General features: G+C 42.3%; 58 protein-coding genes (1 of these 58 only partly in view). 32 read left to right on the top strand and 26 right to left on the bottom strand.

Annotated elements, in window-relative coordinates; all coding sequences use genetic code 11:
• Nucleotides 1–130 precede the first annotated feature (130 nt).
• Both coq7 and B3143_RS05600 read right to left on the bottom strand, forming a co-directional pair.
• On the bottom strand, nt 131–766 hold the full coding sequence (gene coq7 / locus B3143_RS05595) for a 2-polyprenyl-3-methyl-6-methoxy-1,4-benzoquinone monooxygenase (RefSeq protein WP_005235962.1): 636 nt from the start codon (nt 764–766) through the stop codon (nt 131–133).
• A gap of 3 nt (nt 767–769) precedes the next feature.
• Complete coding sequence (locus B3143_RS05600; protein WP_005235961.1) at nt 770–2,089, bottom strand: MFS transporter; 1,320 nt, start codon at nt 2,087–2,089, stop codon at nt 770–772.
• A 174-nt stretch (nt 2,090–2,263) separates the two neighbouring features.
• Here B3143_RS05600 and B3143_RS05605 point away from each other — a divergent pair, with 174 nt between their 5' ends.
• Both B3143_RS05605 and B3143_RS05610 read left to right on the top strand, forming a co-directional pair.
• Entirely contained in the window at nt 2,264–5,020 is a 2,757-nt protein-coding gene (locus B3143_RS05605; protein WP_005235959.1) for an autotransporter assembly complex protein TamA, read from the top strand.
• Nucleotides 5,021–5,058: 38 nt separating this feature from the next.
• Nucleotides 5,059–9,582: a translocation/assembly module TamB domain-containing protein gene (locus B3143_RS05610; RefSeq protein ID WP_005235958.1), complete on the top strand. Its 4,524-nt coding sequence runs from the start codon at nt 5,059–5,061 to the stop codon at nt 9,580–9,582.
• Nucleotides 9,583–9,689: 107 nt separating this feature from the next.
• Here B3143_RS05610 and xseB read toward each other — a convergent pair whose 3' ends face one another.
• On the bottom strand, nt 9,690–9,884 hold the full coding sequence (gene xseB / locus B3143_RS05615) for an exodeoxyribonuclease VII small subunit (RefSeq protein ID WP_005235956.1): 195 nt from the start codon (nt 9,882–9,884) through the stop codon (nt 9,690–9,692).
• Entirely contained in the window at nt 9,874–11,145 is a 1,272-nt protein-coding gene (gene xseA, locus B3143_RS05620) for an exodeoxyribonuclease VII large subunit (protein ID WP_005235954.1), read from the bottom strand. Before xseA ends, xseB begins: the two co-directional genes overlap by 11 nt.
• Nucleotides 11,146–11,599: 454 nt before the next feature.
• Between xseA and B3143_RS05625 the strand changes: the two genes are divergently transcribed.
• The 7 genes from B3143_RS05625 to gltS all read left to right on the top strand — a co-directional run bounded on the left by B3143_RS05625 (nt 11,600) and on the right by gltS (nt 19,091).
• On the top strand, nt 11,600–12,046 hold the full coding sequence (locus B3143_RS05625) for an I78 family peptidase inhibitor (RefSeq protein ID WP_005235951.1): 447 nt from the start codon (nt 11,600–11,602) through the stop codon (nt 12,044–12,046).
• 112 nt (nt 12,047–12,158) lie between these two features.
• A complete protein-coding gene (locus B3143_RS05630) occupies nt 12,159–12,518 on the top strand; it encodes a hypothetical protein (RefSeq protein ID WP_005235949.1) in 360 nt (119 codons plus the stop codon).
• 214 nt (nt 12,519–12,732) lie between these two features.
• Nucleotides 12,733–13,002: a hypothetical protein gene (locus tag B3143_RS05635; protein ID WP_005235947.1), complete on the top strand. Its 270-nt coding sequence runs from the start codon at nt 12,733–12,735 to the stop codon at nt 13,000–13,002.
• 297 nt (nt 13,003–13,299) lie between these two features.
• The gene (locus B3143_RS05640; RefSeq protein ID WP_004783803.1) at nt 13,300–15,939 is read left to right on the top strand and encodes a bifunctional aconitate hydratase 2/2-methylisocitrate dehydratase; all 2,640 of its coding nucleotides are present in this window, start codon (nt 13,300–13,302) and stop codon (nt 15,937–15,939) included.
• Between the two features lie 76 nt (nt 15,940–16,015).
• Nucleotides 16,016–17,407, top strand: a complete 1,392-nt coding sequence (locus tag B3143_RS05645) for an ATP-binding protein (protein ID WP_005235944.1) — start codon at nt 16,016–16,018, stop codon at nt 17,405–17,407.
• A 114-nt stretch (nt 17,408–17,521) separates the two neighbouring features.
• The gene (locus B3143_RS05650; RefSeq protein WP_005235942.1) at nt 17,522–17,743 is read left to right on the top strand and encodes a hypothetical protein; all 222 of its coding nucleotides are present in this window, start codon (nt 17,522–17,524) and stop codon (nt 17,741–17,743) included.
• Between the two features lie 124 nt (nt 17,744–17,867).
• The gene (gene gltS, locus B3143_RS05655; protein WP_004783788.1) at nt 17,868–19,091 is read left to right on the top strand and encodes a sodium/glutamate symporter; all 1,224 of its coding nucleotides are present in this window, start codon (nt 17,868–17,870) and stop codon (nt 19,089–19,091) included.
• A gap of 152 nt (nt 19,092–19,243) precedes the next feature.
• Here the strand turns inward: gltS and B3143_RS05660 are convergent, their stop codons facing one another.
• Complete coding sequence (locus B3143_RS05660) at nt 19,244–20,110, bottom strand: alpha/beta fold hydrolase (RefSeq protein ID WP_004783786.1); 867 nt, start codon at nt 20,108–20,110, stop codon at nt 19,244–19,246.
• Between the two features lie 116 nt (nt 20,111–20,226).
• Here B3143_RS05660 and B3143_RS05665 point away from each other — a divergent pair, with 116 nt between their 5' ends.
• On the top strand, nt 20,227–20,685 hold the full coding sequence (locus tag B3143_RS05665; protein ID WP_004783784.1) for a hypothetical protein: 459 nt from the start codon (nt 20,227–20,229) through the stop codon (nt 20,683–20,685).
• A gap of 107 nt (nt 20,686–20,792) precedes the next feature.
• Here B3143_RS05665 and B3143_RS05670 read toward each other — a convergent pair whose 3' ends face one another.
• Together B3143_RS05670 and brnQ are read right to left on the bottom strand one after the other, a co-directional pair.
• Nucleotides 20,793–21,008: a hypothetical protein gene (locus tag B3143_RS05670; protein WP_004783783.1), complete on the bottom strand. Its 216-nt coding sequence runs from the start codon at nt 21,006–21,008 to the stop codon at nt 20,793–20,795.
• A gap of 591 nt (nt 21,009–21,599) precedes the next feature.
• Nucleotides 21,600–22,886 (bottom strand): branched-chain amino acid transport system II carrier protein, encoded by a 1,287-nt coding sequence (gene brnQ, locus B3143_RS05675; protein ID WP_004783780.1) that lies wholly within the window; start codon nt 22,884–22,886, stop codon nt 21,600–21,602.
• A gap of 352 nt (nt 22,887–23,238) precedes the next feature.
• Here brnQ and map point away from each other — a divergent pair, with 352 nt between their 5' ends.
• Nucleotides 23,239–24,033: a type I methionyl aminopeptidase gene (gene map, locus B3143_RS05680; protein ID WP_004783779.1), complete on the top strand. Its 795-nt coding sequence runs from the start codon at nt 23,239–23,241 to the stop codon at nt 24,031–24,033.
• Between the two features lie 294 nt (nt 24,034–24,327).
• On the opposite strand, the gene B3143_RS05685 is transcribed toward map, so the two are convergent.
• The 4 genes from B3143_RS05685 to B3143_RS05700 form a co-directional block, all read right to left on the bottom strand.
• Nucleotides 24,328–25,227, bottom strand: a complete 900-nt coding sequence (locus B3143_RS05685; RefSeq protein WP_004783776.1) for a LysR substrate-binding domain-containing protein — start codon at nt 25,225–25,227, stop codon at nt 24,328–24,330.
• A gap of 87 nt (nt 25,228–25,314) precedes the next feature.
• Nucleotides 25,315–26,019: an SIR2 family NAD-dependent protein deacylase gene (locus tag B3143_RS05690; RefSeq protein ID WP_004783774.1), complete on the bottom strand. Its 705-nt coding sequence runs from the start codon at nt 26,017–26,019 to the stop codon at nt 25,315–25,317.
• A 19-nt stretch (nt 26,020–26,038) separates the two neighbouring features.
• A complete protein-coding gene (locus tag B3143_RS05695; protein WP_004783772.1) occupies nt 26,039–26,971 on the bottom strand; it encodes an alpha/beta fold hydrolase in 933 nt (310 codons plus the stop codon).
• A gap of 14 nt (nt 26,972–26,985) precedes the next feature.
• Nucleotides 26,986–27,534: a PadR family transcriptional regulator gene (locus B3143_RS05700; RefSeq protein ID WP_004783769.1), complete on the bottom strand. Its 549-nt coding sequence runs from the start codon at nt 27,532–27,534 to the stop codon at nt 26,986–26,988.
• 166 nt (nt 27,535–27,700) lie between these two features.
• Here B3143_RS05700 and B3143_RS05705 point away from each other — a divergent pair, with 166 nt between their 5' ends.
• From B3143_RS05705 to B3143_RS05715, 3 genes are all read left to right on the top strand, one after another.
• Entirely contained in the window at nt 27,701–29,725 is a 2,025-nt protein-coding gene (locus B3143_RS05705) for an NADPH-dependent 2,4-dienoyl-CoA reductase (RefSeq protein ID WP_004783767.1), read from the top strand.
• Between the two features lie 266 nt (nt 29,726–29,991).
• Nucleotides 29,992–30,402, top strand: coding sequence for a nuclear transport factor 2 family protein (locus B3143_RS05710; protein ID WP_004783765.1), 411 nt, complete (start codon nt 29,992–29,994; stop codon nt 30,400–30,402).
• Between the two features lie 69 nt (nt 30,403–30,471).
• On the top strand, nt 30,472–31,578 hold the full coding sequence (locus B3143_RS05715) for a YheT family hydrolase (RefSeq protein ID WP_004783762.1): 1,107 nt from the start codon (nt 30,472–30,474) through the stop codon (nt 31,576–31,578).
• A gap of 61 nt (nt 31,579–31,639) precedes the next feature.
• On the opposite strand, the gene B3143_RS05720 is transcribed toward B3143_RS05715, so the two are convergent.
• Complete coding sequence (locus tag B3143_RS05720) at nt 31,640–32,095, bottom strand: hypothetical protein (RefSeq protein WP_376745103.1); 456 nt, start codon at nt 32,093–32,095, stop codon at nt 31,640–31,642.
• Between the two features lie 228 nt (nt 32,096–32,323).
• On the opposite strand from B3143_RS05720, the gene B3143_RS05725 reads away from it, so the two are divergent.
• From B3143_RS05725 to B3143_RS05755, 7 genes are all read left to right on the top strand, one after another.
• Complete coding sequence (locus B3143_RS05725; protein WP_004783758.1) at nt 32,324–33,964, top strand: CTP synthase; 1,641 nt, start codon at nt 32,324–32,326, stop codon at nt 33,962–33,964.
• Between the two features lie 31 nt (nt 33,965–33,995).
• Nucleotides 33,996–34,853, top strand: coding sequence for a 3-deoxy-8-phosphooctulonate synthase (gene kdsA / locus B3143_RS05730; RefSeq protein WP_004783756.1), 858 nt, complete (start codon nt 33,996–33,998; stop codon nt 34,851–34,853).
• 64 nt (nt 34,854–34,917) lie between these two features.
• Nucleotides 34,918–36,207: a phosphopyruvate hydratase gene (gene eno / locus B3143_RS05735; protein WP_004783754.1), complete on the top strand. Its 1,290-nt coding sequence runs from the start codon at nt 34,918–34,920 to the stop codon at nt 36,205–36,207.
• Between the two features lie 7 nt (nt 36,208–36,214).
• Nucleotides 36,215–36,604, top strand: a complete 390-nt coding sequence (locus B3143_RS05740; protein WP_004783752.1) for a septum formation initiator family protein — start codon at nt 36,215–36,217, stop codon at nt 36,602–36,604.
• Nucleotides 36,573–37,286, top strand: a complete 714-nt coding sequence (gene ispD / locus B3143_RS05745) for a 2-C-methyl-D-erythritol 4-phosphate cytidylyltransferase (protein WP_004783750.1) — start codon at nt 36,573–36,575, stop codon at nt 37,284–37,286. Before B3143_RS05740 ends, ispD begins: the two co-directional genes overlap by 32 nt.
• A gap of 100 nt (nt 37,287–37,386) precedes the next feature.
• Nucleotides 37,387–38,526: a rod shape-determining protein RodA gene (gene rodA, locus B3143_RS05750; protein ID WP_004783749.1), complete on the top strand. Its 1,140-nt coding sequence runs from the start codon at nt 37,387–37,389 to the stop codon at nt 38,524–38,526.
• Nucleotides 38,527–38,795: 269 nt separating this feature from the next.
• Complete coding sequence (locus B3143_RS05755) at nt 38,796–39,023, top strand: hypothetical protein (RefSeq protein ID WP_224213991.1); 228 nt, start codon at nt 38,796–38,798, stop codon at nt 39,021–39,023.
• A gap of 46 nt (nt 39,024–39,069) precedes the next feature.
• Here the strand turns inward: B3143_RS05755 and B3143_RS05760 are convergent, their stop codons facing one another.
• The 10 genes from B3143_RS05760 to B3143_RS05805 form a co-directional block, all read right to left on the bottom strand.
• Nucleotides 39,070–39,372 (bottom strand): cyd operon YbgE family protein, encoded by a 303-nt coding sequence (locus tag B3143_RS05760; RefSeq protein ID WP_004783744.1) that lies wholly within the window; start codon nt 39,370–39,372, stop codon nt 39,070–39,072.
• A 3-nt stretch (nt 39,373–39,375) separates the two neighbouring features.
• Nucleotides 39,376–39,477: a cytochrome bd-I oxidase subunit CydX gene (gene cydX / locus B3143_RS05765; protein WP_004783742.1), complete on the bottom strand. Its 102-nt coding sequence runs from the start codon at nt 39,475–39,477 to the stop codon at nt 39,376–39,378.
• Nucleotides 39,478–39,501: 24 nt separating this feature from the next.
• Entirely contained in the window at nt 39,502–40,647 is a 1,146-nt protein-coding gene (cydB, locus tag B3143_RS05770; RefSeq protein ID WP_004783741.1) for a cytochrome d ubiquinol oxidase subunit II, read from the bottom strand.
• Nucleotides 40,644–42,263: a cytochrome ubiquinol oxidase subunit I gene (locus B3143_RS05775; protein ID WP_004783739.1), complete on the bottom strand. Its 1,620-nt coding sequence runs from the start codon at nt 42,261–42,263 to the stop codon at nt 40,644–40,646. The genes cydB and B3143_RS05775 overlap by 4 nt, the downstream gene beginning before the upstream one ends.
• Nucleotides 42,263–42,454 (bottom strand): cytochrome oxidase putative small subunit CydP, encoded by a 192-nt coding sequence (gene cydP, locus B3143_RS05780; protein ID WP_004783737.1) that lies wholly within the window; start codon nt 42,452–42,454, stop codon nt 42,263–42,265. Before cydP ends, B3143_RS05775 begins: the two co-directional genes overlap by 1 nt.
• 417 nt (nt 42,455–42,871) lie before the next feature.
• Complete coding sequence (locus B3143_RS05785) at nt 42,872–44,005, bottom strand: porin (RefSeq protein ID WP_004783735.1); 1,134 nt, start codon at nt 44,003–44,005, stop codon at nt 42,872–42,874.
• Between the two features lie 344 nt (nt 44,006–44,349).
• Nucleotides 44,350–44,763 carry an HIT family protein gene (locus B3143_RS05790; protein WP_004783733.1) on the bottom strand — a complete coding sequence of 138 codons (414 nt, stop codon included), beginning with the start codon at nt 44,761–44,763 and terminating at the stop codon, nt 44,350–44,352.
• A 31-nt stretch (nt 44,764–44,794) separates the two neighbouring features.
• A complete protein-coding gene (locus tag B3143_RS05795; RefSeq protein WP_004783731.1) occupies nt 44,795–45,061 on the bottom strand; it encodes a YARHG domain-containing protein in 267 nt (88 codons plus the stop codon).
• Nucleotides 45,062–45,144: 83 nt separating this feature from the next.
• Complete coding sequence (locus B3143_RS05800; RefSeq protein WP_004783729.1) at nt 45,145–46,017, bottom strand: NAD(P)-dependent oxidoreductase; 873 nt, start codon at nt 46,015–46,017, stop codon at nt 45,145–45,147.
• A gap of 55 nt (nt 46,018–46,072) precedes the next feature.
• Nucleotides 46,073–47,170, bottom strand: coding sequence for an alpha/beta fold hydrolase (locus B3143_RS05805; RefSeq protein WP_004783728.1), 1,098 nt, complete (start codon nt 47,168–47,170; stop codon nt 46,073–46,075).
• A 142-nt stretch (nt 47,171–47,312) separates the two neighbouring features.
• Between B3143_RS05805 and B3143_RS05810 the strand changes: the two genes are divergently transcribed.
• From B3143_RS05810 to trpB, 9 genes are all read left to right on the top strand, one after another.
• A complete protein-coding gene (locus tag B3143_RS05810) occupies nt 47,313–48,500 on the top strand; it encodes an O-succinylhomoserine sulfhydrylase (RefSeq protein WP_005235924.1) in 1,188 nt (395 codons plus the stop codon).
• Nucleotides 48,501–48,528: 28 nt separating this feature from the next.
• The gene (locus B3143_RS05815) at nt 48,529–48,858 is read left to right on the top strand and encodes a YbaB/EbfC family nucleoid-associated protein (protein ID WP_004783723.1); all 330 of its coding nucleotides are present in this window, start codon (nt 48,529–48,531) and stop codon (nt 48,856–48,858) included.
• A gap of 13 nt (nt 48,859–48,871) precedes the next feature.
• Nucleotides 48,872–49,468, top strand: a complete 597-nt coding sequence (gene recR, locus B3143_RS05820; protein ID WP_004783720.1) for a recombination mediator RecR — start codon at nt 48,872–48,874, stop codon at nt 49,466–49,468.
• A gap of 192 nt (nt 49,469–49,660) precedes the next feature.
• Nucleotides 49,661–50,803 carry a ribonuclease D gene (locus tag B3143_RS05825; RefSeq protein WP_005235921.1) on the top strand — a complete coding sequence of 381 codons (1,143 nt, stop codon included), beginning with the start codon at nt 49,661–49,663 and terminating at the stop codon, nt 50,801–50,803.
• A gap of 129 nt (nt 50,804–50,932) precedes the next feature.
• Entirely contained in the window at nt 50,933–51,238 is a 306-nt protein-coding gene (locus B3143_RS05830) for a YcgL domain-containing protein (protein ID WP_004783715.1), read from the top strand.
• A gap of 21 nt (nt 51,239–51,259) precedes the next feature.
• Complete coding sequence (locus B3143_RS05835; protein WP_004783714.1) at nt 51,260–51,643, top strand: hypothetical protein; 384 nt, start codon at nt 51,260–51,262, stop codon at nt 51,641–51,643.
• A gap of 21 nt (nt 51,644–51,664) precedes the next feature.
• Complete coding sequence (locus tag B3143_RS05840; protein ID WP_004783712.1) at nt 51,665–52,516, top strand: AAA family ATPase; 852 nt, start codon at nt 51,665–51,667, stop codon at nt 52,514–52,516.
• A 13-nt stretch (nt 52,517–52,529) separates the two neighbouring features.
• On the top strand, nt 52,530–53,717 hold the full coding sequence (locus tag B3143_RS05845) for a vWA domain-containing protein (protein ID WP_004783711.1): 1,188 nt from the start codon (nt 52,530–52,532) through the stop codon (nt 53,715–53,717).
• Between the two features lie 107 nt (nt 53,718–53,824).
• Nucleotides 53,825–55,030 (top strand): tryptophan synthase subunit beta, encoded by a 1,206-nt coding sequence (gene trpB, locus B3143_RS05850; RefSeq protein ID WP_004783709.1) that lies wholly within the window; start codon nt 53,825–53,827, stop codon nt 55,028–55,030.
• Nucleotides 55,031–55,171: 141 nt separating this feature from the next.
• On the opposite strand, the gene B3143_RS05855 is transcribed toward trpB, so the two are convergent.
• From B3143_RS05855 to B3143_RS05865, 3 genes are all read right to left on the bottom strand, one after another.
• Nucleotides 55,172–55,603, bottom strand: a complete 432-nt coding sequence (locus B3143_RS05855) for a CBS domain-containing protein (protein WP_004783708.1) — start codon at nt 55,601–55,603, stop codon at nt 55,172–55,174.
• Between the two features lie 100 nt (nt 55,604–55,703).
• Complete coding sequence (locus B3143_RS05860) at nt 55,704–56,078, bottom strand: DUF2750 domain-containing protein (protein WP_034171083.1); 375 nt, start codon at nt 56,076–56,078, stop codon at nt 55,704–55,706.
• Between the two features lie 156 nt (nt 56,079–56,234).
• Nucleotides 56,235–56,468, bottom strand: coding sequence for a hypothetical protein (locus tag B3143_RS05865; RefSeq protein ID WP_034171084.1), 234 nt, complete (start codon nt 56,466–56,468; stop codon nt 56,235–56,237).
• Nucleotides 56,469–56,688: 220 nt separating this feature from the next.
• On the opposite strand from B3143_RS05865, the gene B3143_RS05870 reads away from it, so the two are divergent.
• Nucleotides 56,689–57,051, top strand: coding sequence for a hypothetical protein (locus B3143_RS05870; RefSeq protein ID WP_004783702.1), 363 nt, complete (start codon nt 56,689–56,691; stop codon nt 57,049–57,051).
• A gap of 104 nt (nt 57,052–57,155) precedes the next feature.
• The gene (locus B3143_RS05875) at nt 57,156–57,479 is read left to right on the top strand and encodes a hypothetical protein (protein WP_004783701.1); all 324 of its coding nucleotides are present in this window, start codon (nt 57,156–57,158) and stop codon (nt 57,477–57,479) included.
• On the opposite strand, the gene B3143_RS05880 is transcribed toward B3143_RS05875, so the two are convergent.
• On the bottom strand, nt 57,403–57,671 hold the 3' portion of the coding sequence (locus tag B3143_RS05880) for a M16 family metallopeptidase (protein WP_171064809.1). 1,309 nt of this gene lie beyond the right edge of the window; the window shows 269 of its 1,578 coding nt (coding positions 1,310–1,578); the start codon falls outside the window, past its right edge; its stop codon occupies nt 57,403–57,405. The genes B3143_RS05875 and B3143_RS05880 overlap by 77 nt on opposite strands.

Here is a 57,671-nt window from a genome sequence, read left to right on the forward strand (position 1 = left end):
AGGTTTGTGCAACAAAGCCCAGATAAAATAATGATAAATAAAAAATTTAAAAAAAGAGTTCTTAAAATATTTTTTCCTTAATTATTTTGATCACAATAAAGCCCTCAAAAATGAGGGCTTTATTTGATACTTAAATATAATAACTGGTTTTGGTCATTAACTTGGAAATGCCGGTCATGGCAATCTTGACGGGAAGCGGTAAATCTACGCCGCCCGCAGCCAAAGCTGTATCACGGTGATGCAGTTCATCTTCATTCATCTGTTCTAGAATGCGACGTGAGCGTTCATCCTGTGCTGGCAGCTGATTAATATGATGCTGTAAATGCATACTCACTTGGCGTTCGGTTTCTGCAACAAATCCAAGACTGTATCTGTCACCCGCAATGCCGGCAATTGCACCCATCCCAAAGGAAAGGCCGTACCAGACCGGATTGAGTAAACTGGTATGGCTATCCAGTTCTTGTAAGCGGTCTTCACACCAGGCCAGATGATCTTGCTCCTCAATTGCCGCCTGTTCCATTTCCCGACGTACATTTGGTAATTTCGCGGTTAATGCCTGTCCATGATAAAGCGCCTGTGCACAAACCTCACCACTATGATTCACACGCATTAAACCAGCCACATGACGGGCATCACTCACGGTAAGCTGGGTTTCAACCGGTTTGGCTGGATTTTCCCGTTGTGAGGAAGTCGTTCCTGGAACAAGACTGCGTAATGCCTGGTCAAAAGAATGAATAAGCTTATCGACACCTGTATATTGACGCATGAATTAATCCTCCAAAGGGGCTTTTGCGGTTTTGATCATCGGTTTCAATCTATAAAGCAGCCATAAAGTAAACAGGCCACTCAACACTGCAGTAATACAGAAAAGTATTTTAAGATCAAACTCTAGAACGCTTAAAATAATAATCGAGAATATAGCAGAAGATACCATGAAAACGGCATTCAGGATGTTATTTGCTGCAACTACACGTGCACGATGTGAGCGGGGAGAATGCGCTTGCATCATGGCATACAGCGGCACGATATAAAAACCGCCACTGATGCCCAGTAAAGTTACCGCCAGCATCACATGATAATAGCTCCAGCCTTGCTGGAATACATCTGCCAAGCCGAGTAACGTACCGGTACGTTCCGGAACAAAGGCAAGACTTGCTGCTAGATATAAGGCAAAAACCACGAGACCAATAGCACCAATCGGTACCATTTTAATATTGACCTCAGTACCGCCTAATCTGCGGCATAAATAAGAACCTAAACCGATCCCGACAGAGAAAAAGGTCAGTAGCAAACTGGCGACATTTTCAGAAGCATGTAGGTTTTGTAAGGTAAGCTGTGGAATCTGAGTAAGATAGGTTGCCCCATAAAACCAGTACCAGGAGTTACCCAGCAGAATTAAAAAAACCAGCGGTAAACTTTTGGCATATTTAATGGTCTGAAAGCTGGTCCGGAAAAAATTCCAGTCAATGTTGATTTCAGGCGCTGGAATGCTCTGCTTCAGAATATAACGACTGGAGAGATAGCCAATCACGGCGATACTTAACACCGTCAGGCTGATCCAGATCAGATTGCCTGTAGAAGCAGCAATGACTGCACCACCCAGAATCATACCGAATAAAATTGCTAATGAAGTGCCTGACTGGAACAGCGCGTTACCTGACATCAGTTCATCTGGTTTTAATACTTCAGGCAAAATGGCATATTTAATCGGGCCGAAAAAAGTGGATTGAGTGCCCATTAAAAACAGGGCGAACAATAGCATCCATAAATGACCGAGCAGGAAGCCAATGGTGCCCAGAATCATGATCACAATTTCAAAAATCTTTAAATAGCGAATCAGCTGGGAACGTTCATATTTATCTGCAATCTGGCCTGCCGTCGCAGAGAAAATAAAATAAGGCAAAATGAACAATAGTGCAGCAAGGTTATTTAAGGTGCTAATACTGGCTGATTGTTGCTGAATCCAGCCATAGGTAATCACCAATAATAATGCCTGTTTAAAAACATTATCATTCAGTGCACCAAAAAACTGGGTTAGGAACATGGGTAAAAAGCGGCGGCTCGCTAACAAATGTTCATTGTTGTTCATATAAGACGTGCTACATTAAGATTTATTAAGAAATGTGAGATATACGTAAACATTGAGAAAAATCATGTAAGATACTTTCGTCCATGTAAAGGCAAAACCCAATAATTTAAGTTCTTTAGCTTATCTTTTTCGGTCAAATAATCAATTAAAGAATGTATTCGTTTAGAGTTTGCTATGCCCGCAAAGAGAAAATTTAAACAAACGATGCTAAATCGTAGTATGGGGTCTCTCGTACCGTATCATGGCCGAGCCAGGCTATGTATGAGTATATTTTTCATGATGTTATCGCATCAGGGCATGGCACAAACCGAGCAGACGGAAACTCCGGTAGCACTATCTCAGGCAGAAATGATCGAAGAGTTATCCCAGGAAGCCGTACGACAAGGGGTAGCTACGACCGAAGCTGAAGCAACAGAAAAAGTTGAAGAAGCTTTAGAACTTGAAACTTCGACTGTAGATAGTATGCAAATGCTGAAAGAACAGCAGACTATGGGAACGTCTCTGGGTGAATTTCAGCCAATTGAGTTTGATGATTTAGAAAGTCTGCCGGTGCAAACGATTGACCAGAGTATGGCCAATGAGATTTATCAGGTTGCGGAAGAAGCGAAACGCGAGGCGCAAGCCTATCGCCAGACCGCGCAAACTGAAACAGTAGTCAATGATATGAGTCAGCAGGAACTAGTTGAAATCAATCAGGCACCTGTGAATGTTGATCAGCTTATGCAGTCCATTCAGGCCGATAGCCAGATTATTGTCCAAAGAAATGAGTCGGGTGCGACCTTATCCGAGTTGCCTGCACCAACGACGCCTGAAAATGATAAACGCCCTAATATTTTCAAGCGACTGTTTTATAAAATACGTCCACCTCGCCAGATTATGACCGCCAGTTTGCCTCGGATCAGTGCAGATGTGGTCATTGTGAATGGAAATGGCACTGCACAAAGCAATGGCGGATTGAATCGTAAAGCTCAGTCAGAAGGTTATACGAATCTCAGAAATAATGTAAAAGCTAAACTTTCTAGCTTTACCCAGGAATCCTTTGAAGATTTTTCATCTGCATTACCGCAACTCCGTAATCTGTCCAATCAGGCTGCCCAAGCTGTAGGTTATTACAATGCCCAGTTCAGATTTGAAAAATTATCAGATAGCCGGGTCAGAGTTTATGTAACCCCGAATGAGCCGGTCATTATCAATACCCATAATATTGAGTTTAGTGGGCCAGGTGGTGAACAGCCGCAGTTCCAGGTTATTAGTCTTCTACCTGAACAGGAAGAAGGTGATATCTTTAACCATGGGGATTATGAAAAAAACAAGGACCGGATTAATACCGCAGCCAGCAACAATGGTTATTTTGATGCTTACTGGCGCTTGCATGATGTGCGCATTGCCCAACCCGAAAATACAGCCGATGTGAATCTGCGCTTTGAAACAGGTGAGCGTTATAAACTGGGTAATGTAGAGTTCAGGATGAGTGATCCTGAAAAAGAATTTCCACTGAATCGTGATGTACTGGAAAGTCTGGTCACCTGGGAAGATGGTGCTGACTACACCTTCTGGCGTGTGAATAGCTTGGCCAACAACCTGACGAACTCACGTTATTTTAACTATACGCTGGTGGATACAATTCGTCCTGATCCTATTGATCGAGAGCTGGAACTGGCACCGGATATTCAGAGTCTGATAGAAGAACAGAAGTTTTCAGAAGATGAAATAGGTGTGGCCAAGAAAGCTGCACCGGCATCCAATCAGGAAGTTACACAGGATGTGGTGGATGAAGATCAGTTCGCCGGTAGTCGTGATGCAGAAAATCCAAACTTAAGAACTTTGCGGGTTCAGCAGCAGACCAAAGAAGACGAAGAAGAACGTTTAAAGGCTCAGGCTCGTGAAGAGAAAAAAATTCCGGTGATTGTGACACTGAATGCAGACCGTCTTAACAGTGCCGAAGTCGGTCTGGGTTATGGTACGGATACCGGAACACGCTTACGTGGACAATATCGCCGTGCGATCGTAAACAAACGTGGTCACTCATTTGATGCCAACCTTGAATTGTCACAAATCCGTCAGTCAATTGATGGCCGTTATAATATTCCATACAACCATCCACTTAATGACTATATCAGTATCGTGGGTGGTTATGAACGTGAAGAACGTGATGGTGTGGCCCAAGGTGATGGCCTGTTAATTGAATCCGCGGTACTTGGTGCTGACCGGATTATTAAAAATCCGCGTGCTAATTGGCAACAAACTTACGGTCTACGTTACCGTCTGGATCGTCTGACGCAGGATGGTTCGGTTGATTTTAGCCAGATTCCGGAAGCATTCAGATTCAATACTGAAGATGAACAGCAGTCTTTACTGGTGGGTTATGAAGTTTCCCGTACTGATAGTGATCGCCGCGTGAACCCGACCAAGGGCTTTAAGCAAACCTATAAAGTCGAATTGGGCAGTGAAGCTCTATTGTCTGATGCCGATATGGCGATTGTGAATGCAGGCTGGCGTTTTATCTATTCACTGGGTGAAAATGCCGATCATCAGTTTGTTGGACGCGCGGATCTGGGTTATATCTTTACTGAAGATTTTGCCAAAGTACCTTATAACCTGCGCTATTTTAGTGGCGGTGATCAAAGTATCCGTGGTTTTGACTATAAGAGTCTTTCTCCAGAAATTGAAGGCTTTAAAGTGGGCGGACAGGCTTTGGGTGTGGCTTCACTGGAGTATAATTATCAGTTCAGGGAGGGCTGGCGCGCTGCAGTATTTGCGGATGCCGGAAATGCCTATAATGAGGATTTTAGTAATCCGACAGAATATGGTGCGGGGTTGGGGATTCGTTGGGCTTCACCGATTGGCCCAATTCGTTTAGATGTGGCGACCGGACTGTCGGATGACAATTATCCGATTCGTTTGCACTTCTTTATTGGCTCGCAGTTATAAAACATTTATTAATTAAAAAATAGTTATTTGGGTAGATCATGGTCGAAAACCAACCACAGCCAGAACAAGAGCAACAACCTGAAGTTGTGCCGAAAAAGCGCCGTATATTTAGAAGTATTCTATTGTCGGCCCTTTTTTCTCTTATTTTTCTGCTGTCTGTACTGGCGATCCTGTTTTCTACCGATAAAGGCAGTAAATTCCTGCTCGATCAGGTGATGCAGCGCCAGGAAATCATTCATTATGAATATGAAGGTGGGAACCTGTGGCGCGGGATTATCCTGAAAAATGTTCTGGTTACCCTGAAACCGGTCGATGTCAAAATTGACCGTGCTGATGTCAAGCTGGGTTGGCGGGCGATTATCAAAAAAGAAATTCATCTGACTGAAGCAGATGTACTGAATTTACAGATTATTAATAAAAATCCGCCAAGTGATGAGCCATTCAAGTTCAATGCAATTCGTTTACCGTTTGTATTGCGGGTTGATCATTTACTTCTCGATCACTTGGTGATTAAGACTCAGACCAATGCAGTTGATTTTTATAATATTGAACTGAATGAAGCATTATGGTCAGGTACCGAGCTGAATTTCGAAGATTCCCGCATGGACATGGGCTATCTGTCGGTACGTGAAGCTACTGGGAAAATGCAGTTTGAAGGTAAATATCCACTAGATGCACGCGGTATTCTAAATCTGCCTTCACTCAGAGAAAGCTTGAATATTCATGATATTCAAGTACGTGCTAGAGGCACACTGGATACCATTCAGGCCGGGGTCGCGACCAACACGCCAGATTTGCTGACAGGCTGGGCAGTTCTGCACCCGATGCGTCCTAATGTACCCATGCGTGGTGAACTCCAGTTCAAGCAATATCACTGGCCAATCCTGACAGAGCAAAAACTGTTTACGAAAGATGGTGTGGCTGAGTTTAATGGGAATACCAAGCGCCTGGATCTGAATGTCCGCACTGATATTGAAGGTGAAAATATCCCGGATGGGCAATATACCGCAGTGATGTACACCGATCTGGTCAATCAGCTCAATATTACTGATCTAAATGGTCAGCTGATGAAAGGTTCGGTAAGCCTGGCAGGTACTGTAGGCTGGGCTGATCAGGTGGATTGGGATCTGACAGGTCGCATGAATGGGATTGATCCGAAACATCAGCGAATTCCACAGGTGGTGCAGGACTTTCTGCCACCAAGTCTGGACGGTAATATTGCCTCTACCGGTAATCTGGAAAATGGCCTACATTTAACAGGACTGGTGGATTTTGACCGCTATGAAACCTGGAATATCAAGCTGGATCAGAAGCCGGTTAAAGACAATAAAGCTCAACCGATGTTACTGGATGTAGCCTGGAAAAATATTGACCGTGCTGTGCCTTATATCGGCTGGTTAAAAAGTGAATCAGGAGATGTCGATCTGGTACTGGTCGAAGGCCAGCAAAATATCCATGTCGCTACCCAGGTTGCTCAGCATGAAGAAGGACTGTTACCTACAGGAATGTATCAGGCACAACTAAACCTGAAAAATAATATTCTGAATGTTCCAAGTTTTAAATATAGTGGAAATGGACAGGCCGGCAGTCTAACAGGTAATGCACGGGTTGAACTGCCAGAAGAAAAACGTCAGCTCAAATGGTCCGCAGTATTAAATGCCCAGAACCTGAATACTCAAACTCTGGCTGCAGCTTCACCAATTGACCGCTTGAATGGTCGGGTAAAAGCCAGTGGTTATGCACGCCCGAATCAGCAAATTATTAATCTTAGCGGTGTAGATCTGACCGGACGACTGGCTGCGCAAAATGAAACCGTTCATCTGACAGGTAATAGTAATATTGCCTTGTTGTTCCATGATGAAAAAGTAGGTGGCGGATTCAAAAGTTATGCGGTCAATTATGATGGTGCATTAAGTGCCAGCCAGATTAAGGCCAGTCAGGGATTGTTGAAACTGCGCTTGTCAGGTACGCCTGATATGCTCAATATCAAGGAACTGCGTCATGATGGAGTCGCTGGAAAAATTAATGCCAATGGTCAGGTGAACTTGGCAAATGGTATTGGCTGGAATGTAAATGCCTCTCTGGTGCGTTTCAAACCTCAGTATTTTAATGCCAAGCTTAAAGGTGAATTGTCTGGCAATCTGCAAACCCAAGGTGTCTGGTCGGATGCAGTGAAGCGTGTCCAGATTCAACGCTTAAATCTGGCCGGTATATTGAATAATAAACCGGTACGCGGTAAGGGTAATCTGGCTGTATTGATTGACTCCAAGCAGCGTGGTTTTGTACCGCAGCAGTTTGAAGCCAATAACCTGTTCCTGTCTTATGCCAGCAACCAGATACAGGCCACAGGTAATGCACAAAATCTGCAACTTAAAGTGAATGCGCCGGCATTATATGAGCTTTATCCGGGATTAAGAGGCCGGGTACAAGGCTATATTAATATGCAGGCACAACCGCGTTTACAAGCGACTGCGAATCTGGCAGTGGACAATTTTGCCTTCAAGAACCTGTTTAGCGTAGACAAGATTCGGGTACGTGGCCAGTTACCGACTTCACAAACCACACCGACTTTATTGACTGCGACCATGGATCAGTTGCGTAGTGGCAATAGACAGATTGTACGCGGTGAAGTGTCACTTGCTGGAACGCGCGCCGCGCATGTGCTACAAGTTCAGGCTGAAAATAAGCTGTCTAAATTCTTTGTTCAGCTCGCAGGTGGTTTTAATGCACAAAATAACTGGTTAGGCCAGATCCAGCGCGGTGATTTCGACTCACTGCGTACTCATCTGGTGCAGCGTCAAAATGCAGCTGTAATTTATAACACTGCACAGTCGGATCTGTTTGTTGGCGCTCATTGCTGGATGAGTCAGCAAAGTCAACTTTGCTTTGACCAGCCAATTCGAGTCAATAAAACTCGAGGTAGTGCTTCATTTATTACCCGTAACCTGGATTTGGCTGACTTTAGTGCCTTCCTGCCAGAAGGCATAGCATTAACCGGTAAAGTGAATGGTTATGCCAAGGCAGCTTGGGCACAAGGTGCTAAACCGAAAATTGATGCTCGTCTGGTAACCCGCAATGGGGTGATCGGCTTATCTTCTGATGATCCGGAATATTTAGGCTCGACTTTAAAATATGATGAAGTGGGGCTAGTCGCAAAAAGCGTGGCCGCTGGATTACAGATTCGTCTGGATGTGAAAACGCCGGATATTGGTACAGGCTATGCCAATGTAATTATTGATCCATATCGTGACAATAAACCAATGCGTGGCGAGATTGCCTTTAACCAGGTTCAGCTGAAGGTCTTTAAGCCATTCATTCAGGATGTGCGTAATCTGGATGGTACCCTGTCGTATGCAGGTAAAATTAGCGGAACGTTAACCGATCCATTACTTGAAGGTGAAATTCGGGTTAAGGACGGGGCGATCAGCATGATTTCATTACCAGTCAATCTAACCAATGTGCAGCTCTATTCATCAGTCCGTCAAAATACCGCGACTATTAATGGTGCATTTAATAGTGGTCGTGGTGCTGGTAAATTAACTGGTTCTGTAGACTGGAAAGGTGATCCTCGCGTACAGCTTAAACTTCAGGGCGAAAATCTGCTGATTCGCCAGGCACCGCTGATTACTGCGGTGGTTACGCCTGATCTGACCCTGGATATGTATCCGTTCAATAAAAAATTGAGCTTGAGTGGTAAGGTCGATGTTCCTCGTGCATTGATTTCTATGCCTGAAGCGTCTGAACCTGTTGTGGGCTTGTCTTCTGACGTACGCGTAGTACGTGAGGGAGATGACCAGCTCGCCATTCTGAAAGCGGCACGTCCATGGGATATTCGCGCAGATGTTGCAGTGTCGTTAGGAAATCAGGTGATCTTCCAGGGCTTTGACAGCCGTATTCCACTCTTAGGTCGTGTCAATCTGACACAACGTGGTCTGGAATCTGCGATGCGTGCCAATGGTGCGATCGGGGTATCACAACGGGTGAAAATTGAAGCTTATGGACAAAGTCTGGATCTGAACCGTGCAATTGCACGTTTCAATGGCCCGTTGTCGAATCCAACCCTGGATATTGATGCCAATAAATCCATTCAAGGTAGCACGGTGGGTGTACGTGTCACTGGTACAGCCTCAAGTCCTGCCATTCAAATTTATAATGATGCTGGCCTGTCTGAACAAGAAGCGTTGAATGCTCTGATTACTGGTCGTATTAATGAAGGGGCTTCAGGCTTGAGTCAGGCAGAAGGTTTCAGATCTGATGTAAATAACACCATTGCAGCCGCAGGGATCAGTCTGGGCTTAGGCGGTACGCGTGCCTTGACCAACCAGATTGGCCGCAGCTTTGGCTTGAGCGGTCTGGCACTGGATGCACAGGGAACCGGGGATGATACTCAGGTGTCTGTAACCGGTTATATTACGCCAGACTTATATATCCGTTATGGGGTTGGCGTATTTACCCCAGTAAACAAGTTGACTTTACGTTATCAAATGAATCAGCGTTTATATCTGGAAGCCAGTCAGTCTTTAGAACGTGCAATTGACTTATTCTATAACTGGCGGTTCTAAGCTAATAAAAAGCCCTCTAAATGAGGGCTTTTTTATAGGCAAGAGATTTTAAAATAGCCTAAGCATTTAAATCATCAAGCTATACTGATTTAAGGTATTCAATAAAATTAATCCTTAAAGGTCTCGTTCAGTGCATTCTGAACGGCTTCCACTCGGGATTTACAGGCTTTATACGCCTGCATAGACTCTTCGACGATTTTCATCAAATTATCAATATCTGGTTCTTGCTGAGATTCAAGTAATTCAGCATTCTTTTTCAAGATGTCATAGCCTTCCTGAAAGCTCAAAGTATCATGACTCATGGGGAGTTACCTGCGTAAGTTGTGCTGAAAATAGGCCATCGTGTAATTCAACTTGAACGGGTTGTTGCACATCAATTTGATGAATTGAACGAACTACGTGTTCTTGCTGGCGCACAATGGCATAGCCTTTGGACAAAACATGTTTGGGATTTTGCAGTAGTGTTTCCCGCATCAGGGCATCTAGCTGCTGATTAATTAGTTGGGTCTGTTGCTGGGCAAGGTTAGAAGTATTGGACTTGAGCTGCTCTAAACGTTGCAAGGCATTCACAATCTGGTGATTGGCCAGATTTTGGATTAGTTTTAAATATTGCTCATTCTGGTTTTGATAAGCCTGAATTTGCTGTTGAGAAAGTCGCTGGATGCTTTGCAGGTTATTTATAACTTCTTGCGTCAGCTCGACGACATGACTGCGAATTCCAGCAATCACCTTGCTCGGTGTGTCGAAAGAACGATGAGCGATTTCATCCAGAATCGTCCGATCTTTTTCATGACCAATACCAACCCAAACGGGAACTGAACGTTTGCAGAGCAGGGCAGCCAGCGCATAGTCATTCAAATACGCCAGATCATTGACTGCACCACCGCCACGAATGATCACGATCAGATCAGGCGCGTGATGATACGCTTGTGCCCACTGCTTTAAAGCTTGTGCCAAGCTTTGCATGATGCTTTGCGGTGCCGTATTTCCCTGAAAGGTCGCACTGTGATAGATAAATTCGCATACCTGAGCTTTTTGTAAAGCATCAGCATCTTTCTTGAAATCGCCCAGACCGGCAGCCTTTTCTGGAGCAATCACCAGAATCCGGTTTAGGTCAAAAGGTGTAGGGAGATTTTTATTGCGATTAATCAGACCTTCGGTTGTCAGTCTTTCTACAATCTGCTGATAACGTCGGGCTATATCTCCCAAGGTATATCCAGAATCAATCTCTACAATATTTAGGGAAAACCCATATTGCGGATCAAAGCTGGCTTTGACTTTGATTAAAACTTTAAGATCCCGGCTTAGTTCAATACCACTTTCACGTTCAAATTGCGTCACAATTTTCTGCGCAGCAAACTTCCAGATTGTGGCCCGGCAACTGGCAATGACCTGATCATTGTCAGGATCTTTTTCTGCCAGTTCTAGATAATAATGGCCAGCTTTAATATTTAAATTACGAATCTCGGCTTTGACCCACACCGGTGTATCGAAAGTGATTTTTACCACTTCATGAACCGTAGAAAGGTATTCTTTTAAAGAAAGCTGGAGATCGTCTTGCATGCTGAGATAAAGTTTAAAATTCAATCAAATATTAAAGCAATATGGCCGCTAGTACAAACATCAAGCTTCGTGCATAAAAAAGGCAAGGACAAAGAAGCTGGGCAATAATTAATTTAATAATCTAAAAACAAAATATTAGAATAATACTTGGTTGATAAAGGGTAATAAACACTTTGTATAACAATGTAATGACATTGTCATCTTTAAGCCATTCCAATAGTTAACTAAAACTAAATTTTGGCTATTCGAAAAAAGAAACCACTTTTGAAGGTTGATTATTGGTTAAAGTAAATCATAGGAAATAGTGAGAACTTAAATGGGATTAAACCTAATGATATTAAGAAATGATCCTGCCGCTTTTTACAGAATTACAAACACTCAAGCCTTTTCAGATCTGACGCTATAAGTGGAATATGCTACATTAAAGGTGAATTCCTTTAGAAGAATACCGCTCATGAAAAAAATAATTTTATCTGGTTTGTCCGGATTATTTGCATCCATCCTCCTTGCTGGCTGTAGTACGACCCAGTCGACTGACTCAAACTCAGCGTCATTAGGAACAGCGAATCCAGCGAGTGTTTATTGTATTAATCAGGGTGGAAAGCTGGAAATCCGTAATGAAACTAATGGGCAAGTGGGCTATTGTCATTTAAAAAATGGGCAAGTGGTCGAAGAATGGGAATATTTCCGAGCAAACCAGCCTAAATGTATCGCTGATCAGGCAGCTGCGCTGGTTGGCCAATCCAATTTAACTGAAGCAAAAATCAAAGAGAAAACCAAAGCTCAAATGGTACGCATGGTTGCACCTGGCCAGCCTGTCACTATGGATTATCGTGAAGAGCGCGTGACGGTCACTGTAGATCCAGCCACTAAGAAAGTAGTTCAGGCCAGCTGTGGTTAAGATATGAAATGCTACTTTCGAGCAGGCAGTATCAATAAGAATAGAGAGAAATTTCATTTTAAATGACAAATCTGTGCTGATCTCTTATAGTGCCTCTCGGAAGGAGAAATTCATGAAAAAGTTATTTGCTTTATCCCTGATGGTTGCTCTGGTCGGCTGTGCAGAGAAAAAACCTTTAACCCCTGAAGAGCAGTGGCATGGCTATTGTCGTAGTGTGGGGAATGCTGCACGGACCATTATGCTGGATCGTCAGAATGCGATCGAGAAAGAAAAGGCTGTTGAGCATGCCAACAAGATCGATGATGACATCACTCGCAGTTTTATCCTGAATATTATCGATGAAGTCTATGCACTTCCGGAACAGGAAATTAAGACCGATGTAGATGCAGCCCGTGAGAAAGTCCGCGCTGAATTTACTGAAAAATGTATCGCCACACCGCATGATAAAATGCCAGATTACAAACCGTTCTAAGGAACGGTTTTTTTATATTTGAATGAAGCAAACTAAGGAATCTTCATTCAAATTAAATAGTGGTTTATAGATATAAGAATATTCTTCTAATAATAAAAATAGCCTAAGCAATATTAAATATAATTTGTGACAATTGCTAAATCTAAAATATAGAAATGCTTATCTTTATATTGAATAATGAATTTAACTCCAAAGCCTTTAGGAGAACAATAATATGGACGTCGTGAAATATTTATATCACTCAGATCTGCTGTTAGAAGATGAAAAAGGATTGGCGATTATCGGTAGCGGACGCTATGTTCTGAGTGTAGGAGACAAGGTCGTGATTAAGCAGATCTTGGTGCAGGACAAAAAACGCTGTTTGGTCGAGATTTCCTTTGCCAGCAACAATCACAGTCAGACCTATGAAGATCAATGTGAATTAAAATTTGAGGGTTGTCGGGACGCTTTTCAGCAATATTTGAACTCGACGACAGTCCACTAAGGTGGAGTATCTTTTTCTAAGTAAATTAGGCAACATCGATGTTGCCTTTTTTATGCGTCGAATTTGGTTAAAAGTTGCCATATCTGTACTTAAATTATGCAAGGCGATGATGATTTGATTATTGAATGATCTTTATAAGCATCATTTAGTTATAAAATAATGAGCATCACAAAGAAACACTGTACTTGCATTAACTTTTAACTGGAATTTTAGTAAAATTTTAGAGTCCATATTATTTGTGAAGCTTTTATAAAGCAGGAATTCACAGGTAATTTTTTAAAAAAGAGGAATAACACCGTGCTAGAAGCTTACCGCCAACACGTTGAAGAACGTGCCGCACTCGGAGTCCCACCGAAGCCACTTGATGATGCTCAAACTGCTGCATTAGTTGAATTATTAAAAAATCCCCCAGCTGGTGAAGAAGCATACTTAGTTGACTTGCTCGAAAACCGTGTTCCAGCGGGTGTTGACCAAGCTGCATACGTAAAAGCTGCGTTCTTAGCTGCATTGGCAAAAGGCGAAGCGACTTCTCCACTAGTTTCTAAAGAACGTGCGGTTTACTTACTGGGCACTATGCTTGGTGGTTATAACGTTGCTCCTTTAGTTGAACTTCTAGAAGACGCAGAGCTTGGTGGTCTTGCTGCTGAAGCTTTGAAAAAGACGCTTCTTGTATTTGATGCGTTCCATGACGTAGCTGATAAAGCACGTGCAGGTAATGCAAATGCAAAAGCTGTTCTTCAATCATGGGCTGATGCTGAATGGTTCACAAACCGTGCAGATGTTCCAGAAGAAATCAAACTGACAGTTTTCAAAGTAACTGGCGAAACTAACACTGATGACTTGTCTCCAGCACAAGACGCTTGGAGCCGTCCAGACATTCCATTGCATGCAAATGCAATGCTGAAAAACGAACGTGATGGCATCAACCCAGAAGTTCCTGGTGAAGTTGGTCCATTAAACCAAATTAAAGACCTCATCGCGAAAGGCAACAAAGTTGCTTACGTAGGTGACGTTGTTGGTACAGGTTCTTCTCGTAAGTCTGCAACTAACTCTGTACTTTGGTTCTTCGGTGACGAAATCGCTCACATTCCTAACAAGAAAGAAGGCGGTTACTGTTTAGGTTCTAAAATTGCTCCGATTTTCTTCAACACTATGGAAGACGCTGGTGCGTTACCAGTTGAAATTGACGTAGCAAACATGAACATGGGTGATGAAATCACTCTTAAAATCGACAAAGCTGCTGCTAAAGTAACTGCGTTCAAAGACGGCGCTCAAATCGCTGAAGCTGACCTTAAAACTCCAGTGCTTCTAGACGAAGTTCGTGCGGGTGGTCGTATTAACCTGATCATCGGTCGTGGTTTGACAACTAAAGCACGTGAAGAGCTTGGTCTTGAGCCTTCAACTCTGTTCCGTACTCCAGTACAACCTGCTGACACTGGCAAAGGCTTCACCCTTGCTCAGAAGATGGTTGGTCGCGCTTGTGGTCTTCCTGAAGGTCAAGGTATCCGTCCAGGTACTTACTGTGAACCACGCATGACTACAGTTGGTTCTCAAGATACAACTGGTCCTATGACTCGTGACGAATTGAAAGACTTGGCTTGCCTAGGCTTCTCTGCTGACCTGGTAATGCAATCTTTCTGTCACACAGCTGCGTATCCAAAACCAGTTGACGTTCAAATGCAGCACACGCTTCCTGATTTCATCATGAACCGTGGTGGTGTTTCTCTACGTCCAGGTGACGGTATTATCCACTCTTGGTTAAACCGTATGCTTCTTCCAGATACTGTTGGTACTGGTGGTGACTCCCATACTCGTTTCCCAATCGGTATTTCATTCCCAGCGGGTTCTGGTCTTGTAGCATTCGCTGCAGCAACTGGTGTTATGCCACTTGATATGCCAGAGTCTGTTCTTGTGAAGTTCAAAGGTAAAATGCAGCCTGGTATCACTTTACGTGACCTAGTACATGCAATTCCTTACGTAGCAATCCAAGAAGGTGACCTGACTGTTGAGAAGAAAGGTAAGAAAAACATCTTCTCTGGTCGTATCCTTGAGATCGACCTGACAGAAATGGAAACTGACCTGACTGTTGAGCAAGCATTCGAACTTTCTGATGCTTCTGCTGAACGTTCTGCGGCTGGTTGTGCGATCACGCTTTCTGAAGAGAAAGTTGCTGAATACCTGCGTTCTAATATCACTATGCTGAAGTGGATGATTTCACAAGGCTATGGCGATGCTCGTACTATGGCGCGCCGTGTTGAGAACATGGAAAAATGGTTGGCTAACCCATCACTTCTTAAAGCTGATGCTGACGCTGAATACACTAAAGTGTATGAAATCGACCTTTCTACAATCACAGAACCAGTTCTTTGCTGCCCGAACGACCCAGATGATGCAAAACTTCTTTCTGACGTTCAAGGCGTTAAAATTGATGAAGTATTCATCGGTTCTTGTATGACTAACATCGGTCACTTCCGTGCAGCTGGTAAACTTCTAGACAAAGTACCTGGTGGTTCTTTATCTACTCGTCTATGGTTGGCTCCTCCAACTCGTATGGACGAACACCAATTGATGGAAGAAGGTTTCTACAATACTTATGGTAAAGCTGGCGCTCGTACTGAAATGCCAGGCTGTTCATTATGTATGGGTAACCAGGCACGTGTAGCACCGAACACAACTTGTGTATCGACTTCTACTCGTAACTTCCCGAACCGTCTAGGTCAAGGTGCGAACGTTTACTTGGCGTCTGCTGAACTTGCATCTGTTGCTGCTGTATTGGGTAAATTACCTTCTCCAGAAGAATACCAACAGTACGCTGCTCAAATCGACAGCATGTCTGCTGACATCTACCAATACTTGAACTTCGACAAGATGAGCGAGTATACAGATGCTGCTAAAGACATCGATACCAAAAAAATTGCTGCTGCTCAATTAGCTTAATAGTTGATTAGAAAGTAGTTTAAAATAAGGGCTGATCTATCAGCCCTTATTTTTTGTAGTTGAATTAGGGGGATATATGTTTGATAAAAAGAAAGCTATTAATCTTATTAGTAGAGAACAAGCAATTGAGGTATGTGAAAGACAAGAAGATGATTTTTTCGATTTAAAAAGTAAAAGAGCAAAGATAAACGTAATTGAAGAAATCGTAGTTGCTTTTGCAAATAGTGAAGGTGGTGAGGTTGCAATTGGTATAGAAGACAAAAAAACTAATCCTGATGATCACTATAAGAGATGGAGTGGTTATGAATCTATAGAACACTATAATGATATTATTCATGCTCTTAGTCGGTTGGACCCTGTTGTTGATTTCGATTACTGGTATTTGAGCGTTGAAGGCTCATATGGTAATTATGTGTTGTATATAAAAGTACACACAGATCATCAAGTTCATCAAACAGCAGCTAATGAAGTTTTTACTAGAAAAAATGCAGGTAATATAAAGGTAAAGAATAAAGCTCTACAGGCTTTATATTTCGAAAAAGGGGTTCATTCTTTTGAGGATCAAGTTTTAAATTCAGTAAATCCTGAAGAGGTTGTGGATAGTGATGTTCTTTCAAATTATATAAATGATTTAAAACTCACAAACAAAGATAATTTAAATTTTCTCATAAAAGAGCGTCTAATTAGTGAAAGAGATTGGTTTCCAATAGTTGCTTCAATTTTATTATTTTCCCAGTCCTGTTCATCAATATTACCACAGGCTGCTCTAAGGGTTACTAGATATGAGTCTATAGATGGTGATGAGTTAAGAGATATCATGCAAAATGAAGATAGTAAATTATTTGAAGGTAATATATTAGAAATTTTACAACAAAGTTTTGAATTTATTAAAAGTGTTTTAGATAAAATATATTTATGGGGATTAGAAGGTAGAAAAACTCCTAAATATCCAGATGAAGCTATTTGGGAAATTCTTGTCAATTGTTTAATTCATAGAGATTATTCGATCCAGGATTCTGTTCATGTCAAAATTTTTGATAATCAAATTTCATTCGAAAGTCCTGGTAAATTACCAGGTATGATTAAAGTTGATAACATTTTAGATAATAGGTTTTCTAGAAACCCTAAAATTGTGAGATTGTTATCTAAGTCTAAACAAGCACCGAATAAGGAATTAGGGGAAGGTTTAAACACTGCTACAGTAAAAATGTCTGAATTAGGCCTAAGAAAACCTGAGTTTAAAGAGGAAAATAATAAGTTTATTGCATGTTTATATCATGTATATGATATGGAACCTGAGATACTTATACGGAAATTTAAGGATATAGTACCTGATGGTTTTACACGGTTGCATGCACGTCATCTGTTTGGATTGAATCCAGACCAAACTAGTAATGAATTGCAAAAATTAAAAGAGAAAAAAATAATTAATTTCGATACAGAGCAAAGGGTATGGCATTGTATATAAATTAATTTTATTTTAAAAAGTTTAAATTTTGTTATTCGTCATCTTATCGTTCATGATGACGAATAATATCTAAACGATGATATTTTTATCTAAAATATATTTGGTAATTGAGTAGTGAAAACACAATCCCGCTTCCTCTGTATTGGCGGTTTCCTGAACGGAACTCAAGTCAAAGACCAAGGTGACAGCTTTGTCTGTGTCGAAAATGGTAAACAGGTGACATACACCAAAAAAGAAATTTTCCATCAAGGAGCATGGGATCATGATTACTATGTGTGTGAAACCACCACTGACCAACAAACCAAAAACTGGGTCTATGATATTCCATTGTATTAATTGCACCTGTTCGAGCTATAAATTAAACAATTACTAGAAACAATAACTTGCATAACATTTCTAAAATTGATTTTTCATACTATTTTCCTAAAACTGTATAAAAATAAAGCCAATAGGGAATGTTATGAATTATGAGATCGATGCCTTTGGCACTTTGGTAATTGCGGTATTTTTTCTTTTTATTGGGCGGTATCTGGTTAGTAAAATTGGCTTCTTTAGAAACTATAATTTACCTGAACCCGTAATCGGCGGTTTAGTCGCAGCGATTGCGGCTTTTATTCTCTATAAATTTTTTAATATCAGTGCCACATTTGACTCAGAAATCCAAACTATTCTGATGCTGATGTTCTTTACCTCTGTTGGTTTAGGTGCAGACTTTACCAAGCTCAAAGAAGGCGGAAAATCACTGCTGATCTTTCTAGTCTGCGTCATTCTATTTGTAGTCGTGCAAAATGCGGTTGGCATGAGTTTAGCCACAGCACTTGGGCTTGATCCATTGATTGGCTTGATTGTTGGTTCTGTTACCTTAACGGGTGGACATGGTACTGCCGGTGCTTGGGGTGAAGTACTTGAAACTCAACATGGGATTCAAGGAGCAATTGTCCTCGGTATGGCCAGTGCTACTTTTGGTTTGATTATTGGTGGGCTTGTAGGTGGCCCGGTTGCCAAATTCTTGATTAAACGCAATCAATTGGCAGAGACAGTAGCGCAAGAGACCAATGAACAACAACTCGATACTAGCATCAACACCGCACCCTTCGAATATCCAAAGAAAACCCGGTTGATTACAGCCAGTAATGCAGTGTCAACTTTGGGGATGTTTGCACTATGTATTTTTGTTGCGAATGAAATGACAGAGATTAGTCAGGGAAGATGGTTTGAACTGCCGACCTTTGTCTGGGCCTTAGGGACAGGAGTGATTGTACGTAACTTCCTGGAGCATGTGCTAAAAGTCGATATTTTCGACCGTGCTATTGATGTATTCGGAAATGCGTCATTGTCTCTGTATTTATCAATGGCTTTACTGTCGCTGCAACTCTGGTTGCTGGCCGATTTGGCAGGCCCGCTCATTACCATTTTGTTTGCGCAGACAGCGGTACTGATTTTATTTACCGCAATTGTGACCTTTAGAATCATGGGAAAAAATTACGATGCAGCCGTATTGGTGGCGGGGCATTGTGGTTTTGGTATGGGAGCAACTCCAACTGCGATTGCAAATATTCAGGCGGTCACCAATAGCTATGGTCCATCACATAAAGCATTTTTGATCGTACCGCTATGTGGTGCATTTTTTATTGATATTGTGAATGCTGTGGTGATTCAGAGCATCATTGCATTTTTCGGTTAAATTTTAATACGACTTCAAAATCATATAGACATTAAAAAGCCCCATGGTTAGGGGCTAGTCGTATGCACATCTGAGGCACATACTGTAAGAGGCTCATCTCATACTGAGCGTATTAAAGCACATTAACCTATCAATAGCCATTTAAATCATCTTTAGGCAGATAACTGCTGCTCAATGACTGGCCATAAGTTTTGATGTGACTTCTTGAACATCAGCATGTGGCCAATCCCTTTATGACCATATTCTTGGGGTTTTAGCTCAATCATTTCTGTGGCTGCTTTTGGATATAAGCGCAGCAAGTCTTTGACATTCGCTTGAGTGGCGATTTCATCATCCGAAGCCCAGATTGATGTGATCGGGCAGGTGATCTGGGCATGATAGTCATGTGCTGGTGCGATCTTTTTACCAATCGCATTAATTATATAACCTGGTTTACTACAAAATTCTGCCCATTCACGCGCCACATCTTTTGGCAGGTTTTCACCCATACCAATCGCTTGAGTTGGACCATAGCCTTTGGTGATACGTGCCAATGGGAAAATGATATTGAACATCACTGGTGCTAGTAATTTGGTACGACCCTTTAAACCTTTAACATGACCCGTCGATCCAGCAATTGCCACGACTTTTTCCACTTTGGCATAGTTTGGGACAATACCCAGCAGCTGTCCACCAGCACTATGCCCAAGTAAGATGACCTTTTCTGTCTGAGTCTTAGCTAATAGCGCATCAATTGCAGCCGGAATGTCCAGTTGTCCCCATTGCACAATACTGGCTTTAGAATGCTTAACCGGACCTTTTAAGGATTCGCCAATACCCCGAAAATCAAATACCAGCACTGCATAACTCTGAGCTTGCAGCCAACAGCTAAAACTATGATAAAACTGTTTGGTAATGCCAGTCGCAGGGCAGATTAATATAGGAGATTTCTTGCATTCAGCATCAGTAGCTGGATAAAAACGTGCACTTAATTGATAGCCATCCTGGCACTTTAGAGTCAATGTTTCGAATTCAGACATGGGCTACACTATATTTTTGAATCAGAATGAATACTTAAATTTACCTGACTTCTTCAAAGAAACTTATTAAAACAATGACTAAAAAGTCATTACGATGATAAAAACGGAATGAAAATATGCAGGGAATCGAACTTGATCTGGCAGTAAAGATCGCGATTATTTTTAGTGGAATATTCTTATGGATGGGGATGTTAACCGGGGTATGGAAATATTGGCAAATCCGTCAGTCTGTCAATTCACGGGCGCATTATTATGTGGATATTGCTCATCGCAGCAGTCTGCTTTATGCCCCTGCGACATTGATTCTGGCAGTATTGGCTTATTATTCAGCATTATCTTCGCAGATTAATTTGATCTGTATATTGATCAATGTTCTCTTTTTCAGTTTCTCGATTAGTGCGTATATCTTGCATGGGTTTTTGAAAGATACGACGAATCAGTTTAAGCGACCGCATCAACTGGGTAAATTTCAGTTGCCGGGCGTGCTTATGACTTTGGCAATGGTCAGTTTGATTATTGCAGAATTGGGAGGGACGGGCGTGCTTCTTTATGGGGCGGCGATCGGATTATTCTAATTTTTAATGGTTGATTTTATTTTTCGAGCTTTAAGCTTAATTTATTTCTTTTCTGCCAGATGGATGACTGGCCAGATCATCCACTGGGGTATAAATTTATTAATAAATTATCGGTATTTCTGGTCAATCACAGCCCATAAGAAAAAGGCTGCCGAAACAATCAAGGCATAACCTACGTACTCAAATTTTAAATTGCCTTGAATTAAACAATGCACAATCAAGGTCAGCATAAGCGCAACCGTGGTGCTTAGGAAAGTCACCAGATTGGTATTTGCCTTAAGAGCGTCAATGAAGACTTGCTTTTTGAAATGTACTGATAACATCTCCATCCCTCCTGTTTATTTGTATAATTGAAGAGTAAATCTTATTGATTTAGTCTGAATTGAATATACAGTTGTACTTCTTAATTTCAACCTTTGCAACTATTTAAGTGAACTTTAACAGTTAAAAAGGCCTCCTTTAGTCGTATTACCGCACTAATCAATGATTGCATCTGAATCATCATCTTAAACATTTCAGCGAGTGCAGTCCGACTGAAGTTTCAAGCAATCATTCATTGCTACCATTGGGAAAAGCAAATTCTACGCCAAAGATTTGTAGAGATAATCCAGAGAATGTAAGTCTATGTAGAATGATGAAGGTGAGTTGGTTTAATCAGGAAACAATATGTTTAAAAAACAGTAAAATACAGAGTAGGGTTGATCTTCTGCTAAAGAATGAAAATAGAAGTAAGAAAGAAGCTAATTAAAATAATTGATTAAAAGTGTATAACGCTTTCTAAAATACAATTTGGTTATGATGAGAAGGTGAGGGTGTAAACAATAAATGCCGGTTTGGGTAAAACCTGACAGATATTGATCACGCTAAAACCGGATTTTGGGTAAAAATACGATTTTTATGACCTCTTAGAAAGATTAATTCCTGATACGGTCAATCACAGCGGCAATGACAAGAACAATAAGAGATGGAATCAACCATGCCATATTTTGTTCAGAAAGCGGTAAGTTCTGTAGTAATTCAGGTAATTCAAGGCCAGCAACTTTAAGGCCATCGAAAATACCGAAAATAAATGCAACCAGTGTGGCCGGTGCAACAACTTGAGCAGGCTTTTTAAAGAAATGACCGCAGAAGCTTAGCAGGATCACTGCAATCGCAGGCGGATAAATCGCGCTCAATACAGGCACAGACACGGCAATCAGTTTGGTCAAACCAAGATTTGAAATCACTAGCGAGAAGCCGACCAGTACAAAGACAAAGGCTTTATAAGGCAGTTTGGTAATAGACGAGAAATATTCAGCACATGCGCAGGTCAAACCAATCGCAGTCACCATGCAGGCAACAAAGATCATGGTGGCAAGGAAATAAGCACCCATATCACCAAAAGCATGTTGTACATAGGCATGCAGAATAATCGCACCATTGGCAGCATTAGGGGCAACATCGTGACTACCTAGGCCTAGTTTAAACAGGCTGAGATACACCAGCGTCAAACCGATACCAGAAATAATCGCTGCATTGACTGCATATTTGGTAATCAGCTTGCGATCCGTTACGCCACGAGAAGTAATCGCACGCACGATCACAATACCAAAGACCAATGCGCCTAAGGTATCCATGGTCAGATAACCATTAACGATGCCTTCAGTTACCGGACTTGTAACATAGTTACCCACTGCAGCAGGTGGTTTGCCGGCAGGAATCAACACTGCAGCACCGCCTAAAATGATCAATGCGATAATTTTTACTGGGGACAGGAAGTATCCAACCGTATCCAGAATCTTATTTGGATAAAGGGAAACCAGAGTCACTACAGCGAAATAGATCACACTATAGATCAGCAGATTGCTAGGTGCATTGCCAAAGTATGAAGAAAAGCCGATTTCATAAGAAACGGTTGCAGTACGTGGTGTCGCAAATAAAGGTCCAACCGTCAGATAACAGACCACAGTCAGTAAAAGACTGGCTGCTTTACCTAAAGGAGAACTTAAGATCTGGATTGAACCTTCAACACGTGACAATGCCACGATGGTGATGACAGGTAGGCCAACTGCCGTAATCAGGAAACCTAGGGCAGCTAACCATACATGCTCACCGGCTTGTTGAGCCACAATCGGTGGAAAGATAATGTTGCCCGCACCAATGAACAGTGCAAAGGTCATAAAACCTAAGGCCACAATATCTCTTGTACGGAGACTTGTCATAGAAGGAGAACAAATAAATAAAAGAAAGCGATTTTAGTGTATATATGATGATTTTTGGAGTTTAATTTAATGCCGAAAGCCTTGATTTTACTGATCTTGACGATCGGATAAAGTGAACTTTAAAAGCTTGGTAGAAATATATCTTTGATATTCAGTTGAAAAAAATATAATTTATTTTTAAATAAATAAATCATTTAGACTTCATTTCATTATATTCGGCTTATTGTTTGTATAAATAAGCAGCATTGAGATTCTCTATAGCAAGTTTTAAGAATTGTCATGCAGACCGAACAAATGCGCATCTTGGCTGAAAAAGGACTATAATTTCCCGATTCACCTTGAGGATAGATCCATGCGAGCTCCAGCGATTACTCTGAAAACCGAACAAGATATCGAAAAATTACGTATATCTGGGCGTTTGGCTGCACAGGTCTTGGAAATGATCGGAGAGCATGTCAAGCCGGGTGTCACGACTGAATATCTGGATGACATCTGTCATGATTTTATCGTCAATACGCTAAAAGTGACGCCTGCCAATATTGGCTATTATGGTTATACCAAAACCACCTGTATTTCACCGAATGAAGTAGTTTGTCATGGTATTCCATCTCCGAATACTGTCTTGCAAGACGGCGATATTATTAATATTGACGTTGCAATTATTAAAGACGGTTATTTTGGCGATACCAGCCGGATGTATTATGTTGGTACACCATCTCCTGAAGCCAAACGCCTGGTCGAAACCACTTATGAAGCTATGGTTGCCGGGATTCATGCCGTTAAACCGGGCGCAACCCTAGGCGATATTGGTTATGCAATCCAGTCTGTTGCACAGCGTGAAGGCTACACCATTGTGCGTGAATATTGTGGTCATGGGATTGGTAAAATTTATCACGAACAGCCAAACATTCTGCATTACGGGCAACCAGGTCAGGGCATCAAACTGGTACCCGGTATGGTCTTTACTATTGAACCTATGGTCAATATGGGCAAAGCACGTGTTAAAGAGTTAAAGGACGGCTGGACAGTCGTGACTGCGGATAAATCCTGGTCAGCTCAATGGGAGCACATGGTAGTCGTGACCGACACAGGTTTTGAGCTGTTATCGCCGTGGCCAGAAGGTACAGGCGAGTATCCAGAAATTTAAATTATTTTTCACGTTATGCATTGAAATACAGTAGCTTACATAAATTACAGCTTGCTTGCTATTGGTGACGAAAGCCTACAAAACACTACATGAAGAAGTGGTTTAACCAGCCAAATTCTCTTAATCTATTTATACCTAGTTCATGATTGTTCTATTAGATGTCTGATTACTGTGTATTAGATTTGGCTTAGCGGTAGTAGTTTCCTTTCGTTCACTTCATGCTGTAGTGAATTGTTTTTATTAGCTCATTTTTCCCCAAGAATGAGCTATTTTTTTTGCCTGAAATATTTCTATTTATACAAGATGCAGGTGCTCAACCAGATAATCAATAAATACCCGCACAGCCGGTAACAGGCCACGACGGGAAGGATAAACCAGATGAAAAATGCCATGTGCGGTTTTCCAGTCTGAAAGTACCCGAACCAGTTCGCCACGTTCTACATATTGCTGCACGACATTATCGGGCAATAAGGTAATGCCGCAGCTTGAAGCCGCCAGTTGTGCCAGCATATTCAGGTCTGATCCCATTACGGTCGGGTTGATCCGGATTTTTTTCTGTTGCTGCTGCTCATTCTGCAATATCAGGAACTGTTCAGTATGTTCCTCAGCCATGCTTAAAATTTTATGTTCAGAGAGCTGTTCAGGCGTTTTCAGATCGCCAAATTCATTCAGATAGCCCTGACTGGCAAACAGATGCTGTTCGATTTTTTCAAACTGACGAATTACCAGATTCGGATCATCATCCAGGCTGGTCCGTACCCGTAGGGCCAGATCAAAGCCTTCGTTAATGATGTCCACGCGTCGATTGGTGATCATCATCTGGACTTTAATTTTAGGATATTTTTTCAGGAAATCCGGCAGGATTTTTGCCATTTCATTCTGGGCAATGGAGACGGGCAGGCTGACTTTAATAGTGCCACGCGGTTCAGTACTGAGATGATCTACCAGGTCGTGTGCAGCCTGTGCTGCACTGAGCATCACTTGTGCATGGCGATAGATATTCATGCCAATATCAGTGACTGCAAAATGACGGGAACTACGCTGAATCAGACGGACGCCAAGACGTTCTTCCAGATTATAAACGCGGCGGCTGAGCTTGGATTTGGGAATATCGGTAGCACGTTCGGCTGCACTAAAGCCACCATGTTCGACGACCTGCGCAAAACAGTAAAAATCATCCAGATCAGTCAGCATCGTTTAATTCCATTCCTGCAACAATAGGCTGATTAAAAAATGATTGTTGCATACTGTCAACTATAGAATACGAATTTTGAATGATGACTAGATCTCGGACTCAAGTAATTTAAGTAAGGTTTTCATGCCTTCTGTGGCCGTCTGGGAAATCTTGTGAAACTGAACGGGTAAATGCTGTTGATCTGCTTTGGGATCAATATAATAAGCTGTGCAGTGAGCTGGAATCTCATGGATTAAACCAGCAACAGGATATACTTGCAGGCTAGTTCCAATAACCACAAAAATATCAGCATCCCGTACACAATCTTGTGCTTCTTCATAAGCTGGTACAGCTTCGCCAAACCAGACCACATGTGGACGTAGTGGATAGCCTTCCTTACAGAAGTGTTTAGTCAAATCTAAATCAGTGCCTTCGATTGGATAAAACTCGGTGGTGTACTGGCAATTCGGGCCTGAGGTTTTGGCTAGGCGGATATTGCCATGCAGGTGAATAACCTTAGAACTTCCGGCGCGTTCATGCAGATCATCAATATTTTGGGTAATCACATGGACATCAAAATCATCTTCAAGTTCAGCAATGAGTTGATGAGCTGCATTTGGCTGTGCTTCCAGAATATTTTTACGTCGGGCATTATAAAAGCGTTGCACCAGTTCCGTATTTTTAGCCCAAGCTTCCGGTGTGGCAACTTCTTCTATACGATAGTGTTCCCAAAGCCCATCACTGTCACGAAAGGTGTTAATCCCACTTTCAGCACTCATGCCAGCACCTGAAAACACCACCAGTTTTTTCATGATTTCTTCTCCTTAATCTTTAAGCCGCTGAAGAGCTGGACTGTAAATTTTCTTTCAGAAAGATGCCGAGCTCCTTGGCAAATTTGAGTGGTTCGGTCAGTAAAGGAGTATGACCAGATTTGTTGAAAAGCACATGTTTAGCCTGAGGCAGGCTTTGGGCAATCAGGCGCTGGCCTTCCACAGGATAAAGTTTGGACTGTACACCGCTAAAGAAAGTTACCGGACAAGTAAGCTTCGCCAGAGCTTCACGATAATCTTCATGATGATATAAATAATTATTGATGTACCACGTCATATAATCTACCCGACTGGAAGGCAGGAGCAGGCTTTGCAGACGAGATCTGTTCAGGATGAACTTAAACACTTTTAAACTGGCTGGACTATCATTTTGTAGCTGGATGAAGCGCAGCCATAATGCTGTAATTTGCTGACGTACTGCAGTATCCAGATTCCGAATGAGTTCAATCTGCTGATGTTCTGCAAGTAATGTTGAAAGCTGCTGCAAAATTTCAATAAATTCCTGATGGCGTGAACCAAAAAGTCCAAATGCCCAAGCATCATCAACCGGAATCTTAGGTGTTTGGTCAATATGCAAATAAGCTGCTATATGTTTGGCAAAATCCCTATAGCACAAGCCATGCATGGTGGTTGTCGCACCCATAGAGTAAGCGATCACAATGAATTGATCTAAATTAAGCTGCTGGATCACTGATTGAACATCAAGCCAGTGACTGGAAATCACATCCAGGTCTTGCGGAATTTTGCAGTGACTAGATGCCCCAAACCCACGCCATTCGGGAATAATAAAGCGGAAATTTTTCTGATGTGGATAGAGAAAAGCTGCCCATTGCCAGCTCAACATGCCCAGACCTGATAGGACCAGGACCGGTTGACCCTGACCGTATTCACGTACAAATAACTGTTCGCCATCTGGCATGCTATAGAAGGGCATGCATATCTCCGTATTTATAATTTTTCTACATCGAATTGTTTAAGTTTAGGAATAACCTGTTCCAGCCAGGCAATCCAGCCCAGTTCCTGGTCAATACCCAGTTGCAGAATCATTTTATGAATATACAGGGTTCGGTCATTTTCGTCAGCTTGAGCAAAGTCTTTGGCGAAAATCTGCTGATAGGTTTTAAGCTTCTCTTTATGTATTTCTAGATGGCGTTCCAGTTCAGGTAAGGTGCTGTTGCCGCCCAGCTGGGCTTCTGCACGCAGACGAACCATCAGTTCTTCCCGAAGCTGTGCTGGGGAACTGTGCTCCAGCATCCAGTTAGCCAGTTCTTCCCGGCCGAGTCGCTCTACCTGATAGGTTTTTTTACGGCTATGAGAATCTTCCTCTTCTATCGTCGAAATCCAGCCTTTTTGCAGCATGGCATTCAGTTCACGATAGATCTGCTGATGGGTGGCATTCCAGAAGAAGCCCATGGAGCGGTCAAAACGGCGTGCCAGTTCAATGCCAGTGCTCGGTTTCTCAATCAGGCTGGTGAGTAAAACATGTGATAAAGACATAAACGTCTCAAAAAAATGACTCGGGATTATTATGCAACATGTTGCATAAAAATCAATTCTGCACTATAAATTAGTGCAACAAGTTGCATAAGACTGCTGCTTGATGGGAGTAAATCAGTCAGCCTGAATAAAAATAGCCAGCACATCTGCACGCTAAGGAGTTGAAATGTCTAAATATCCGAATTTACTTGCCCCACTGGATCTGGGTTTTACCACGCTTAAAAACCGTGTCTTGATGGGCTCCATGCATGTGGGCTTAGAAGAAGCACCGGGCGGTTATAATCGGATGGCTGCCTTTTATGCAGAACGTGCCAAGGGTGGTGTAGCCTTAATTGTCACAGGTGGTATTTCGCCGAATGATCATGGCGTCACTTTTCAGGGTGGTTCCAAGCTCGATACGATTGAAGAAGCTGAAAAGCATAAAGTGATTACCCAAGCTGTACATGAAGCTGGCGGGAAAATTGCCATGCAGATCCTGCATACCGGCCGTTATTCTTATCAGGCGGAAAATGTTGCGCCGTCTTCAATTCAGGCACCGATTAATCCAGTCAAACCGCATGCCTTAAGCTCGGCTGAAGTGCAGCAGACCATCGATGATTTTGCCAACTGTGCCAGACTGGCTCAGTATGCAGGTTATGACGGTGTCGAAATCATGGGCTCAGAAGGTTACCTGATCAATGAGTTCATCGCAGCACGTACCAATCATCGTGATGATGAATGGGGTGGCAGCTATGAAAACCGTATCCGTTTCCCGATTGAAATTGTACGCCGTACCCGTGAAATGGTCGGTGAGAACTTTATTATTATTTATCGTCTTTCGATGCTGGATCTGGTTGAAGGCGGTTCAACTCTAGAAGAAGTAATCCAACTCGCCAAAGCCATTGAGAAAGCGGGCGCGACGATTATTAATACCGGTATTGGCTGGCATGAAGCGCGTATCCCGACCATTGCTACCAAAGTGCCACGTGCGGCCTTTACCTGGGTTACGCGTAAGCTAAAAGGTCAGGTGAATATTCCTCTTATTACCTCTAACCGTATTAATACCCCGGAAATGGCAGAATATGTCCTGGCTACAGGTGATGCCGATATGGTGTCAATGGCACGTCCAATGCTGGCAGACTCTGAGTTTGTCTTAAAAGCAGAACAGGGCCGTAGTGATGAAATCAATACCTGTATCGGTTGTAACCAAGCCTGTCTGGATCATATTTTCTCGATGAAAATTGCCACCTGTCTGGTGAATCCACGTGCTTGTTATGAAACCGAAATGATCTTTAAAGAAACCAATGTAGCGAAAAATATTGCAGTGATTGGTGCGGGGCCGGCAGGTTTAAGCTTTGCCATCTATGCAGCAGGTCGTGGCCATCATGTCACTGTATTTGAAGCTTCAGCACAGATTGGTGGGCAATTTAATATTGCGAAGACCATTCCAGGTAAGGAAGAGTTTTATGAAACCTTGCGCTATTTTAAACGTCAGATTGAATTGCAACCACGTATTCAATTGAAATTAAATTGCACCGCGACCTTTGATCAGCTGATTTCAGCCGAATTTGATGACATTGTGGTTGCCACTGGGGTGACACCGCGTCAGCTTGATATTCCTGGAATTGATCATCCTAAAGTATTGTCTTATCTGGATGTACTTAGAGAGCGTAAACCAGTCGGCCAGCGTGTAGCGATTATTGGTGCAGGTGGTATTGGCTTTGATACAGCCGAGCTGCTCAGTCATGGGACCGAAAGTGGCAGTGTCAATCCGGAAAAATTCTATGATGAATGGGGGATCGACACTAACTATGAAAATGTTGGTGGACTTAAGACAGCCAATGTAGAACAACCTGAACGTGAAATTTATTTATTGCAGCGTAAAGCAGCTTCTGTCGGTTCAAGTCTGGGTAAAACCACAGGCTGGATTCACCGTACTGGCTTAAAACATCGCAATGTCAAAATGATTGCCGGTGCAAGCTATGAAAAAATCGATGATCAGGGCTTGCACGTTATAGTGAATGATCAACCTGCAGTATTAGACGTAGATAATGTCATTATCTGTGCTGGTCAGGAATCTTATACCGCCATGTTTGATGAACTGAAAGCTGCCGGTAAAAACGTGCATCTCATTGGCGGTGCGAAAGAAGCAGGTGAGCTGGATGCGAAACGTGCGATCCGTCAGGGTGCTGAATTGGCTGCGGTGATTTAATAGCCTTCAAGTCCTCTCCCTCTGGGAGAGAGGGCTGGGATCAGGGTAATAAATTACCTCTCGCTCAGCTTTTCCTTCTAAGAAGGAACTTTTGTTTAAAGACAAAAGCTGTCCAAAAAAGAATACTCCTCCCTTTATAAAAGGTAGGTTGGGAGGGATTTAAATATAAAGAGAATCCCCCTAACCCCCTTTACTAAAGGGGGAAATTTCATTATTAAAACGAAGAAAGCGTATAGATAGAACTCTAAAAATAAAAGGAATCTAAAATGACACTTGAAATAACAAAACAGGCTATTACACGCTGGCATGAAATGTTGGAAACACGTGATATGTCCATATTGAATGAACTCCTCGCGGATAATGTCGTATTCCGCTCGCCCGTGGCTTTTCAGCCTTATCCCGGGAAACAGGTTGTATTTTTTATCCTGACCAATGTGATTCAGGTCTTTGAAAACTTTACTTATCACCGTGAATTTCTTAGTGAAGATGGTAACAATGTTGTACTTGAGTTCTCAGCCAATGTCGGCGATAAGAAAATTAAGGGAATCGACATGATTCAGTTCAATGATGAAGGTCAGATCATTGATTTTGAAGTAATGATCCGACCAAAATCTGGACTTGAAGCCTTAGCTATAGAAATGGGCCAGCGGATTCAGGCTTATCAGGCTAATACTTAATTTCCTACAATTGATTCAAGTCGGCATGAAGTTTGTACATCACTGATAGAAAACTATAGGGGAATACAGATGAAAATGTGGCTTAAAAAAATGAGTCAACTTTCAAGTGAATATCTGGACCGCTTTAGCGGAGCAGATCTTCCAACACTTTATTATAATCCGAATGGTTTATTTTCTGGTGTGATTGAACGTTTACCACTTTTAAAACAGAAATATCGTCCAACACCGTGGTTATCGAATGCGCATGCGCACATTTTATATCTGGACTTGATAAAAAAACGCACGATTAAGCTGCAATATGATGTGCTTGAGCAGCTGAATATGTCCGATGGCGGCATTACTGGCATTGCCTGGTATGGTTTAGATTTACCGCCAAGTACACCTACTATTGTGTTATTACATACCATTACCGGTTCTCCGGAATCCATGCGGGAGCTGGTACGTGACCTGCATAAATATACAGGCTGGCGTGTTGCCCTGTGTTTGCGCCGTGGTCATGCTGACCTGCCAATGCCTGTGCCAAAAATGAACCTGTTTGGCTCCACTCAGGACTTGCGTGAACAGCTGCTCTATATTCAGGACAAATTTCCTCAATCCGATCTCTATGGTGTGGGTTCTTCTGCGGGTACAGGACTGTTAGTTCGCTACTTGGGTGAGGAGGGCGAGCAAACCCCGCTCAAAGCAGCCTTTGCCTTATGCCCAGGTTATAATACCGAAACCGGTTTTGCTTATGTGCATCCGTTTTATAGCAAAGTCATGGCTAAAAAACTGATCAAACGTTTTATCCACCCTTATCAGGAAACCTGGCAGATTTATCCTTCATGGAAGCAATTGCTTGAGGTGAAAGACTTGTCTGAATTTGAACAGCACTACTATGAGCTGGCAGGCTTTTCAGACTATGAAAGCTATACCAAGGCCACCAACCCGATTTATGTCTTTGAAAATGTCAAAATTCCATTGATGATTTTGAACTCGGAAGATGACCCGGTCTGTCATATCAAGAATCTGGAACCGTATAAGGATGCCATTCGAGCTATGCCGAATATTGTAGTCGTCACCACTAAAAAAGGCAGCCACTGTGGCTTTTATCAGGGTTTAATGCAGACAGAATCATGGGCCACTCGTCTGATGGCAGAGTATTTACTGCAACTTTCCGATACTCCAACGGCAGCTTGAAAGAGATTTTTAAACCATAAAAAACCCAGCATAAGCTGGGTTTTTTTGATGAAGGATTATATTAGTTTTCAAGTGCTGGCATAGCAGCAGCAATCGCATCTGCAACTGCATCATCTTCAGACTTGTTTGCAGAAGATGAATTGTTTTTAGGAGCGGCTGGTGTTGCTGCAGGTTTTGCAGGCTGCTCAGTACTTGAATTTGTTTCAGCTGCAGGCGCAGGCTCTGATTGAGCAGGTTCTGGTTTTTTAACTTCACGGCGAATTTCAGTTGTAGTATTCGCAGTTTGTTCGCGCTGGATTTCAACAGTCGGTGTTGCTGGTGCTTCTTCAACCGGTTCAACTGGTGTTGATTCTAATGGTTCAACAGGCTCAAGTTGTACAGGTTCCGGAGCAACCAATTCAGATGCTGGAGTAACTTCGGTTTGTTCTTCTTCTTTTGGAGCTTCTTTTTTTACACAACCAGTCAGTGTAAGGCCAGTCAGGATCAGGGTACAGATTAAAAGTTTCTTCATCATCATTGCATCAAACAGAATAGTGTAGGGTGTGAATGTTCCTATTATAGCAGCAAAATGCAATATATAAATCATATGAACTTACTGTAATTTTTTTAAGGAATTGCTGTTAGAATAGTCAATTGTTTATTGTTCTTTGATTTGATGCGGATTGACTTTGCTTTATTGGTGCAAGGTAAAGTAAAATTGCGCAACATTGCAGGCCGATTTAGGCTCGATTGTACGAGAAACCCAATGACCCATTTTATTTTCGTGACTGGTGGTGTTGTTTCATCACTAGGTAAAGGTATTTCAGCTGCTTCTGTTGCTGCACTTTTAGAAGCCCGTGGTTTAAAAGTGACCATGGTAAAAATGGATCCATACATTAATGTCGATCCAGGGACTATGAGCCCATTCCAGCACGGTGAAGTTTTTGTTACAGAAGACGGTGCTGAAACAGACTTAGACTTGGGTTACTACGAACGTTTCTTGCGTCGTGCGAAAATGACCAAATTGAATAACTTTACATCAGGCCGTGTTTACCAGGATGTTCTGAATAAAGAACGCCGTGGTGATTACCTAGGTGGTACTGTACAAGTTATTCCACACATTACTGACAACATCAAAGAACGTGTACTTCGCGCTGGCGAAGGTTATGACGTTGCGATCGTTGAGATCGGCGGTACTGTAGGTGATATTGAATCTCTCCCATTCATGGAATCTGTACGTCAGTTAATGGTTGAACTTGGTCATAAACGTACGATGCTGATGCACTTAACGTTACTCCCATACATTAAGTCTGCAGCAGAATTAAAAACTAAACCAACTCAACACTCAGTAAAAGAACTTCTGTCTATTGGTATTCAACCAGACATTTTGATCTGCCGTACTGAACATGATGTTGATGCAGATACGACGCGTAAAATTGCCTTGTTCACTAACGTAGAAGCGCGTGCAGTAGTCGTGTGTAAAGATGCACGTACGATCTACCAGATTCCACGTACTTTCTATGAACAGAACGTTGATGATCTCATCTGTGAATGTTTTGGCTATGACAATCTTCCAGAAGCAGACCTGTCTGACTGGGATAATGTGGTAGAAGCTTTACTGAACCCTGAATACACTGTACGTGTTGCAATGGTGGGTAAATATGTTGAACTTCCAGATGCCTACAAGTCTGTGAACGAAGCACTTTTACATGCGGGCATTCAAAACCGAGTGAAAGTTCAGATCGACTATGTCAATGCTGAAGAACTTGAAAGCCAAGATGTCAATGAAGTATTGAAAGATGCGGATGCGATTCTGGTTCCGGGTGGTTTCGGTGAGCGCGGTACTGAAGGCAAAATGAAAGCGATTCGTTTTGCACGTGAAAACGGTGTGCCATTCCTGGGCATCTGCTTGGGTATGCAGCTTGCAGTGATCGAATATGCACGTAACGTGGTGGGTATCACTGATGCGACTTCAACAGAATTCAACCGCTCAACCAAATCTCCATTGATTGGGCTGATCACTGAATGGTTAGATGAGCGCGGTGAAGTTCAACAGCGTTCAGTAGATTCAGACCTTGGCGGTACCATGCGTCTAGGTGCACAGAAGTCTGAACTGGTACCGGGTACCAAGACTGCTGAAGTGTATGGTTCGGATGAAATTATCGAACGTCACCGTCACCGTTACGAGATGAACAATCGTTATATCCCAGTGCTGGAAGAAAAAGGCATGAAGATTTCTGGTTATTCTCCGGTACAACATCTGGTAGAAACTGTTGAAATTCCTGCACATCCTTGGTTTATTGCAGTACAATTCCACCCGGAATTTACCAGCTCGCCACGTGATGGACATCCATTATTTGCCGGTTTCATTGATGCTGCAAAAAAACAGTACCAAAAAACCAAATAATGCGAGTTTAAGACACAACTAGGAAGTTTAAATGTCACAATTAAAACCACAAGAAATTGTACGTTTAGGCGATATACAAATGGCAAACCACTTGCCATTTGTACTATTCGGCGGCATGAACGTACTTGAGTCGAAAGACTTAGCTTTTGAAATTGCAGAGACTTATGTTGATATCTGCAAGCGTTTAGATATTCCATATGTCTTTAAAGCAAGTTTTGACAAAGCCAACCGTTCAAGCCTGAACTCATTCCGTGGGCCTGGCCTCGAAAAAGGAATCGAGTGGTTAGCCGACATTAAAAAACATTTTAATGTACCAATTATCACTGATGTACATGAGCCGTATCAGGCTGCTCCTGTGGCAGAAGTTGCTGACATTATTCAGCTACCTGCATTCTTAAGTCGTCAGACTGACCTGGTTGAAGCGATGGCAAAAACTGATGCCATCATCAACATCAAAAAAGCCCAGTTCCTTGCTCCGCATGAAATGCGCCACATTTTGCATAAATGTCTGGAAGCAGGGAATGACAAGCTGATTCTTTGTGAGCGTGGTTCAGCCTTTGGTTACAACAATCTGGTTGTAGACATGCTGGGCTTCGACATCATGAAAGAAATGAACGTGCCAGTATTCTTTGATGTAACGCATGCATTACAAACTCCGGGCGGTCGTGCTGACTCTGCCGGTGGTCGTCGTGCGCAGATTACTACACTGGCGCGTGCCGGTATGGCAACAGGTCTTGCAGGTTTATTCCTGGAAGCTCATCCAAATCCAGATGTGGCAAAATGTGATGGTCCTTGTGCCTTGCGTTTATCTCAACTAGAACCATTCCTGGCTCAATTAAAAGAGCTGGATACTCTAGTGAAAGGATTTGAAAAATTAGATACACATTAATTCAATATACATTGATGCGTCTTTTTTGACGCATCATTTTTATTAATCAACTGAGGAATAGTTCATGAGTCAAATCGTTGACATTCGTGCACGTGAAATTTTGGACTCTCGTGGTAATCCAACCATCGAAGCAGACGTTATCTTAGCATCTGGCGTAGTTGGCCGTGCATGTGCACCATCTGGTGCTTCAACTGGTTCTCGTGAAGCTCTAGAACTTCGTGATGGCGATAAAGCACGTTACCTAGGTAAAGGTGTTAAAACTGCGGTTAACAACGTAAACACTCTGATTCGTGATGCGTTAGTGGGTAAATCAGTATTCGAACAAAAAGACATCGATAATACGATGATCGCTTTAGATGGTACTGAAAACAAAGAAAAATTAGGTGCAAACGCAACTTTGGCAGTATCTCTTGCTGCTGCGCGTGCTGCTGCTGAAGAAAAGAAAACTCCGCTTTACCAATATATCGCAGATCTTCGTGATCAAAAGATTTTGACCATGCCTGTTCCAATGATGAACATCCTGAACGGTGGTGCTCACGCAGACAACACTGTTGATATTCAGGAATTCATGATTGAGCCTGTAGGTTTCACTTCATTTTCTGAAGCGTTACGTGCGGGTGCTGAAATCTTCCATTCTTTAAAATCAGTTTTGAAGAAACAAGGTTTGAACACTGCAGTTGGTGATGAAGGTGGTTTTGCGCCAAACCTTCGTTCTAACGAAGAAGCTATTACTGTGATCCTGTCTGCAATCGAGCAAACTGGTTACAAGGCTGGTTCTGACATTATGCTTGCGCTTGACTGTGCATCTTCAGAATTCTACAAAGATGGTCAATATATCCTGGCTGGTGAAGGCAACAAATCGTTCACAAGCAACCAGTTTGCTGACTACCTTGCAGGTCTAGTAAACCAATACCCAATTATCTCCATTGAAGATGGTCTGGACGAATCTGACTGGGAAGGCTGGTCTTACCTGACTTCGATTCTGGGCGACAAGATCCAGTTGGTTGGTGATGACCTGTTTGTTACGAATCCTAAGATTCTTCAACGTGGTATCAACGAGAAAGTAGGCAACTCAATCCTGATCAAGTACAACCAGATCGGTACATTGACTGAAACTCTGGATGCCATCTACCTTGCGAAAGCAAACGGTTACTCTACTGTAATCTCTCACCGTTCAGGTGAAACTGAAGATTCTACTATTGCAGATCTTGCAGTGGGTACAGCAGCAGGTCAAATTAAGACTGGTTCACTTTGCCGTTCTGACCGTGTGGCGAAATATAACCAATTACTTCGTATCGAAGAATTGACTCAAGCTGCATATCGCGGTAAAGCTGAGTTCAAAGGTTTGAACTAAGCGACTTATGTCAATGTTAAATGTATTCGACTCCTTGATGAGTAAAGTACTGTTGGGCCTTGCGATCGTTCTGATCGCAGGGTTTCAATATTTATACTGGTTTGGTGAGGGTGGTTATAATGACCATCAGGCATTGACCCAGAAAATCCAGCAACAAGTAGAATTGAATGAAGAGCTAAAAGAACGTAATCGCGTTCTGGCTGCAGAAGTTTATGATTTGAAGAATGGTATTGAAGCCATCGAAGAACATGCTCGTCTCGATTTAGGTTTGATCAAGCCGCATGAAACCTTTGTACAAATGAGCACTATTAGTACTCAATATAAACCGATTTATCTTAATCCGAATAAAGTAGACCTGAGAACCAATGAATCAGCTGATGTTCCAACAACACCATAAATTGTGGGTCATTTTACCAGCTGCAGGTTCCGGTAGCCGATTTTCCAAAACCGAACTTAAACAATATCAGATGATTCAGGAACAGACCGTTCTTGAACATACGGTTTCGCGCCTGAATCAATTGCCATTAGCAGGTTATGTCCTTGCAATCGGTGCACAGGATGATGTTGCCAAGACTCTGCCACTTTCTCGTCTGGATAAAGCGCATTTTTGCTTGGGCGGTGCAGAACGCGTCAACTCTGTACTAAATGCCTTGGAATATTTATCTGAGATAGCTTCAGAAGAAGACTGGGTTTTAGTGCATGATGTAGCCCGTCCTTGTGTGAGTCAAAGCTCCTTGATTGATCTGGTCAATACAGCAATTCAAACCGATCAGGCGGCGATTCTGGGTATTCCGGTACGAGATACCTTAAAGCGTGTCGTAAAGAGTCATGATATTGAAACGACGGTAGATCGTTCAACTTTGTGGCAGGCGCAAACACCACAAATGGCGAAACTTGGAACCTTAAAACGTGCAATTCAGCAGGCACTCGCAGATGGTGTTACCATTACCGATGAAGCCAGTGCACTGGAACATATAGACGAACCAGTTCAAGTAGTACAAGGCCGCTCTGACAATATTAAAATTACCTATCCAGATGATCTGGAACTGGCCAAACTGATACTGGCTGCCCAGCGCTAAATATATTGCAATAAAAATGGAATAAATCAGTCAATGGCGATTTATTCCGGAGCACTTTAACTTATAATTTTGCCATCATGAATTTTCTACCCGTGGGCCAATGATCCCTTCTCAGCAGTATCGTTTTTTGCGGCAGTCCGCACGCGATGGACGTAGTATTAATCCCCAAAATGCCTCCCGATGGGCCAAGTTGCACCTTGATCCATGGCTGCTTTGCTTCCTGATTTTAAATGCGATCTTGGGTCTGATGGTGGTCTACAGTGCCACCTCGGAAGATTCCGGGATGGTGATCCGTCAGGCGATCAGTTTTGGTGTGGGCTTTGTGGTGATGTTTATTTGTGCCCAAGTACCACCTAAGGTTTATCAAGCTGCCAGTCCATATTTTTATATGTTCGGTATCTTTATGCTACTGCTGGTCTTTGTGATTGGTGAGAAGCGTCTTGGGGCAACCCGCTGGATTACGTTGCCGGGTGTGGGGAGTATGCAGCCGAGTGAGGTAATGAAGTTTGCCATGCCACTGATGATGGCCTGGTACTTTGCCCGTAAACCTTTCCCGCCGAAGTTTCTGGACATTGTCGGTGCTTTGGTGATTTTAGGCGTGCCATTTGTATTGGTAGCACTGCAACCCGATCTAAATATCGGTCTGGTGATTCCCGGGATTTTTGTACTATTCCTGAGCGGCATGTCATGGCGCCTAATTGCTGGAGCCTTTGCTGCTTTAGCTATTGCAGTGCCATTGCTGTGGATGTTCTTGTTGCAGGAATATCAAAAGAAACGGATTCTGACTTTATTCGATCCAGAATCGGATGCCTTGGGCGCAGGCTGGAACATTATCCAGTCCAAAATTGCCATCGGTTCGGGCGGGATTATGGGGAAAGGCTATTCGCAAGGTACTCAGTCTCATCTAGGTTATCTGCCTGAACATCATACCGACTTTATTATGTCGACTTATGCGGAAGAATTTGGTTTTATCGGGGTGTTTCTTCTATTCAGCCTGTTTACGGCCATTATTATTCGCTGTCTGATTATTGGCATGAATAGCTTTCATAACTTTGGCCGTTTATACGCCGGTGCGATCGGACTAACTTTTTTCTTCTTTGTATTTTTAAACTCAGGCATGGTCAGTGGGATCTTACCTGTGACGGGTGACCCTTTGCCATTGATGAGTTACGGTGGTACAGCCGTGATTTCCATGTTGGCAGGGATGGGTATTGTGATGTCAATCCATACTCATCGTTAGAAAATTCAATGAAGTAAGTTTTCAAAGCCAGACCAGTTCTGGCTTTTTTATTACTCGTATTTGTTAAAAGTAGCTTTATGCTATAAATATTCAATAACTTAGATAAATCATATGCAATTTTTATTGTTGAGGGGAAAATGAATAAATTAATGATAACCATTGGAATTTTCGAGTTATCTGTTTCAGCTTGGGCCAAACCACTGAGTTAGGCTGAATTTAAGGCAAAAACCAAACAAAAATATGATGAGTTGGAGTTAAAACTTGCTGTATTGAACTCATCGGTAGACCAACGTGAGCATCCTGCACTTATGATTGCTAAAGCCTGTGAATATGCAACCGGTTTAAAGCAGTTAAAATATCTATCAGAACAGAATCTGCATCTTGCGGCAGCGCAAGATGAATTCCAGTTTGTGAGTAAACTAGATAATCAGTTTACTCAATCTCTTCAGGATTTGGGAACTACCTATGAAACAGGCTGTGTTTCACAAAAAAAATAAAGAACAAAAAGCCCTCAAATGAGGGCTTTTTGTGGTTGTTTCATACTTAGCTAAGAAACCAGGTGTAATAACCCCAAAGCATTAAAGGCCAAGCCAGAAACGGACTAAATAGCCATTTCCAGAACCAGTACTGAGGGATAAAGCCAACTCCGTGAATAAAACCGCCTGAAATCCCGATCATGATAAACATCATGGCGCGGTGGCTATATTCCCCGTTGGCATCCAGCATCGCAGCAGGATGAACCAGCAACACCGCTGCGAGTGGAAAAGCCAATAGGCAAGAAATCACCATTGCAAAAGGGTTAGATTTTTTTTCTATCTTTACTTGTTCAACTGCAGCGTCTGTCATCTCTTATTTCTCATCCAGGTCTTGATGATTTTCAATATATAGTGCACTAAGTACACCGGCGAAACAGGCCATCAAAATGCCGAGAATCCATGCGAAATACCACATAATTTTATCTCCTAAGACACAGCCTTAGTACAGGCTGTGTGAATTCTCTTGAATATGTTTTTTGGTAATCACGCCCCACATCTTGTAGTAACACCAAGTGGTGTAGCACAGGATCAGTGGAACGAAGATGCATGCAGCTACAGTCATCACAGTTAAGGTATTTTGGCTGGATACCGCATCCCACATGGTTAAGCTTGCAACTGGGTTGATGCTAGATGGCATCAGGAATGGGAACAGGGCAAAACCGGCAGTCAAAATCGCACCGATCACCGCTAAAGATGAACCCAGGAAGCTCAAACCTGCTTTGGCTTTAGATGCAGCCAATACCACAATGATGCCACCTAAAATACCTGCAACTGGTGCCAGTATCGTAATTGGATAATTGCTGTAGTTGTTCATCCAGCCTGGGTTGGCATTGGTCAGTACTTCTTTTGCTAGTGGATTAGCGATACCGTTAGTTTCGTAAGGAGTCACTAGGGTATAACCCTGGATACCACCGAAATATAACCATGCACCGACTGCCAGGAAAGCTACCAGATAAACAATCCCCATGATTTTGGTTGCTTTGGCAGAACGTTCACGTAAATCGCCATCTGTACGTAGCATCAACCATGCACCACCGTGTGCACACAGCATAGATAAGCTGACAACACCACATACCAGTGCAAATGGATTGAGCAGGGCAAAGAAGCTGCCAGAATAAGTCGAACGAACTGTTTCGTCTAATGTAAATGGAACACCCAGGAACATATTGCCGAATGCAACACCGAAAACCAGTGCAGGCACAGCACCACCAACTGCTAGGCCCCAATCCCAGGCATTACGCCATTTGGTATTTTCCAGTTTGGAGCGATAGTCGAATCCTACTGGACGCAGGAATAAGGCAAACAGAACAAGCAGAAGTGCCCAGTACATACCAGAAAAGGCAGTTGCATAAACCATTGGCCAAGCAGCAAACAGGGCACCACCCGCAGTAATAAACCAGACTTGGTTACCATCCCAATGCGGGGCAATCGTATTGATTGCTGCACGACGTTCTTCATCATTCTGACCCACGAATGGCATGATCGCCATGGAGCCCATATCAAAGCCATCAGTCAGGGCGAAACCAATCAGCAAGACGCCAACCAGTACCCACCAGATTATTTTGAGGAGTTCGTATTCAATCATGATTGAACCTCGCCAGTTACGCCTTTTGGAAGAGCTGCATCTTCTTGATCGGCTGCTGCTTGAGAATTAGGTTTTTCGAAGTGGTATTTACCGGTATGTAATGAACTTGGACCCAGACGTGAGAATTTAATCATCAGGTACATTTCAATAATCAGCAAGACAGTGTAGAACGCTGCTAATGCAATGATTGAACCCCATACATCGCCTGTGCTTAAGCTTGAAGTCGACAGATGTGTAGGCAGAACCTCACCAATAGTCCAAGGTTGACGACCTACTTCAGCAACAAACCAGCCAGTTTGTGCCGCAATCCATGGAAGTGGTAGTGCAAATAATGCAAATTTTAATAACCAAGGTTTGTTTTCTGCATTGCGTTTAGCCACCGCAAAAGTTGCTAATACAAACAGAACCAGCATCAGGAAGCCAGAAGCGACCATGGCACGAAATGCCCAGAACAGGCTTGGTACATGTGGAATAGTATCTTTTGCTGCTGCCTTAATTTGCTCGTCAGAAGCATCTACAACATTTGCAGTATATTTTTTCAGAAGCAGACCGTAGCCTAAATCTTTTTGAGTTTCTGCAAATGCAGCTTTCAGCTCAGGAGACTGATCGCCAGCACGTAGTTTTTCCAGTTGTTCATAAGCTACCATACCGTTTCGGATACGACCTTCATGTTCTACTAGCAGGTCTTTAATACCGGTAACAGGAGTATCTACAGAACGTGTGGCGATGATCCCCATAACATAAGGAATTTTCACAGCATAATCGGTAGACATGGTTTCTTTATTTGGGAAGCCAAATAAAGTAAATGCTGCAGGCGCTGGTTCAGTTTCCCATTCTGCTTCAATCGCAGCCAGTTTGGTTTTCTGTACATCACCAATTTCATAACCAGACTCATCGCCCAGCAGGATCACTGAAAGTGTAGACGCTAAACCGAAAATGGCAGCAATCGCAAATGAACGGCGTGCAAATGGCAGGTCACGTTTTTTCAGCATGTAGTAACTTGAAATTGCCAGTACGAAGATGGCACCAGTCACATAACCTGCAGAAACAGTATGTACGAATTTAACCTGTGCAACCGGGTTAAAGATCAGTGCTGCAAAGTCCACCATTTCCATACGCATGGTTTCATAGTTAAATGCTGAACCGACCGGGTTTTGCATCCAGCCATTGGCAACCAGAATCCACAGTGCAGACATGTTAGATCCCAATGCTACTAACCAGGTCACGCCCAGATGCTGTACTTTGGATAAACGGTCCCAACCGAAGAAAAATAAACCAATGAAAGTAGATTCAAGGAAGAAGGCCATCAAACCTTCAATAGCCAATGGTGCACCGAAAATATCACCCACATAATGCGAATAATATGCCCAGTTGGTTCCGAACTGGAACTCCATGGTTAAGCCTGTGGTTACCCCTAAGGCAAAGTTAATCCCGAACAGTTTTCCCCAAAACTTAGTCATGTCCTTGTAAATTTCTTTGCCGGAAATCACATAGGTGGTTTCCATGATGGCAAGCAGAAATGCCAGGCCTAAGGTCAGTGGAACAAAAATAAAGTGATACATCGCGGTCATAGCGAACTGGAACCGCGAAAGATCGACCACGCTTTCAGAAATCATCAACGTGTCTCCTTGATTTGGGAAGGATTGCCGGCGATACGCTCGGCGACTTGAGTGTCAAAATCTTTTGGAATAGTAGGCGCATCAAACCAAATATTTTTAATTACCAGAAGTAGAATGATCTTGATAATTAAAATCGCAGTAATCTCTCTTACTGTTTTTTGGTTTAAGTTTTTAGAAACTAAGCTCATGTGAACAAGCCTATTATGTGGTTTGTTATATATTATTAATCGATTGTAACTAAAAAATAAATAGACTAAATAGTTTAAATAAATATATATTTATAAGTTATTGAAAATATTAATAATATACTATTAAAAGTTTGATAATTATTCTAAATATTTGTGATTATTTTGTGTAAAAACAGATTATTTAAATCTGACTAAAATGCTTATATTTATATTTTTAAAGTGGATTAATTTGCTTGGTTTAATTATTAAATAGATAAAATTAATCTGATTAAAATGGTTGGGATTTATTTTTTAATCTTATTAAATCTGATTATTTTGCTGGGGTTTTTATTCTAATTAAAATAGTCAGGATTAATTAAAAAATAAAAAAGAACCCGCATCAGGCAGGCTCTCTTCTAATATGAAATTGGGGAGGTTTTAGAAGTCGTAACGCATACCTAGAGAAAGACCTAAGCTGTCTTCACCGCGTGCGCCACCTACAGCATTGGTACGAGCTTGTGCCCAAGGGGTAAGGTTTGAGTTTTCATCATTTAGTACAGTTGCTATGTTGCCATAAACGCGAACTGTTGGATCTAAACGATGCTCAAGTCCGATTGCCAGTAAAGTTGCATTCGCATCGTCCGCATCGACATCGCGGTGGAATACTTCACCACGGAATGAGGTTTTTGGTGCAAATTTATACTCACCGGCTATACCAAATACTTGTGCATCTGGGTTTGCTTCAGAATTATCGTGTTGAAGGAATTGGTATAAACCACCCAAGTTGAACTCAGGCGTGATTTTGTAAGCACCTGCGATACGGAAACCATCACGTTCGCCACGACCTGCATCTTCTTCATAATGTTCATAGGCAGCAGCAAAATCAACTTTACCTTCTTTATAGGTTAAAGCGAGATCGTATGCTTTATCATCGCGATTATCTTTATTGGTAGTAGTTGTAGTTCCCGGTACGACTACTGTTACTGGACCATTCACAGTTTCAATTACAGTAGTTTTTGGTGAAGATGTTGACACGCTATCAGGACTATTACCTTCGTGTAAAGAAAGTGCTGCTAAAACATTAAAACCGCCACCAAATTTTGGTGATTTATATTCAATCGTATTGGCATTACGTTCATCAAAACGCAGGTTGCCTACACGCGTGACGTTACGAACGTCACCAACCATATCACCAAAGAAGTTGACCGGGCCACGTGCTACTTTGAATGGGCTGTCAAAACGGCCGATACGCGCTTGACCGAAATCACCTTTTAAACCAACAAAAGTATCACGAGTTGCAAATTCAACATCATCGTTTGCAGAACCACTTGCAAAGTTAATTTCTTGTTCGATTTGACCAAATACGGTCATACCATTTTCTAGTTTTTGTTCAGCTTTAAAGCCTAGGCGTGAAGAGTTTGAAGAAAGACCTACTTCGTTATAATCCTGGCCATCATCCAGATAATCTAAAGAAACGTGTGCACGACCATACACTTTAACATCAGCAGCAGCTGCCATTACTGGTGTTAAAATTGTTGCCCCGATTGCTAATGCAGATAACGTTTTTTTCATGTGTTGCTCCAATAAAGACTTTTTTATTCATCGTCTTAAAAACAAGTTTCAGTATTGTTTTGAAACATCTACTGCTCTATTGGTGCCAAGTATTCATTACAAATAAGTCAATATGATTAAGGAAATATTTCAGAAATATTAAAGACAATCATTGTCTTATTTTTTATAGAATTGTGAGTGGGATAAGCAGGATTGATACAAATACAACTAGGCTCGGTGTTTGCTGTAAAACCTAAAAATAGGCTAGGTGACTTTTATTAATATTTTAGTGACTTAATTCAAGGTGAAATACATCAAACATAAAAAATGGAGCCAAAGCTCCATTTTTAAATATTAAGAATAGCTTACAGGGCAGCTTTAATTTTCTCTGCCAGTTGCTTGATTTTTTCCTGATCGCCCATTTGTGCAGCATGTTTGCCAAGGTTGTGCAAAGAAGTAGGTACCAGATGGAAATGGACATGCGGAACAGTCTGACCCGCCGTAGCGCCGGAGAGCTGCATCAGTACAATGCCATCTACACCTAAACCTTTTTCAATCGCTTTGGCAATTTTTTGCACCACCTGAATGGTATAGGCTGCAATTTCAGGATCCAGGTCAAGCAAGGTAATTGCGGGTGTTTTAGGAATGACCAGAGTATGACCATCGGCCTGTGGCATGATGTCCATAAATGCAAGAACTTGGTCATCTTCATACACTTTAATTGCTGGAAGTTCACCACGCAGAATTCGTGCAAAAATATTTTGGTCATCGTAAGTCATAAGTGCATTCCTTGAGCAGAATTGAATTGTATTATTTACAATTCAATTCTTTCTGACGTTCTTTGATCGCGTCAAGACGTTGCTGCTCTTTTTCTGAAAATTTTGGCTTGGTTGTGTAGCAATTGTCATTAAACTTTGCTTTTGCTTCAGGATCCTTGAAACAGAAACCTTTTGATGCATAAATGACATCATGGTCATTTTTCAATTTTTTGCATTCCTGTTCAGATGCAAGAACCGATGTTGAAGCCCCAAACAAAGTTGCAGAACCGACGAGTGCTACAACAAATAACTTATTCATAAGAGTTTCCTCAGGTATCACTGCATGTGGCTAGTCTATAGTCACAATATTAGGTTTGTTTATTATTATTCAATGGCGAGATATTACTCAATGGTAATATTACTCCATGATTCATACATTTTTACAGCACTGGAAAAGTCACTATTTTTATCCGACAGATTGCTAGCAGCTTGCATCAGACTTTGACCCAAAGCAAGAAGTGGCACTGCCAGTTTAGCATCGCGCGCAAGATCAAGTGCAATGCCGGTATCTTTGGCCAAGAGAGGCAGGGCAAAGGTAACAGGAAAGCTACGGTTCAAAATACGCTGTCGTAAAACGGTTTCAGTCACATTGCTTTTGCCGCTTGATGCATTGATACAATCCAGTGCTTCATTCAGATCAACCCCGTGTGCTTTCAGCGTGGTAAAGCCTTCTGCTGCCGCACACAGGTTTACAGCCAGTAACATATTATTTACCGCTTTTACCGCAAAGCCAGCACCTGATGTACCCACATGCTTAATTAATTTGCCAAAAGCCTGCATCGCTGGCAGGGCTTTTTCAAAGCCTTCTGCATTACCACCGACCATCACAGTCAATGTGCCATTTTCCGCACCAATGGTCTGGCCACTCACAGGTGCATCCAGGAAAATCACACCCTGTTCAGTCAGTGCTTCTTCTAGGTGTCGGGCAGCGTCAGGAACACCACTGGTACAGTCTACCCAGATACTGCCAGCTTTAAGGCTGAGGCCTTGGACTAATGCTTCAACATCGGCACTGGTCGGCAGGCAGGAAAAAATAATATCTGCCTGAACTGCCTGTTCTAAAGCGACAGCTTGGGTGCCATATTCAACAGCATGTTCTTCAGCTTTGGCGAAAGTACGGTTCCAGACATAGACTGTCTCAAAATGCTTGGGTAAATGCGCTGCCATGCGATAACCCATTGCGCCTAAACCAATAAATGCCACTGACTGAATCATGTCATACCCTCTGAATAAAATAATAAATACCTGAAAAATGCCGGCTCTTCCGGAATTAAGCATCTATCCGGGTTGAGCGTTGTGCTAGCCAGGTGGTCAATTTCGGCCAGAATGTATTGGCTGTTTTCTGATTGGACATCAGCCCAAGATGACCACCCGGGATAAGAGTAAACGTCTTATCGGTACTACTTGTCAATTCCATCAAAGGTTTAGCTGACTGTTCCGTAACAATCTGATCAGTTTGCCCAGCCCCGACCAGTAAGGAACAGTTAATATTTTTTAGGTTAATTGTCCGGCCATTTAAAGTCATCGAGCCATTTTTTAAAGGGTTTTGCAGCCATAAATGCAGCACCATGTCCTGATTGATTCCACCCGGATAATCAATCATCTTGTTCAGGAAATTACCCATAGTGGCATGTTCATAGACATCTTCAACATTTTCCAAGTTCATCAAAAACTGCTTCTGGCTTTTAAACCAGCCAATCGGATCAAGCAGCTTAAATCCCAGTGCATTGATGATACCGGGCGAATGAATATATTCCTTGGGAATCAATCCTTGGTGAATCGCCTGTTGCAGGTTTTTATTTTTGGAAATGAGCTTATTGGTGGTGCTAAACAGCTTGCCAACCCGACCAGAGGCATAACTGTCAATCGGGCTGCCCAGCACGATCAGGTTTTTAACATGTTCAGGGGAATGCAGCGCTGTATAAAGCGTGACAAAAATTCCGGCCATACTCCAGCCATGCAGGGAAATAAACTGACTGCCTGAATGCGAGCAGATCCGTTCAATAGCCTGAGGAATCGCGCCATCAATAAAAGACAGAAAATTCAAGTGACGGTGTTTATAGCGGAAACGTTTCCATTCCATTAAATAGACATCAAAACCGCTATGCTGAAAATGCTTGACCAGTGAACGGTAAGGATACAGATCATAAATATCCATATTGATCGCAAGAGGGGCAACAAAGACTAAGGGCTCATGGTACTTCTTTTCAGGCGCTGCATAATAGCGAATTTTGCAGAACTCAGTCGCAGCAATATATTCAAATGGCGTTTTTTGCGAAAGAATCAGAGAAGACGAGTTAAATAACCGGGCATTCAGGTGTTTTAATTTTTTCTTCTGGCGTTGAATATTTTGTTTTAACTGAATCATGTAAATAATTTATCCGTATATAAAGGAGAATTGGTCGAAGTCTAAGCAATAATTGCTTATTATGCCTTGACCTGAAATAGCTTAGACGCTCAAAATGATGGCAATTTTTTACAAAAGGCAGCCTTTGGGCTGAAGTAAAATGATGAGCCAGCAAGACGATTTTAACTATCAATTAGAAACTTTAGCCATCCGTACTGGTCACACCCGTAGCTTTGAGGGTGAGCATGGTGAACCGATTTTTCTAACATCGTCATTTGTTTATGAAAATGCGGCTGAAGCTGCAGCAAAATTTTCAGGCCAAGAGCCGGGTAATATTTACTCTCGCTTTACCAATCCAACTGTTGCCATGTTTGAAAAGCGTCTGGCTGCTTTAGAAGGCGCAGAACGCGCTGTTGCGACCAGCTCTGGTATGGCTGCGATTATGGCGGTGGCGATGGCTTACCTGAAAGCAGGTGATCATGTCATTTGTTCACGCGCCGTATTTGGTTCAACAGTCTCTTTATTTGAAAAATACGTGGCTAAATTTGGTGTCGCAGTTGAGTTTGTCGATCTGACTGATCTGGATGCATGGAAAAATGCCATCAAGCCAGAAACCAAATTACTCTTTGTTGAATCTCCGTCAAACCCACTGGCTGAAGTCGCGGATATTCAGGCTCTGGCAGATATTGCACATGCCAATGATGCATTGCTCGCGATTGACAATAGCTTCTGTACACCAGTGTTACAACAACCACTCAAATTTGGTGCAGACTTAGTCGTATATTCTGCGACTAAATATCTGGATGGCCAAGGCCGTGCACTCGGTGGCGCTGTGGTAGGTAACCACAAACTGCTTGAAGAAATCTTCGGTTATGTACGTACCACTGGTCCTTCTATGAGCCCGTTCAATGCTTGGGTATTCCTGAAAGGTCTAGAAACTTTACGTTTACGTATGCGTGAGCATTCTGCCAATGCACAAAAACTGGCAGAATTCTTAAATGCACATCCGAAAGTAGAAAAAGTTTACTATGCAGGTTTACCTGAACATGTTGGTCATGAACTGGCAGCAAAACAACAAACCGGTTTCGGTGGTATCGTATCTTTCGAAGTTAAAGGCGGTCGTGAAGGTGCCTGGAAAGTAATTGACAATACCCAGTTCATTTCAATCACCGGTAACCTGGGTGATGTGAAATCAACGATTACTCATCCGGCAACAACCACGCATGGTAAATTGTCTCCAGAAGCCAAAGCAGCAGCGGGTATTCGTGAAGGTTTAATTCGCGTTTCTGTTGGTTTGGAAGAGATTGATGATATTATTCGCGACATTACACGCGGTTTAGATCTAATCTAATTTTATAAATATATGTTCGGAGATCTTTATGAACATTAATATGTTGATGCAGCAAGCACAGCGCATGCAAAAAGAAGTCGAAAACAACATGAAAAAAGCCAAAGAAGAGCTTGCGCAAACTGAAGTGCATGCTGAGGCTGGTGGCGGTCTGGTGAAAGTCACCATGACTTGCCGCAATGTGGTGAAACGTATCGAAATTAATCCTGAACTGTTACAGGACGATCCAGATATGATCGAAGATCTGATTGCAGCAGCGATGAATGATGCAGCGCGTCAAGCAGAAGTGATCTCTGAAGAGAAAATGAAATCTGCAAACTCAGGTATGGGCTTACCACCTGGTCTGGCTGGTTTATTCTAAGGAAGTATGCGCAATGTTTAGTGATCGTTTTGATCAACTGGTTCAAGCATTACGCATTTTGCCAAGCGTTGGGCCGAAATCGGCCCAGCGTATGGCTTTGCATTTAATCATGAAAAATCGTGAAGGGGCGATTGGTCTGGCACATGCCTTGACTGAAGCAACCGATCACATTCATGAATGCTCGATCTGCCATTCATTGACGGAAGATGAAGTCTGTAATATCTGTACCTCAGTTGAGCGTGATGATGAACTGCTTTGTGTAGTGGAGTCACCGGCAGATGTCATGGCAATTGAGCAAAGCGGCAGTTTCCGTGGTAAATATCATGTTCTGGGTGGTCATCTGTCACCTCTAGATGGAATCGGGCCTGAAGAAATCGGTATTCCGTATTTACTGCAACGCTTAAGTCAGGGACAGATCAAGGAAGTAATTCTGGCCACCAATGCGACTGTCGAAGGACAGGCAACCGCACATTATCTGGTTGAAGCCAGTAAGCATTTACCAGTGCAAATGACGCGTATCGCTCAAGGGGTGCCTCAAGGTGGAGAACTGGAGTATGTCGATAGTCATACTTTGAGTCAGGCAGTGCATAACCGGATGCGAATTAAGTGAAATATTAATTATATTCTCTTAACATATAATATAAAAAATATATTAGTAAAAATATAAAATGTTTACTAGATAAGCTATATTCGAAAAAAATATGGAACAAAAAGTATGATTTGGTTGTCACATTTTTATATAAAAATTCTATATATCGGGTAATATAGCTTCATCGAGCATCTAATTTTAGACTCAGTCTTTATGTTTCAATTTATTCAACATCAGCACGACTTAAATCATGTCCTGAACCTTATGGATCAAAATCCGGTCTATGGCCTGGATACAGAATTCATTAAGGTAGACACCTTGTGGCCAAAACTTGGTGTTTTTCAAATCAATGTCAATAACAATGTCTATTTGCTGGATGGAACAACACTGGATCTGAGTGAATTTCTGAACAAGATTTTTAATGCTCAACAGAATATTTTCCATGCCTGCAGTGAAGACATTGACCTGATTTACCATTACACCCAGAAAAAAGCTCTGAGCAATGTCTTTGATACACAGGTCGGTATGTCTTTCCTCGGACATGGTTTGCAGGTCAGCTATCAGAATGCCTTGAAACAGATGCTGGATGTCGATATTGAAAAAGATCAGACTCGCTCTAACTGGCTGGCACGTCCTTTAAGCTCTGAGCAGTTGCTGTATGCAGCCAATGATGTGCATTATCTGGTGCAACTGTCGGATAAAGTCAAACAGGATCTGGAAAGCAAGTATCTGCTCGATTTCGCTCTTGAAGATTGCCGTTTTTTGACCCATGAAATTGGTGAAGAAACACCGACTGCCTTGCTTTATCAGGATGTCGGTAATTATCGTCATTCACGCCGTCAATTAATGCAGTTACAACAACTGGCTGTATGGCGTGAGCAGATTGCCAAGGCGCTGAATCAGCCACGCAGCTTCATTCTGAAAAACTCGACCATGATTGATCTGGTAGAGAAATTCCCGCGCAATAATTTCCAGCTCAGTCAGATGAAAGACATCCGGGCCAATATTGTCCGTGAACATGGCAAGACTATTCTTGATCTGTTGAAATTCCTGCCTGATCAGGCCGACTGGCCACTGCGTCTGGCACGCCCAATCCGCCATTCATCCAGAGAGATTGGCGAGAAGGTCGAAACAATGATCCAGAATATATCCAATGAAATCTCTGTACCTAAAGAAGTGCTGATGCGCAAGAAATGGCTGAATGCCTTATATCAGCATGTAGTATGTCATAAGGATGAACAGGATCTGCCAAACTACTTGCTCGGCTGGCGCTATGAGTTATTAACTCTGCCACTAATTAAGGTATTGCATCAGGATGAGTCTTATCTGTCGACCCAGATGAAAGTAGTTGAGTGATTTTTACTGGATTGATTAAAGATAAAGCAATTATACAAAATCACGACTGATGCATTTGAAGCGGCTAATGTTTCTGTCGTTTTTTTGATGTATCCTTGCGATTGTTTTTTCAGAAAAGTCGTTTGAAACATGCAAGTGTCTATCTACAAATCTAGCAAAAAAGATGAAATGTATCTTTATGTGGCGCGTCCTGCAGATGAGAACGAAGCCGAAACATTTGAACCACTAGAGGTATTGGCTGAACCGGTACGTGTTGCGTTTGGTCGTGCGACTTTTGTCATGCATCTTGAACTGAGTGAATCGCGTAAACTAGCACGTGCTAATGTTTTACATGTGATGGATTCAATTTCTACCCGTGGTTTCTTCCTGCAAATGCCTCCAGAAGGTTTAATTAACCCGAATGCGCCAGCACCAGAAGGTCTTCGTGGAGCTTAAGCTCAGTTCAGGAGTTGTGAAATGAATGGTTTTGTAGCTGTATTGGACTCAATTCCTGACCAGAGTATTGCGTTTGCAGTGTATCTGCTGGGCAGTCTGATTGCGTTAGGCTGCTGGTATGGCGTGACCAAGCGCATACCAAAGGCAATGGGCGGTTTTTTATGGCTATTGGCCTTTGCCGTGCTGTTGACTCCAACCGTTTCTGAAGGCAGTAATGCTTCAGTTGCACCTGCTATTTTCGGGCTGCTATTTGGTATTCTGACCAAGGAATATGAACTCGTTTGGATTAATGCGTCACTTATTTTATTTGTCATTGGTATCGGGTCTGTGATTGGCTATTGCTGGTCGACCTATGCATCCAGTAAAACGGGTCTTGGGTCAAACAAGAAAAGTTCACCGCTGTAAATAGAAAAATAAGGTTCAATCATGTCTGCTGATATTCAACAATTCTCAGGTACGGATCAGTACATTGCCACTGACAGTTTAAAACTGGCTGTGAAAGCTGCGCGTAGTTTGCAAAAACCCTTGCTGGTCAAAGGTGAGCCGGGTACAGGTAAAACCCTGTTGGCTGAACAGGTGGCACAAAGTCTGGGACTGAAGCTGATTACCTGGCATATCAAGTCAACGACCAAGGCACAGCAGGGCCTGTATGAATATGATGCGGTATCACGCTTGCGTGACAGCCAGTTAGGTGATGATCGTGTCTATGACATCAAGAACTACATCAAGCCGGGTAAACTCTGGGAAGCGTTTACCAGTGAAGAACGCTGTGTATTGCTGATTGATGAGATTGATAAAGCAGACATCGAGTTCCCAAATGACTTGTTGCATGAACTCGACAAGATGTCTTTCTTCGTTTATGAAACGGGTGAAACCATTACTGCGACCCAGCGTCCGATTGTCATCATCACTTCAAATAACGAGAAAGAACTTCCAGATGCATTCTTGCGCCGTTGTTTCTTCCACTATATCGAGTTTCCGGATGAAGCGACCATGCGTGAAATTATCGATGTACATTTTGAGAATATTTCGGCAACACTGGTGAATGAAGCTTTGCAAGTTTTCTTCAAGTTACGCCAGATTCCAGGCTTGAAAAAACCACCTTCAACTTCAGAACTGATCGACTGGCTAAGCCTACTCATGGCAGATGATATGCCGGAAGACATTTTAAGAAATAACGACAAGTCCAAAGCGATCCCGCCTTTGTACGGCGCGCTGATCAAAAATGAGCAGGATGTACAGCTGCTTGAACGTCTAGCCTTTATGTCGCGTCGCTAAGGGAGAAACACGCATGTTTGTGCGATTGTTTTATACCCTCAGAAAATATGGCGTACCAGTTTCCACCCGTGAGCTGATTGATCTGAATCAGGCGGTGGCGGCAGGCGTGGTTTTTGCTGATCAGGACGAGTTCTATCAGCTTGCTAAAACTGTGATGGTCAAAGACGAGCGCTACTTCGACAAATTCGATCTTGCCATGAAAGACTACTTTGATGGTATCGCGACCTTTGATCTGGATGAATTGCTGAATCAGGTACATAAACTGCCCAAAGACTGGTTTGATCTGGAACTTATCGAGAAGCACTTGACTCCTGAACAGCGTGAAGAACTGAAAAAAGCCGGGTCGCTGGAAGAACTGATGAAAATGCTGGAAGAGCGCTTGCGTGAACAGCATAAAAAACATCAGGGCGGGAATAAGATGATTGGTACTGGTGGCACATCGCCATTTGGTGCCTATGGTGATCATCCTGAAGGTGTGCGCATTGGCGGGCCGGGGCGTAAACGTTCCGCCGTCAAAGTCTGGGAACAGCGTCAATACCGTAATCTGGATGATGATCAGATTCTTGGTAGTCGTCAGATGCAGATGGCACTGCGCCGTTTGCGTAAGTTCGCCCGTCAGGGTGCGGCTGAAGAGCTGGATATTGATAGCACTATTCGTGAAACCGCCAAACAGGGGATTCTGGATGTTCAGCTGGTACCAGAGCGACGTAACCGCATTAAAGTTTTAATGCTGTTTGATATCGGCGGATCGATGGATGCGCATATCGCTCAGTGTGAAAAACTGTTTAGCGCAGCCAAGACCGAATTTAAGACTCTGGAATATTTCTATTTCCATAACTGTCTGTACGACTATGTCTGGAAAGATAATGTCCGTCGTTCCAGCTCGCGCATGAATACCTGGGATCTGTTCAATACCTATGGACGGGATTACCGGGTGATTGTAGTGGGTGATGCCAGCATGGCACCCTATGAGTTGAACTCCGTCGGTGGTTCGGTCGAATATATGAATGATGAGGCAGGACAGGTCTGGTTACAGCGTCTACGTCAACATTTTGATAAAACCGCCTGGCTCAATCCTGAAGAAGAAAAATACTGGCATTACACGCATACTATTGGCCTGATTAAGCAAATCTTTGAAGATCATATGTTTCCAATGACCTTAAAAGGTATTGAGGATATGACCAAATATCTGGCGCGTTGATTCCATTTATCTATAAGTGACTTTATCTATAGTTATTAGTGCTTTAAAACGAATTATTCTAGTATAAAGTCACTTGTTATACCTTATTCCAATATTCAGGAATTATTATGGCTCATCAAATTAATGGTATTGCGTTGCCCAACGAAGAGGGTTTCTTTGGTCAATATGGTGGTCAGTTCATTCCACCAGAGCTAAAACAGGCCATGGATGACATCAATGTTGCCTATCAGGAAATCCGTCAAACTGAAGAATTCCAGAATGAATTAAAAGACCTGTTTGCCAATTATGTCGGCCGTCCTAGTCCTTTGTTTCATGCTAAACGCCTTTCTGACCAGTTAGGTGGGGCACAGATTTATCTGAAGCGTGAAGACCTGAATCATACCGGTGCACATAAAATCAATCACTGCCTGGGTGAAGCACTGCTGGCGAAATATATGGGTAAAACCAAAGTCATTGCAGAAACCGGTGCAGGTCAGCATGGTGTGGCATTAGCCACTGCATGTGCCTTGGTGGGTATTCCATGTGAAATTCATATGGGCCAAGTGGATATCGAAAAAGAACATCCAAATGTCGTTAAGATGAAAATCTTGGGTGCTAAGCTGATTTCTGTGACTCGTGGTACAGCAACCCTTAAAGATGCAGTCGACAGTGCTTTTGAAGAATACTTGAAAGATCCGAAAAACTATATCTATGCGATTGGTTCGGTGGTAGGACCGCATCCATTCCCAATGATGGTGCGTGATTTCCAGTCCATTATTGGCGATGAAATCAAGGTTCAAACCAATGAACGCTTCGGTGCAAACCCAGACTATGTGGTGGCATGTGTGGGTGGTGGTTCAAATGCCATGGGTGCATTCACGGCATTCCTGAATGATCCAGAAGTGAAACTGGTAGGGGTAGAACCTGCTGGTCATGGCCTAAATACTGATAAGCATTCCGCAACGCTGACTTTGGGTAAACCAAGCCAGTTGCATGGTATGGCCTGCTATGTGCTTGAAGATGAGCAGGGTGAACCTTTACCTGTGCATTCGATTGCTTCTGGCCTGGATTATCCAGGCGTAGGGCCACAGCACAGCCTGCTTAAAGATCTGGGTCGTGTGGAATACACTACGGCAACAGATCAGGAGTGTCTGGATGCCTTTATGACCCTGTCACGCGTTGAGGGAATTGTGCCAGCATTAGAAAGTTCACATGCAGTGGCTTGGGCAATTCGTGAAGCGGGTAAACTGCCTAAAGAGACTAAGATTGTAGTGAATCTTTCAGGTCGTGGTGATAAAGACTCTGATTATGTCGCAGAGAAACTCGGTCTTTAATTTGATTTATAGTCATAATCAAAAAAAATCCCAGTCTTAAGACTGGGATTTTTTATATCTGATCTGGTTTTGATATTGCATTGTTATTTGTTTGTAATGACATTTTGGAATTTAATTCACGTATTGAAATAAGAAAGAATTTTAGCCTGAAATATATTGTTGTAACTGATCAATCAGTTTACGTTGATCTTCCATTGCAGCTTTGACCAAGTCACCAATCGAAATCAGACCAATCAGTTTGTCATTTTCAACTACAGGTAAGTGACGTAAATGGCGGTCAGTCATTAATGCTAAGCAGTCTTCAACAGAAGTTGCAGAAGTCACGGTTATGACTTTAGGTGTCATAATTTCATTGACTGTGGTATCAAAAGAGGTTCTTTGCATCAATGCGATTTTACGGGTGTAATCACGCTCTGACAAAATGCCGACCACACTGTCTTCGTGGGTAACGACCAGCGCCCCAATTCCTTTTTCTGCCATCAGGGTAATTGCTTCTAAAACTGTAGAGTCTGGACGGATGGTATAAACTGCCTGATGTACTTTATCACCGAGCACTTGTGCTACGTTGGTCATTCTATTGAGTCCTTTTTATCTAATTGTTATTAGTCCTAGAGTATGTATCCAACTGAACATCTCTAGGTGTCTATTTTATGTCTTTATAAATAACATGTTTTTAGGCGAAGTGCAGTCTTTGTTGTGAAAAAAACAGGTGGCGCATCTGTGGAATTGATAATTTTAGTTTAGTGCCATTACCGCTACATAAAGTAGGTGTCACGGCTAATCGGGACAGTGTAGGTAATAAGTTGTTTTCAAAATCTTCGGGGTTGATTCTACGTGGTACATAACCTGGCCAATGTTCCTTGGCATAATTTTTGGCATCCAGAGAATTAAGCCAGAATGGAAAAATATAATCTTCCTGATCGCGCATCATCGCCCAACCCTGATGATAGACGCCCCACAAAACGCCACAATACATCATGGATTTGAGGATGGTGAGCCTCAAAAGAAAGTTTTTACATATCGGGTCGTATTGAATAATTTTTCGCATTGTCGTTAAAATAAAGTGCTATTAGAGTTCAGCTCTATTCTAGAAAGTTCCAGTGAAATTACTGTTTCAGCTTTGCAAGCAATCGTAATAAATTATGTCTTAATTGCAGTATTTCGAAAGAATGGCATAAAAAAACGTCACCGAGGTGACGTTTCTTCAAGCTTGCATGGTGGCCATGTTCTGCCAGTATTGTGCTTTGAGTGAATCTCGTTCTACACGAAAACCCTGATAATACAGTTCAGCTAAAAAGAGTGCTGCTTTACCGTGACCGGCGCGCGCTGCATCTTCTAATTGTTTTACTGCATCGACAAAGTTCATTTGCGATTGAATGGTATTCACTGCATCTGCATACAGATGTTCCAAATCATGTTGAGAGATATTCTGCATAATATAAAAACTCCTTAATTTTAATTATGATTTCGGATAGACTTTTAAGTCTAAATACAAATATAACTTAGTATTATTAAACTAATATTACAAAATAATGGAAAAGTCAACTATATCAGCTTTCCTGTTTACTTAATTTATAGTTTGTACGATCAAACTATACACAATTGGAAGTTTGGTTGGTATAGATTTTAACAATAGAACAAAAGAAAAGGAGAACAATATGATGCAAAGAACTCTTGAAGGGCTCAGTTTTGATATACCCCCAACAGCCAGTCAGATTACAGAATTGGCGCATGTACACCGTAAAAAACTAGATGAGGCAATTTATGACAAATATACCCATCTAGGTGATTACAGTCTGGCTCAACGTAAAGAAGTTTATGATTTTACCCGCGCTCTGGACGAAACCCAGCGTGCAGAGTTTTATAGTCACTATAATGATGAATTGGTCCGAATTGCAGATGAGGATCGACTGCATCCACCTGAAGCCGAAGCCGGCTTAAGCAAGTTTGCAATTTTGCTGGTTTTAGGTCTGGTGGCAATGGTCATTGCCTGGAGTGTGTACGAATTGTTGAAATCCTAACCGATTTATAGTCATATCAAAATGTATATTTATACTGGTCATTCAATCTTTGACTTGAACTTCATGGGACCCAGCCATACACTAGCTTCAACTTGAGGTAGTGTATGGCTATAGATAGCAAAAAATTAAGCGATTTTCTGAATAAAATTAAGCTTGAACAAATTTATAATGCGGTTGTTATTTTTATTGTGGCATTAATTTTATGTCTGGCTACATTTGCCATTTATCGTCCACTGACGACTTCCCAATTTAATTTACTTCAGGAACTTGCAGAACAGCAGAGCTTACCTCAAACCCAGGATATGGCTCAGACTTTGCTGCAACAGCAACGCATCCATCGCGGTCAATATCTTAAATTGATGCAGGCGTATCAGCAGGAATCTCTACGGACTCGTCAGCTTCCGCCGGTTTCTGTGGATATGCCTTAGGTATTGAAATCATATTAGGTAGTGGTGTAGAAGGATCTAACAGGTTCTGTTCCAATCGTAGTTTTAATGCTTCTTTATCCAATTCTTGACTCACCACGACCAGTGTTAAACGTTCTGGATGCAGATGTTTGCGTACGGCATTTTGCACATCTGCAGCGGTAATTTTGGCTAAACGTTCTGGATAGCGTGAAA

The sequence above is a fragment of the Acinetobacter sp. UBA1496 genome (genome assembly GCF_002324975.1).
GTDB lineage: Bacteria > Pseudomonadota > Gammaproteobacteria > Pseudomonadales > Moraxellaceae > Acinetobacter > Acinetobacter variabilis.

Coding starts and splice junctions, on each gene's coding strand:
- coq7 (WP_005235962.1), bottom strand. CDS start 766: ATGCGTCAATATACAGGTGTCGATAAGCTTATTCATTCTTTTGACCAG.
- B3143_RS05600 (WP_005235961.1), bottom strand. CDS start 2,089: ATGAACAACAATGAACATTTGTTAGCGAGCCGCCGCTTTTTACCCATG.
- B3143_RS05605 (WP_005235959.1), top strand. CDS start 2,264: ATGCCCGCAAAGAGAAAATTTAAACAAACGATGCTAAATCGTAGTATG.
- B3143_RS05610 (WP_005235958.1), top strand. CDS start 5,059: ATGGTCGAAAACCAACCACAGCCAGAACAAGAGCAACAACCTGAAGTT.
- xseB (WP_005235956.1), bottom strand. CDS start 9,884: ATGAGTCATGATACTTTGAGCTTTCAGGAAGGCTATGACATCTTGAAA.
- xseA (WP_005235954.1), bottom strand. CDS start 11,145: ATGCAAGACGATCTCCAGCTTTCTTTAAAAGAATACCTTTCTACGGTT.
- B3143_RS05625 (WP_005235951.1), top strand. CDS start 11,600: ATGAAAAAAATAATTTTATCTGGTTTGTCCGGATTATTTGCATCCATC.
- B3143_RS05630 (WP_005235949.1), top strand. CDS start 12,159: ATGAAAAAGTTATTTGCTTTATCCCTGATGGTTGCTCTGGTCGGCTGT.
- B3143_RS05635 (WP_005235947.1), top strand. CDS start 12,733: ATGGACGTCGTGAAATATTTATATCACTCAGATCTGCTGTTAGAAGAT.
- B3143_RS05645 (WP_005235944.1), top strand. CDS start 16,016: ATGTTTGATAAAAAGAAAGCTATTAATCTTATTAGTAGAGAACAAGCA.
- gltS (WP_004783788.1), top strand. CDS start 17,868: ATGAATTATGAGATCGATGCCTTTGGCACTTTGGTAATTGCGGTATTT.
- B3143_RS05660 (WP_004783786.1), bottom strand. CDS start 20,110: ATGTCTGAATTCGAAACATTGACTCTAAAGTGCCAGGATGGCTATCAA.
- B3143_RS05665 (WP_004783784.1), top strand. CDS start 20,227: ATGCAGGGAATCGAACTTGATCTGGCAGTAAAGATCGCGATTATTTTT.
- B3143_RS05670 (WP_004783783.1), bottom strand. CDS start 21,008: ATGTTATCAGTACATTTCAAAAAGCAAGTCTTCATTGACGCTCTTAAG.
- brnQ (WP_004783780.1), bottom strand. CDS start 22,886: ATGACAAGTCTCCGTACAAGAGATATTGTGGCCTTAGGTTTTATGACC.
- map (WP_004783779.1), top strand. CDS start 23,239: ATGCGAGCTCCAGCGATTACTCTGAAAACCGAACAAGATATCGAAAAA.
- B3143_RS05685 (WP_004783776.1), bottom strand. CDS start 25,227: ATGCTGACTGATCTGGATGATTTTTACTGTTTTGCGCAGGTCGTCGAA.
- B3143_RS05690 (WP_004783774.1), bottom strand. CDS start 26,019: ATGAAAAAACTGGTGGTGTTTTCAGGTGCTGGCATGAGTGCTGAAAGT.
- B3143_RS05695 (WP_004783772.1), bottom strand. CDS start 26,971: ATGCCCTTCTATAGCATGCCAGATGGCGAACAGTTATTTGTACGTGAA.
- B3143_RS05700 (WP_004783769.1), bottom strand. CDS start 27,534: ATGTCTTTATCACATGTTTTACTCACCAGCCTGATTGAGAAACCGAGC.
- B3143_RS05705 (WP_004783767.1), top strand. CDS start 27,701: ATGTCTAAATATCCGAATTTACTTGCCCCACTGGATCTGGGTTTTACC.
- B3143_RS05710 (WP_004783765.1), top strand. CDS start 29,992: ATGACACTTGAAATAACAAAACAGGCTATTACACGCTGGCATGAAATG.
- B3143_RS05715 (WP_004783762.1), top strand. CDS start 30,472: ATGAAAATGTGGCTTAAAAAAATGAGTCAACTTTCAAGTGAATATCTG.
- B3143_RS05720 (WP_376745103.1), bottom strand. CDS start 32,095: ATGATGATGAAGAAACTTTTAATCTGTACCCTGATCCTGACTGGCCTT.
- B3143_RS05725 (WP_004783758.1), top strand. CDS start 32,324: ATGACCCATTTTATTTTCGTGACTGGTGGTGTTGTTTCATCACTAGGT.
- kdsA (WP_004783756.1), top strand. CDS start 33,996: ATGTCACAATTAAAACCACAAGAAATTGTACGTTTAGGCGATATACAA.
- eno (WP_004783754.1), top strand. CDS start 34,918: ATGAGTCAAATCGTTGACATTCGTGCACGTGAAATTTTGGACTCTCGT.
- B3143_RS05740 (WP_004783752.1), top strand. CDS start 36,215: ATGTCAATGTTAAATGTATTCGACTCCTTGATGAGTAAAGTACTGTTG.
- ispD (WP_004783750.1), top strand. CDS start 36,573: ATGAATCAGCTGATGTTCCAACAACACCATAAATTGTGGGTCATTTTA.
- rodA (WP_004783749.1), top strand. CDS start 37,387: ATGATCCCTTCTCAGCAGTATCGTTTTTTGCGGCAGTCCGCACGCGAT.
- B3143_RS05760 (WP_004783744.1), bottom strand. CDS start 39,372: ATGACAGACGCTGCAGTTGAACAAGTAAAGATAGAAAAAAAATCTAAC.
- cydX (WP_004783742.1), bottom strand. CDS start 39,477: ATGTGGTATTTCGCATGGATTCTCGGCATTTTGATGGCCTGTTTCGCC.
- cydB (WP_004783741.1), bottom strand. CDS start 40,647: ATGATTGAATACGAACTCCTCAAAATAATCTGGTGGGTACTGGTTGGC.
- B3143_RS05775 (WP_004783739.1), bottom strand. CDS start 42,263: ATGATTTCTGAAAGCGTGGTCGATCTTTCGCGGTTCCAGTTCGCTATG.
- cydP (WP_004783737.1), bottom strand. CDS start 42,454: ATGAGCTTAGTTTCTAAAAACTTAAACCAAAAAACAGTAAGAGAGATT.
- B3143_RS05785 (WP_004783735.1), bottom strand. CDS start 44,005: ATGAAAAAAACGTTATCTGCATTAGCAATCGGGGCAACAATTTTAACA.
- B3143_RS05790 (WP_004783733.1), bottom strand. CDS start 44,763: ATGACTTACGATGACCAAAATATTTTTGCACGAATTCTGCGTGGTGAA.
- B3143_RS05795 (WP_004783731.1), bottom strand. CDS start 45,061: ATGAATAAGTTATTTGTTGTAGCACTCGTCGGTTCTGCAACTTTGTTT.
- B3143_RS05800 (WP_004783729.1), bottom strand. CDS start 46,017: ATGATTCAGTCAGTGGCATTTATTGGTTTAGGCGCAATGGGTTATCGC.
- B3143_RS05805 (WP_004783728.1), bottom strand. CDS start 47,170: ATGATTCAGTTAAAACAAAATATTCAACGCCAGAAGAAAAAATTAAAA.
- B3143_RS05810 (WP_005235924.1), top strand. CDS start 47,313: ATGAGCCAGCAAGACGATTTTAACTATCAATTAGAAACTTTAGCCATC.
- B3143_RS05815 (WP_004783723.1), top strand. CDS start 48,529: ATGAACATTAATATGTTGATGCAGCAAGCACAGCGCATGCAAAAAGAA.
- recR (WP_004783720.1), top strand. CDS start 48,872: ATGTTTAGTGATCGTTTTGATCAACTGGTTCAAGCATTACGCATTTTG.
- B3143_RS05825 (WP_005235921.1), top strand. CDS start 49,661: ATGTTTCAATTTATTCAACATCAGCACGACTTAAATCATGTCCTGAAC.
- B3143_RS05830 (WP_004783715.1), top strand. CDS start 50,933: ATGCAAGTGTCTATCTACAAATCTAGCAAAAAAGATGAAATGTATCTT.
- B3143_RS05835 (WP_004783714.1), top strand. CDS start 51,260: ATGAATGGTTTTGTAGCTGTATTGGACTCAATTCCTGACCAGAGTATT.
- B3143_RS05840 (WP_004783712.1), top strand. CDS start 51,665: ATGTCTGCTGATATTCAACAATTCTCAGGTACGGATCAGTACATTGCC.
- B3143_RS05845 (WP_004783711.1), top strand. CDS start 52,530: ATGTTTGTGCGATTGTTTTATACCCTCAGAAAATATGGCGTACCAGTT.
- trpB (WP_004783709.1), top strand. CDS start 53,825: ATGGCTCATCAAATTAATGGTATTGCGTTGCCCAACGAAGAGGGTTTC.
- B3143_RS05855 (WP_004783708.1), bottom strand. CDS start 55,603: ATGACCAACGTAGCACAAGTGCTCGGTGATAAAGTACATCAGGCAGTT.
- B3143_RS05860 (WP_034171083.1), bottom strand. CDS start 56,078: ATGCGAAAAATTATTCAATACGACCCGATATGTAAAAACTTTCTTTTG.
- B3143_RS05870 (WP_004783702.1), top strand. CDS start 56,689: ATGATGCAAAGAACTCTTGAAGGGCTCAGTTTTGATATACCCCCAACA.
- B3143_RS05875 (WP_004783701.1), top strand. CDS start 57,156: ATGGCTATAGATAGCAAAAAATTAAGCGATTTTCTGAATAAAATTAAG.